Origin of the sequence: Methyloversatilis discipulorum, from assembly GCF_000527135.1 — a bacterium.
Lineage (GTDB): Bacteria > Pseudomonadota > Gammaproteobacteria > Burkholderiales > Rhodocyclaceae > Methyloversatilis > Methyloversatilis discipulorum.
In genome coordinates this window covers 1-56234 of record NZ_AZUP01000001.1, presented here as the reverse complement: position 1 = coordinate 56234, position 56234 = coordinate 1, and the positions used below count along the sequence as shown (strand labels likewise).

At 67.1% G+C, this 56234-nt stretch carries 54 protein-coding genes (1 of these 54 running past the window's edge); 15 read left to right on the top strand and 39 right to left on the bottom strand.

Features of this window, described 5'->3' with window-relative positions:
• Positions 1-119, top strand: partial view of a flagellar motor switch protein FliN gene (fliN, locus tag METFAM1_RS0100270; protein ID WP_019917437.1) — the end only. It extends 328 nt beyond the left edge of the window; the window shows 119 of its 447 coding nt (coding positions 329-447); its start codon lies beyond the left edge, outside the window; its stop codon occupies positions 117-119.
• Positions 120-212: 93 nt separating this feature from the next.
• Here the strand turns inward: fliN and eutC are convergent, their stop codons facing one another.
• From eutC to eat, 4 genes are all read right to left on the bottom strand, one after another.
• Positions 213-1016 carry an ethanolamine ammonia-lyase subunit EutC gene (eutC, locus tag METFAM1_RS0100265; RefSeq protein WP_019917436.1) on the bottom strand — a complete coding sequence of 268 codons (804 nt, stop codon included), beginning with the start codon at positions 1014-1016 and terminating at the stop codon, positions 213-215.
• 62 nt (positions 1017-1078) lie between these two features.
• Entirely contained in the window at positions 1079-1924 is an 846-nt protein-coding gene (locus tag METFAM1_RS0100260) for a TorF family putative porin (RefSeq protein WP_019917435.1), read from the bottom strand.
• Positions 1925-1962: 38 nt separating this feature from the next.
• On the bottom strand, positions 1963-3369 hold the full coding sequence (locus METFAM1_RS0100255; protein WP_019917434.1) for an ethanolamine ammonia-lyase subunit EutB: 1407 nt from the start codon (positions 3367-3369) through the stop codon (positions 1963-1965).
• Positions 3370-3379: 10 nt separating this feature from the next.
• Positions 3380-4783: an ethanolamine permease gene (gene eat / locus METFAM1_RS0100250; RefSeq protein ID WP_019917432.1), complete on the bottom strand. Its 1404-nt coding sequence runs from the start codon at positions 4781-4783 to the stop codon at positions 3380-3382.
• A 213-nt stretch (positions 4784-4996) separates the two neighbouring features.
• Between eat and METFAM1_RS0100245 the strand changes: the two genes are divergently transcribed.
• A complete protein-coding gene (locus METFAM1_RS0100245; protein ID WP_024300330.1) occupies positions 4997-6016 on the top strand; it encodes a helix-turn-helix domain-containing protein in 1020 nt (339 codons plus the stop codon).
• A gap of 136 nt (positions 6017-6152) precedes the next feature.
• Here the strand turns inward: METFAM1_RS0100245 and METFAM1_RS21295 are convergent, their stop codons facing one another.
• Positions 6153-6284 carry a hypothetical protein gene (locus METFAM1_RS21295; protein WP_269744947.1) on the bottom strand — a complete coding sequence of 44 codons (132 nt, stop codon included), beginning with the start codon at positions 6282-6284 and terminating at the stop codon, positions 6153-6155.
• A 78-nt stretch (positions 6285-6362) separates the two neighbouring features.
• On the opposite strand from METFAM1_RS21295, the gene METFAM1_RS0100240 reads away from it, so the two are divergent.
• Positions 6363-7148 carry a M90 family metallopeptidase gene (locus METFAM1_RS0100240; RefSeq protein WP_019917430.1) on the top strand — a complete coding sequence of 262 codons (786 nt, stop codon included), beginning with the start codon at positions 6363-6365 and terminating at the stop codon, positions 7146-7148.
• On the top strand, positions 7145-7921 hold the full coding sequence (locus tag METFAM1_RS0100235; protein WP_019917429.1) for a hypothetical protein: 777 nt from the start codon (positions 7145-7147) through the stop codon (positions 7919-7921). Before METFAM1_RS0100240 ends, METFAM1_RS0100235 begins: the two co-directional genes overlap by 4 nt.
• Before the next feature lie 166 nt (positions 7922-8087).
• Here the strand turns inward: METFAM1_RS0100235 and METFAM1_RS0100230 are convergent, their stop codons facing one another.
• Positions 8088-8690, bottom strand: coding sequence for a TetR/AcrR family transcriptional regulator (locus tag METFAM1_RS0100230; protein ID WP_019917428.1), 603 nt, complete (start codon positions 8688-8690; stop codon positions 8088-8090).
• 79 nt (positions 8691-8769) lie between these two features.
• On the opposite strand from METFAM1_RS0100230, the gene METFAM1_RS0100225 reads away from it, so the two are divergent.
• Together METFAM1_RS0100225 and METFAM1_RS0100220 are read left to right on the top strand one after the other, a co-directional pair.
• A complete protein-coding gene (locus METFAM1_RS0100225; protein WP_019917427.1) occupies positions 8770-9243 on the top strand; it encodes a nuclear transport factor 2 family protein in 474 nt (157 codons plus the stop codon).
• 109 nt (positions 9244-9352) lie between these two features.
• The gene (locus tag METFAM1_RS0100220) at positions 9353-10447 is read left to right on the top strand and encodes an NADH:flavin oxidoreductase/NADH oxidase (protein ID WP_019917426.1); all 1095 of its coding nucleotides are present in this window, start codon (positions 9353-9355) and stop codon (positions 10445-10447) included.
• Positions 10448-10511: 64 nt separating this feature from the next.
• Here the strand turns inward: METFAM1_RS0100220 and METFAM1_RS0100215 are convergent, their stop codons facing one another.
• The 4 genes from METFAM1_RS0100215 to aroC all read right to left on the bottom strand — a co-directional run bounded on the left by METFAM1_RS0100215 (position 10512) and on the right by aroC (position 16608).
• On the bottom strand, positions 10512-11288 hold the full coding sequence (locus METFAM1_RS0100215; RefSeq protein ID WP_019917425.1) for a PEP-CTERM sorting domain-containing protein: 777 nt from the start codon (positions 11286-11288) through the stop codon (positions 10512-10514).
• A gap of 38 nt (positions 11289-11326) precedes the next feature.
• Positions 11327-12283 carry a PEP-CTERM sorting domain-containing protein gene (locus METFAM1_RS0100210; protein ID WP_232419610.1) on the bottom strand — a complete coding sequence of 319 codons (957 nt, stop codon included), beginning with the start codon at positions 12281-12283 and terminating at the stop codon, positions 11327-11329.
• 98 nt (positions 12284-12381) lie between these two features.
• Positions 12382-15003, bottom strand: a complete 2622-nt coding sequence (locus METFAM1_RS0100205) for a TonB-dependent receptor (RefSeq protein WP_198291410.1) — start codon at positions 15001-15003, stop codon at positions 12382-12384.
• A gap of 435 nt (positions 15004-15438) precedes the next feature.
• A complete protein-coding gene (gene aroC / locus METFAM1_RS0100200) occupies positions 15439-16608 on the bottom strand; it encodes a chorismate synthase (RefSeq protein ID WP_019917422.1) in 1170 nt (389 codons plus the stop codon).
• Positions 16609-16694: 86 nt separating this feature from the next.
• Between aroC and METFAM1_RS0100195 the strand changes: the two genes are divergently transcribed.
• Complete coding sequence (locus METFAM1_RS0100195; protein WP_019917420.1) at positions 16695-17369, top strand: hypothetical protein; 675 nt, start codon at positions 16695-16697, stop codon at positions 17367-17369.
• A 10-nt stretch (positions 17370-17379) separates the two neighbouring features.
• Positions 17380-18882 carry a hypothetical protein gene (locus METFAM1_RS0100190; RefSeq protein ID WP_024300329.1) on the top strand — a complete coding sequence of 501 codons (1503 nt, stop codon included), beginning with the start codon at positions 17380-17382 and terminating at the stop codon, positions 18880-18882.
• 16 nt (positions 18883-18898) lie between these two features.
• Here METFAM1_RS0100190 and METFAM1_RS0100185 read toward each other — a convergent pair whose 3' ends face one another.
• From METFAM1_RS0100185 to METFAM1_RS0100145, 9 genes are all read right to left on the bottom strand, one after another.
• The gene (locus tag METFAM1_RS0100185) at positions 18899-19678 is read right to left on the bottom strand and encodes an SDR family NAD(P)-dependent oxidoreductase (RefSeq protein WP_019917416.1); all 780 of its coding nucleotides are present in this window, start codon (positions 19676-19678) and stop codon (positions 18899-18901) included.
• The gene (locus METFAM1_RS0100180) at positions 19678-20217 is read right to left on the bottom strand and encodes a DUF3833 domain-containing protein (protein ID WP_019917414.1); all 540 of its coding nucleotides are present in this window, start codon (positions 20215-20217) and stop codon (positions 19678-19680) included. The genes METFAM1_RS0100185 and METFAM1_RS0100180 overlap by 1 nt, the downstream gene beginning before the upstream one ends.
• Positions 20214-21470 (bottom strand): MFS transporter, encoded by a 1257-nt coding sequence (locus tag METFAM1_RS0100175; protein ID WP_019917413.1) that lies wholly within the window; start codon positions 21468-21470, stop codon positions 20214-20216. Before METFAM1_RS0100175 ends, METFAM1_RS0100180 begins: the two co-directional genes overlap by 4 nt.
• Positions 21467-21994 (bottom strand): chalcone isomerase family protein, encoded by a 528-nt coding sequence (locus tag METFAM1_RS0100170; RefSeq protein WP_019917412.1) that lies wholly within the window; start codon positions 21992-21994, stop codon positions 21467-21469. The genes METFAM1_RS0100175 and METFAM1_RS0100170 overlap by 4 nt, the downstream gene beginning before the upstream one ends.
• Positions 21991-23205 carry an SAM-dependent methyltransferase gene (locus METFAM1_RS0100165; protein WP_019917411.1) on the bottom strand — a complete coding sequence of 405 codons (1215 nt, stop codon included), beginning with the start codon at positions 23203-23205 and terminating at the stop codon, positions 21991-21993. Before METFAM1_RS0100165 ends, METFAM1_RS0100170 begins: the two co-directional genes overlap by 4 nt.
• Positions 23202-23972 (bottom strand): DUF1365 domain-containing protein, encoded by a 771-nt coding sequence (locus tag METFAM1_RS0100160; protein WP_019917410.1) that lies wholly within the window; start codon positions 23970-23972, stop codon positions 23202-23204. Before METFAM1_RS0100160 ends, METFAM1_RS0100165 begins: the two co-directional genes overlap by 4 nt.
• Positions 23969-25252 carry an NAD(P)/FAD-dependent oxidoreductase gene (locus METFAM1_RS0100155; RefSeq protein ID WP_019917409.1) on the bottom strand — a complete coding sequence of 428 codons (1284 nt, stop codon included), beginning with the start codon at positions 25250-25252 and terminating at the stop codon, positions 23969-23971. The genes METFAM1_RS0100160 and METFAM1_RS0100155 overlap by 4 nt, the downstream gene beginning before the upstream one ends.
• 102 nt (positions 25253-25354) lie before the next feature.
• Entirely contained in the window at positions 25355-25915 is a 561-nt protein-coding gene (locus METFAM1_RS0100150; protein ID WP_024300328.1) for a glutathione peroxidase, read from the bottom strand.
• On the bottom strand, positions 25902-26168 hold the full coding sequence (locus METFAM1_RS0100145) for a hypothetical protein (RefSeq protein ID WP_232419609.1): 267 nt from the start codon (positions 26166-26168) through the stop codon (positions 25902-25904). The genes METFAM1_RS0100150 and METFAM1_RS0100145 overlap by 14 nt, the downstream gene beginning before the upstream one ends.
• A gap of 98 nt (positions 26169-26266) precedes the next feature.
• Here METFAM1_RS0100145 and METFAM1_RS0100140 point away from each other — a divergent pair, with 98 nt between their 5' ends.
• The 5 genes from METFAM1_RS0100140 (at position 26267) to METFAM1_RS0100120 (ending at position 30762) form a co-directional block, all read left to right on the top strand.
• A complete protein-coding gene (locus METFAM1_RS0100140; protein ID WP_019917404.1) occupies positions 26267-27181 on the top strand; it encodes a MerR family transcriptional regulator in 915 nt (304 codons plus the stop codon).
• 199 nt (positions 27182-27380) lie between these two features.
• Positions 27381-28211 carry a ferritin family protein gene (locus METFAM1_RS0100135; protein ID WP_019917402.1) on the top strand — a complete coding sequence of 277 codons (831 nt, stop codon included), beginning with the start codon at positions 27381-27383 and terminating at the stop codon, positions 28209-28211.
• Positions 28211-28699 (top strand): adenylyltransferase/cytidyltransferase family protein, encoded by a 489-nt coding sequence (locus METFAM1_RS0100130; RefSeq protein ID WP_019917401.1) that lies wholly within the window; start codon positions 28211-28213, stop codon positions 28697-28699. Before METFAM1_RS0100135 ends, METFAM1_RS0100130 begins: the two co-directional genes overlap by 1 nt.
• 93 nt (positions 28700-28792) lie before the next feature.
• Positions 28793-29503: a c-type cytochrome gene (locus METFAM1_RS0100125; protein WP_019917400.1), complete on the top strand. Its 711-nt coding sequence runs from the start codon at positions 28793-28795 to the stop codon at positions 29501-29503.
• Positions 29500-30762, top strand: a complete 1263-nt coding sequence (locus tag METFAM1_RS0100120) for a c-type cytochrome (RefSeq protein ID WP_019917399.1) — start codon at positions 29500-29502, stop codon at positions 30760-30762. Before METFAM1_RS0100125 ends, METFAM1_RS0100120 begins: the two co-directional genes overlap by 4 nt.
• Positions 30763-30853: 91 nt before the next feature.
• Here METFAM1_RS0100120 and METFAM1_RS0100115 read toward each other — a convergent pair whose 3' ends face one another.
• From METFAM1_RS0100115 to METFAM1_RS0100065, 11 genes are all read right to left on the bottom strand, one after another.
• Complete coding sequence (locus tag METFAM1_RS0100115) at positions 30854-31528, bottom strand: PEP-CTERM sorting domain-containing protein (RefSeq protein WP_019917398.1); 675 nt, start codon at positions 31526-31528, stop codon at positions 30854-30856.
• A 253-nt stretch (positions 31529-31781) separates the two neighbouring features.
• On the bottom strand, positions 31782-32465 hold the full coding sequence (locus METFAM1_RS0100110; protein WP_024300327.1) for an EF-hand domain-containing protein: 684 nt from the start codon (positions 32463-32465) through the stop codon (positions 31782-31784).
• 320 nt (positions 32466-32785) lie between these two features.
• Positions 32786-34072 carry a sensor histidine kinase gene (locus METFAM1_RS0100105; protein ID WP_019917396.1) on the bottom strand — a complete coding sequence of 429 codons (1287 nt, stop codon included), beginning with the start codon at positions 34070-34072 and terminating at the stop codon, positions 32786-32788.
• A complete protein-coding gene (locus METFAM1_RS0100100; RefSeq protein WP_157256648.1) occupies positions 34072-34773 on the bottom strand; it encodes a response regulator transcription factor in 702 nt (233 codons plus the stop codon). Before METFAM1_RS0100100 ends, METFAM1_RS0100105 begins: the two co-directional genes overlap by 1 nt.
• A 162-nt stretch (positions 34774-34935) precedes the next feature.
• The gene (locus tag METFAM1_RS0100095) at positions 34936-35730 is read right to left on the bottom strand and encodes an ABC transporter ATP-binding protein (RefSeq protein ID WP_019917394.1); all 795 of its coding nucleotides are present in this window, start codon (positions 35728-35730) and stop codon (positions 34936-34938) included.
• 55 nt (positions 35731-35785) lie between these two features.
• Positions 35786-36700, bottom strand: coding sequence for a nitrate ABC transporter permease (gene ntrB, locus METFAM1_RS0100090; protein ID WP_024300326.1), 915 nt, complete (start codon positions 36698-36700; stop codon positions 35786-35788).
• A gap of 53 nt (positions 36701-36753) precedes the next feature.
• On the bottom strand, positions 36754-38040 hold the full coding sequence (locus tag METFAM1_RS0100085) for a CmpA/NrtA family ABC transporter substrate-binding protein (protein ID WP_019917392.1): 1287 nt from the start codon (positions 38038-38040) through the stop codon (positions 36754-36756).
• Between the two features lie 446 nt (positions 38041-38486).
• Positions 38487-39068, bottom strand: a complete 582-nt coding sequence (locus METFAM1_RS0100080) for an ANTAR domain-containing response regulator (RefSeq protein ID WP_019917390.1) — start codon at positions 39066-39068, stop codon at positions 38487-38489.
• A 105-nt stretch (positions 39069-39173) separates the two neighbouring features.
• Positions 39174-40346, bottom strand: a complete 1173-nt coding sequence (locus METFAM1_RS0100075; protein ID WP_019917389.1) for a PP2C family protein-serine/threonine phosphatase — start codon at positions 40344-40346, stop codon at positions 39174-39176.
• Positions 40343-41239, bottom strand: coding sequence for a response regulator (locus METFAM1_RS0100070; RefSeq protein WP_232419608.1), 897 nt, complete (start codon positions 41237-41239; stop codon positions 40343-40345). The genes METFAM1_RS0100075 and METFAM1_RS0100070 overlap by 4 nt, the downstream gene beginning before the upstream one ends.
• A 111-nt stretch (positions 41240-41350) precedes the next feature.
• Positions 41351-41722 carry a sirohydrochlorin chelatase gene (locus METFAM1_RS0100065; RefSeq protein WP_019917385.1) on the bottom strand — a complete coding sequence of 124 codons (372 nt, stop codon included), beginning with the start codon at positions 41720-41722 and terminating at the stop codon, positions 41351-41353.
• Between the two features lie 84 nt (positions 41723-41806).
• Here METFAM1_RS0100065 and METFAM1_RS0100060 point away from each other — a divergent pair, with 84 nt between their 5' ends.
• Positions 41807-42472 carry a response regulator gene (locus METFAM1_RS0100060; RefSeq protein WP_019917384.1) on the top strand — a complete coding sequence of 222 codons (666 nt, stop codon included), beginning with the start codon at positions 41807-41809 and terminating at the stop codon, positions 42470-42472.
• Positions 42473-42477: 5 nt separating this feature from the next.
• On the opposite strand, the gene METFAM1_RS0100055 is transcribed toward METFAM1_RS0100060, so the two are convergent.
• The 9 genes from METFAM1_RS0100055 to METFAM1_RS0100015 all read right to left on the bottom strand — a co-directional run bounded on the left by METFAM1_RS0100055 (position 42478) and on the right by METFAM1_RS0100015 (position 54927).
• Complete coding sequence (locus METFAM1_RS0100055; RefSeq protein ID WP_232419607.1) at positions 42478-44367, bottom strand: hybrid sensor histidine kinase/response regulator; 1890 nt, start codon at positions 44365-44367, stop codon at positions 42478-42480.
• A 115-nt stretch (positions 44368-44482) separates the two neighbouring features.
• Positions 44483-46513, bottom strand: a complete 2031-nt coding sequence (locus METFAM1_RS0100050; RefSeq protein WP_157256647.1) for a TonB-dependent receptor plug domain-containing protein — start codon at positions 46511-46513, stop codon at positions 44483-44485.
• A gap of 112 nt (positions 46514-46625) precedes the next feature.
• Positions 46626-47270, bottom strand: coding sequence for a LutC/YkgG family protein (locus METFAM1_RS0100045; protein ID WP_019917381.1), 645 nt, complete (start codon positions 47268-47270; stop codon positions 46626-46628).
• Complete coding sequence (locus METFAM1_RS0100040) at positions 47267-48685, bottom strand: LutB/LldF family L-lactate oxidation iron-sulfur protein (RefSeq protein WP_019917380.1); 1419 nt, start codon at positions 48683-48685, stop codon at positions 47267-47269. The genes METFAM1_RS0100045 and METFAM1_RS0100040 overlap by 4 nt, the downstream gene beginning before the upstream one ends.
• A gap of 1 nt (position 48686) precedes the next feature.
• Positions 48687-49445: a (Fe-S)-binding protein gene (locus tag METFAM1_RS0100035; protein WP_019917379.1), complete on the bottom strand. Its 759-nt coding sequence runs from the start codon at positions 49443-49445 to the stop codon at positions 48687-48689.
• Between the two features lie 4 nt (positions 49446-49449).
• Complete coding sequence (pbpG, locus tag METFAM1_RS0100030) at positions 49450-50451, bottom strand: D-alanyl-D-alanine endopeptidase (RefSeq protein ID WP_019917378.1); 1002 nt, start codon at positions 50449-50451, stop codon at positions 49450-49452.
• Positions 50452-50553: 102 nt separating this feature from the next.
• A complete protein-coding gene (locus METFAM1_RS0100025; RefSeq protein ID WP_020647609.1) occupies positions 50554-51702 on the bottom strand; it encodes a patatin-like phospholipase family protein in 1149 nt (382 codons plus the stop codon).
• Between the two features lie 60 nt (positions 51703-51762).
• Complete coding sequence (locus tag METFAM1_RS0100020) at positions 51763-54036, bottom strand: NADP-dependent malic enzyme (protein WP_019917375.1); 2274 nt, start codon at positions 54034-54036, stop codon at positions 51763-51765.
• Between the two features lie 174 nt (positions 54037-54210).
• Entirely contained in the window at positions 54211-54927 is a 717-nt protein-coding gene (locus METFAM1_RS0100015; RefSeq protein WP_019917374.1) for a transglycosylase SLT domain-containing protein, read from the bottom strand.
• Between the two features lie 607 nt (positions 54928-55534).
• Between METFAM1_RS0100015 and METFAM1_RS20990 the strand changes: the two genes are divergently transcribed.
• Positions 55535-56234: hypothetical protein (locus METFAM1_RS20990; RefSeq protein WP_198291919.1), on the top strand; the 700-nt coding region annotated here is incomplete at its 3' end.

The following is a 56234-nucleotide window of genomic DNA, read 5'->3' as shown; positions in this document are numbered from 1 at the left end:
TGCTGGTCAATGGCACGCTGATTGCGCAGGGTGAGGTGGTGGTGGTGAACGACAAGTTCGGCATCCGCCTCACCGACATCATCACCCCGGCCGAGCGCATGAAGAAGCTCAAGCGCTGACGCACACGAACCTCCTCCTGATTCGACCAGATTGAATCGGGTTTCAGGGCGACGCAGATGCGTCGCCCTTTTTCTTTGCCGACGGCCGGCCGCTCATTCCAGTCGCGGCGCACCCGTCCCGTCGACGAGCGGCAAGGTGCGGTCGCTCTCATCTTTCAGTCCGACGCCGGTCAGTCGCAGCGTGCATGCCTGCTGCATCAACCAGTTCAGACGATAGGCGGCGGCACCATAGGGCTGGCCCTCGGGTCGCACATTCGATATGCAGTTGCGCTCGGCGTCCGACCTGCTGACGCGCGGTGCCCAGGTCAGATACACGCCCAGGCTGTCGGGCGAACTGAGCCCCGGCCGCTCGCCGATCAGCATGGCCACCATGCGCGCGCCCAGCGCCTCGCCTACCTCGTCGGCCAGCGCCACGCGCGCCTGGGTGGCGATCACCACCGGCGCGATGCACCAGCCCTCTGGCAGCAGTGGATAGAGCGCCGCGAGCAGCGGCACCGCGTGCCGCGCCACCGCCGCCGACGACAGGCCGTCACCGATCACCACCGCCAGATCGCAGCCCTCGCCGCGCATGCCGTCCAGCCGCACGCGGTCGTCGGCGTCGAGCCGGCGGCCGAGGTCGGGTCGGCGCAGATAGGTTTCGCGGTCCGGCGCCCGGCTTTTGACCGGCAGTGCGGGCCAGTCCTGCGCGTTCAGTTCGGATGCCAGCGCCGCCACGTCGAGCGGCGTGTGGATGGCATCGCGGGCCAGCGCGTGGGCCAGACCGAAACCCAGCGCTTCCGCGGTGGGCACGGCGTTGCCGACGCGGCCCAGACCGATGCGCGCCGACGTGAAACTTCGCCACAGCGCCCAGGCATCCTTGCCGTCGCTCAGCGTGCCGTCCTTGTCTTCATCCTTCATCGCACATCTCTTCACGTTCCTTGCGCCGGCCCCGACCGTCGCTGCCCGGGGCCGGCGACATGTCAGAAGGCCTTGGTCACGCTGACAAGCAGCTTGTCCTTCGCAATATCGGAATCCGAGCGCCCGTTGTCCAGGCTAACGAAGTCCTTGTACGCGTTCGGCTCGCTCGATGCCGAGTAGAACACGCCGGCCGACCAGCCATCGGGCAGCGCCCGGGTGACGCCGACCTTGTAGTAGGTGATGTCCAGTCCGGTCGAGTTGCGCACGATCTGGCGACCGATCTGACCGCTCACGTTCCATCCTTCGGCCACGTCGTAGGCGGCGTTCAGTTCGAAGTAATGCGAACCGCGCGTGTTGCCGGTGACGCCGGCCGACAGATCGCCAAAGAAGCCGCCATTGACCGGCGAATTGTTGGTGCTCCAGCCGAAGTATTCGTTCAGCGTGCGGCCGGTCTTGAAGGTGAGCCATTCCCAGCTCAGCGCGACATAGGCTTCGGCGGTGTCGAGGCGGTTGCGCGCGTTGAAGCCGGTGAAGGGCGAATCGTCCCAGTTGGCACCCGGGTACATGTAATACACAGCGCCGACATCGACGCCTATCGTGTCGGCAACCTTGGTGCGATAGCCGCCGTAGAGGTCGGTTTCGACCGCTGCGCCCGGCAGCCAGTGATCGGATACGTTGGAGGCGAAGAAGCCGGCGTAGAAGCCCGAACTGTGCGCCGCCTCGATGCTGAACTGCAGGGCCGGCCCGCCCCAGGTCTGCGACTGGCCGCGGAAGATGTAGTCGCTGACCAGCGTGACGCTCATCGGCACGGTCCAGTCAGAGGCCGGCTCGGCCTCCTCGGCGTGAGCCAGCGGCGCGGCTGCGAACAGGGCTGCACAGAGCAGCGTGGTGTGGCGGATCGAAGTCATGAAGAAAGCTCCCGGTCTGTTTGAAATGGATGTTGATTTCACGCGGCGCGCGGCGAGGGCAGCGCAGCCAGCGAGGTGATGCCGTCGACCAGCGCGCGGCCACTGCCGCGCAGCAGTTCGCCGTTCGGGTCGGTCAGCCCGATGGACTGCAGCCAGCGCTCGAATTCGGGTGCGCGTTTCAGGCCCAGCGTGCGGCGCAGGAACAGTGCGTCGTGGAAGGAGGTGCTCTGGTAATTGAGCATGATGTCGTCCGCCCCCGGCACGCCAATCACGAATGGAATGCCGGCGGCGCCGAGCAGCACCAGCAGCGTGTCCATGTCGTCCTGGTCGGCTTCGGCGTGATTGGTGTAGCAGACGTCGCAGCCCAGCGGCAGGCCGAGCAGCTTGCCGCAGAAGTGGTCCTCCAGCCCGGCGCGGATGATCTGCTTGCCGTCGTACAGGTACTCCGGCCCGATGAAGCCGACCACGGTGTTGATCAGCAGCGGCTTGTAGCGACGCGCCACCGCGTAGGCGCGCGCCTCGCAGGTCTGCTGGTCCACGCCATGGTGAGCGTTGGCCGACAGCGCGCTGCCCTGCCCGGTCTCGAAATACATGACGTTGTCGCCCAGCGTGCCGCGACCGAGCGACAACGCCGCGTCATACGCTTCGTCGAGCACGGCGAGGCTGACGCCGAAGGAACTGTTCGTTTTCTCGGTGCCGCCGACCGACTGGAACACCAGGTCCACCGGCGCGCCCTGCTCGATCAGCTTCACCGTATTGGTCACGTGGGTCAGCACGCAGCTCTGGGTCGGGATGTCGAAGCGTTCGATCAGTTCGTCCAGCATGTGCAGCAGGCTGGCGATGGCGGGCAGGCTGTCGGACGCCGGATTGATGCCGATCACCGCGTCGCCGGCGCCGCACAGCAGGCCGTCCAGCGTCGAGGCCGCCACGCCGCGCAGGTCGTCGGTCGGGTGGTTGGGCTGCAGCCGCACCGCCAGATGGCCGGGCAGGCCGATGGTGTTGCGGAACTGCGTCACCACGCGGCACTTGCGCGCCACCGCGATCAGGTCCTGGTTGCGCATGAGCTTGCTCACCGCCGCCACCATTTCCGGCGTCAGTCCCGGCGACACTGCGGCCAGCGTGTCGGCGTCGGCCGCGTCGTCGAGCAGCCACTCGCGGAAACCGCCCACCGTCAGATGGGCGATCGGTGCGAAGGCTTCGCGGTCGTGGCTGTCGATGATGAGGCGGGTGATTTCGTCCTCCTCGTACGGCACCAGCGCCTCGTTGAGGAAGGTGGCGAGCGGGATGTCGGCCAGCGCGTGCCGCGCCGCCACCCGACGCAGCGCAGAGCCTGCCGCCACGCCGGCCAGCACGTCGCCGGAGCGGGCCGGGCTGGCGCAGGCCATCACCGTCTTCAGGTCGGGGAAGCTGAACGCCTCCCCGCCCACCGTCACGCGATAAGCCATGGCGCTCTCCTCAGCGGCTGCCGGCCAGCATCACGTCTTCCGGCGCATCGGCACGCTGCTGGCCGGTCAGGAAGAAGTAGGCCGAGGCGAGCGCGAACAGACCGAGGAAGACGCCAGCCAGCAGCGTGTTGAACCACACCATCGCGCCGAGGCAGAACACGCCCAGCGCCAGCGCGATGGCCGGGAATACCGGATAGAACGGCGCACGGTACGGACGTTCCAGCAGCGGCTCGCTCTTGCGCAGCTTGAACAGCGAGGCCATCGACATGATGTACATGACGATGGCACCGAACACCGACATGGTGACGATGTTGGCGGTCAGCGTCTGGCCGCCGAAGCTGATCCATTCGTCGCTGAAGATGGCCGCCACGCCGATCACGCCGCCGGCCAGCAAGGCGCGGTGCGGCGTCTGGAAACGCGGGCTGAGCGCGGCGAAGTAGCGCGGCAGGTAGCCCGCGCGGGCGAGCGCGAAGATCTGCCGCGAGTAGCCCATGATGATGCCGTGGAAGGAGGCGATCAGGCCGAAGAGGCCGATCCACACCAGCATGTGCAGCCAGCCGCTGTTCTCGCCCACCACCGCCTTCATCGCCTGCGGCAGCGGATCGTTGATGTTGGAAATCTGCCGCCAGTCACCGACGCCGCCGGCGAAGATCATGACGCCGAAGGCGAGCACCAGCAGGGTCAGGATGCCTGCCACATAGGCGACCGGAATCGTGCGCTTCGGGTCGCGTGCCTCTTCGGCCGCCATCGCAGCGCCCTCGATCGCGAGGAAGAACCAGATCGCGAACGGGATGGACGCGAAGATGCCCGCCAGCGCCACGCCGGAGAACTCGTTCTGGCCGGCCCAGCCGTTGGCGACGAAGTTCGCCATGCTCCAGCCGGGCGCGACAATGCCCATGAACAGCAGCAGTTCGAAGATGGCCAGCAGCGTCACGAACAGTTCGAAGGTGGCGGCGATGCTGACACCCACCCAGTTCAGCGCGATGAACACCACGTAGGCGCCGAGCGCGATCATCTTCGGATCGACGCTGGGAAACTGCACGTTGAGATAGGCGCCGATGGCGAGCGAAATCGCCGGCGGCGCGAACACGAACTCGACCAGCGTCGCGAAGCCGGCGACGAAACCACCGAATGGTCCGAAGGCGCGGCGCGCGTAGGCGAAGGGGCCGCCGGCATGTGGAATCGCCGTCGACAGTTCGGTGAAGCTGAAGATGAAGGTCGCGTACATCGCGGCGACCAGCACGGTCGCGCACAGGAAGCCCAGCGTGCCGGCCGAGTTCCAGCCATAGCTCCAGCCGAAGTACTCGCCCGAAATGACCAGCCCGACCGCAATGCCCCACAGCTGCAGCGGGCCCAGCACCTTCTTCAGCGACTGTGGGCCGCCCGCCCCTGCCGCATTCAGTGTTGACGACATGTTTTCCTCTCCCGGATCTGTTCCGCCCGGCGCGGAACCTCTTTTTCATTCGATCACCGGGAAGGCGTCCCCACTATCCGGAATCGGAAAAGTCGCGGCGGTGCACTATCCCGAATCGGAAAAGCTGTGCGCGGCAGTTGGCACGAGGAATGCTAAGTCCCTGCAATCACGGTACATTCCTGTTCGCGCGAGCGACAGGAGGAGAGGCAGAACATGGGACATGACATCGCGCCAGCCCCGACCGCGGAGGACGCCACCAGAAGCGCCCCGAAGGACGGAATCCGCGTGTGCCGCAGCGACGACGTCGCCGAGCACGCGGACAATATTTCGCGCTGGCATCAGGAATACGAGCAGTTGTCGGGTGGCGTGTTCAGCGGCTGCATCCGCGAAATGCTGGTCGAGGACGGCCCGCGGCTGCAGGTGTTCCACGAGTACACGGAACAGGAAACCAGCCAGCAATGCGGTCCCTGGTCGGGCTCGGTGTGGATGGGCCTGCCCGATCTGTCGCGCACCGGTGAAGTGCGCTTCTGCGGCCGGCCGCACAGCGATGGGGTGCACCTGATGATGGCGCGCGCCAGCAGCGGCTTCACGCTGCGCACGCCACGCGACTTCGGCATCTACGGCATCGTTGCCGACGAAGGCTGGCTCGCCTCGCGGCTGACCGGCCGCCACGGGCACAAGCTCGAACAGCTGCTGCTGCACGGCTCGGTCGCCAGCCGCGCGCTGAGCCCGTCGCGGCACAGCGAACTGTGCTTCCTGATTGAAGGGCTGCTCGAACCAGTCGGCGCGACGACGCCGTCCGGCGATCTGTGCGCCGATCTGGTCGATCTGCTGCTCGACAGCCTGGGCGACGATCCGACACCGCCGTCGCGCACCGCGCTCGAACAGCGTCGCTTCGACATCGTGATGCAGGCGCGGCGCATCGCGCTCAGGCCGGAAACCGCGGTCGACGGCGTGGATGATCTGTGCGAACGCCTGCACGTCACGCGCCGCACGCTGCAGAACCACTTCAACAGCGTGCTCGGCATGGCGCCGAAGGATTACCTGAAGCGCGTTAGGCTGAACGCCGTGCGCCGCGCGCTGCAGCATGGCAGCGACCCGGCGCGCAGCGTGCACGACATCGCGATGCAGTGGGGCTTCTGGCACCTCGGCCACTTCTCGCACGACTACCGCGAACTGTTCGGCGAACTGCCTTCGAGCACGCTGCGGCGGGCGCTGAACGGGACCTTCTGAAGCGGGCGGCAGTGAGGGCGGTCATTGTGGGCGCGGCCTTGGCCGCGACGTGTCCGCCCCAAGCCGCGTCAACGAAAAAGGGCGACCGCTTTCGCGGTCGCCCCTCGCACACCTGTCTCACGACAGTTGCGCGGAATCAGGTCTTTGGCTTCTCCGGCTGAGAGCTCTGGGGTTTGGCGTCGCCGTGCTTTTCGCCCGGGCATGCAAGAACGGCACTGGACGACGCAAACATCGCCAGCCCCAGCAGGATCGCGAGACGTTTCATCACGGATCACCTCCTTTCGTGGTTGCAGAGCCTTCACAATAGGCGCTGACCCCACCCCGCGCAAGAGAGGATTACTTCCGGATGTTGCACTGGCTGCGCCGACTCGTTTCCGCCGTCGAACCCGAATTGCCCGACGTACCTGACGAACAGTGGGAACGCATCGAGGCCCGCCTGCCCTGGCTCGATTTCCTCGACCCCGCCGACCGGCCGCGCCTGCGTGAACTGGCACGGCAGTTCATCGTCAGCAAGGAATTCCACGGCGCCCACGACACCGTGCTGACCGACGACATGCTGCTCGAAATCGCATTGCAGGCCTGCGTACCGGTACTGAATCTGGGGCTGGACTGGTACGACGACTGGGTCGGTGTGGTGGTCTATCCAGGCGACTTCGTCGTACCGCGGCGGGTGACCGACGACGCCGGCGTGGTGCACGAGTACGAGGACACGCTGGTCGGCGAGGCGTGGGAAGGCGGGCCGGTGCTGCTGTCCTGGCAACCGGAATCGCTGGCGGCCGACGGTATCAATGTGGTCATCCACGAGTTCGCGCACAAGCTGGACATGCGCAACGGCGAGCCGGACGGCCTGCCGCCGCTGCACGCCGGCATGAGCGTGCAGCGCTGGGCGGCCGTCTGGTCGACCGCCTACGAGCGCTTCTGCGCTGACGTCGACGCTGGCGTAGATACCGGCATCGACGACTACGCGGCAGAGAGCCCGGCCGAATTCTTTGCCGTCATGTCGGAGTGCTTCTTCGAGATACCGGACCTGATACAGCAAGCCTGGCCGGATCTTTACGAACAGCTGGCCCGCTTCTACCGGCTCGACCCCGCACCACGCGCCCGCGCGCTGTTCCCGCCGGCCGCAACGTGATCGAGGAACTGATCGCCTGGGCGCGACTGGACTGCATGCCCGCCGCACAGCGCCTCGGTCTGCGCCGCGAGGCGGCCGCGCTCGCCGTGCGCCATCGCCGTCTGCGCGCGCAGTGGGCCGACCACATCGCGCAGACCCGCGCCGCATTGCTCGCCTCCGCCCGCCTTGCCGCCGCAGTTCCCGCTGCACCGCGACGCGCCAGGCTCATGGGCGCCGGCCTGCTGCAGGACGTGCCGCTCCCGGAGCTGCTCAGGCTGTTCGATCGGGTCGATCTCGTGGATGTGTGCTTCGGGCCGGCGGCGCGGGCTGCAGAGCGCATGAATCCGGATCAGGTGCGCTGCGTGCCGCAGGACGTGAGCGGCGTACTGGACGATCTGTCGCGCGATCCGCACCTCGCCGCGCCGGCGATGCCCGCCGACGCCTGGTGCGCCTCGGTGAACCTGCTGTCGCAACTGCCTCTGCTGCCCTGCGCGGCGCTGCTGGATGGCGGCTGCAGCGAAGCCGAGGTCGAACGCTACGGCCGATCGATACAGCGAGCCCACATCGACGCATTGAGCCGTGTGCCGCACGCGTGCCTGATCGTCGAGTACGCGCGAACACGAGCGGATGCGCCGGACGAAGCGCTGCTACCCGGTCTGCCTGACAGCCTCATCAGAGACGGCTGGACCGCCGGTCCCCGTTGGCACTGGCCGCTGAACCCGGAAGGCGAAACGGACGAACCATCCGGACGGGCAATGCAGGCGTGGTGGCGCGGCGGTGACGCCGGCCGCTGAACACAAGCCCCTTCGCCGTACTTACCGCACACGCCTCCTCTCCTGAGGGAGCGGCCCTTGCCGCGACACGGCCACTGTGGTCCGCCAGCTTCGATCCAGGCCGCTGTCGGGGTCAGAAGACCCCTCCCACAGAACCCCAGCCCTGACTCCAGCCACAAATCAGGTGTCAGGCGTACGCACGCTCCGCCCCGGTGAGCACACGCGCAAACACCCGTGCCAGCGGCGCGCGGGCGGCGTCCGCGCCTTCCATCTGCGCACGGACGATGGCGCCTTCGATCGCCAGCAGCAGGTCGGCGGCGACCTCTTCCGGTCGCATGCACCCCGCCTCGCGACAGGCCGCTTCGATGCGCGCCGTCAGTTCCCGCTTGTGGGTGACCGTCATCGCCGGCGCTTCGGCACCGGCTTCAGCATGACCATTGATGAAGGCGCAGCCGCGGAAGCCGGGCGCGCGGAACCAGTCGTCCAGCGCATCGGGCAGTGCGGCCAGCCAGGCACCGGCGTCCGCCGTGTCGGCGAGCCGGCTTTCCAGCCAGCCCATCCAGCGTGCGTGGCGCAGGTCCAGATAGGCCTCGACCAGCGCCTGCTTGGTCGGAAAGTGACGGTAGAACGAAGCCTTGGCGACACCGGACTCGGCAATGATGCGGTCGATGCCGGTGGCGCGCAGGCCGTGCCGGTAAAACAGCCGGTAGGCGCATTCGAGTACGCGGGTCCGCGCGTCCTGCTCCGGCAGCGGACCGGGGCCGGCGAGATCGTCGAGAGATGTGAACATCCACTCATGTTGACAGACAGACCTGTCTTGTTCAAGTATGTAGACAGACCTGTCTCTTTCCCACCACCGGAGCATTGCCATGACCGACGCCCCCCGTCCGCCCCTGCCGCCCTTCACACCGGAAACCGCTGCGCAGAAAGTGCGCGCCGCCGAAGACGGCTGGAACAGCCGCGACCCGCAGCGCGTATCGCTCGCTTACACGGCCGACAGCCGCTGGCGCAATCGCTCGGAATTCCTGCGCGGCCGCGCCGAAATCGTCGATTTCCTGACCCGCAAGTGGGCGAAGGAGCGCGAGTACCGGCTGATCAAGGAACTGTGGTGCACCGCCGGCAACCGTATCGCGGTGCGATTCGCCTACGAGTGGCAGGACGACGCCGGCAACTGGTTCCGCTCCTACGGCAATGAGAACTGGGAATTCGACGATAACGGCCTGATGGCGTACCGCCACGCCAGCATCAACGATCTGGCGATCAGCGAGTCGGAGCGTCTGTTCCGCTGGCCGCAGGGACGCCGTCCCGACGATCATCCCGGGCTGTCCGAACTGGGACTCTGACGATGCGGCCGCCGGTGTCGCGAAGGTCGACGCGGGCCGGCGGTCAGCGGTAGATTGCGGGGCTCTGCGGCCCCGCCGCCCGCCCGTCATCGACCCCGAGATCCCGTTCATGCCCACTCAGCTCTTCCAGCCCTACGACCTCGGCAGCCTCCGTCTGTCCAACCGCATCGTCATCGCACCGATGTGCCAGTACTCGGCCAGCGACGGTAACGCGACGGACTGGCATCTGATGCACATCGGCCAGATGGCGCTGTCCGGCGCCGGTCTGTTCGTGATCGAGGCGACCGCGGTCGAAGCCGAAGGTCGCATCTCCGCCGCCGACCTCGGCCTGTGGAACGACGCCAACGAGTCGGCGCTGCGCCGTGTGCTCGACGGTGTGCGCGCCCACTCGAACATGCCGATCGCGATCCAGCTCGGCCACGCCGGCCGCAAGGCTTCGGTCGCACGGCCATGGGAGGGCGGCGCGCAGATCGCGCCCAGCGCTGGCGGCTGGCAGACCGTGGCGCCGTCCGCCGTCCCGCACGCCGCGCACGAACACCCGCCACTGGCGCTCGACGCCGACGGCCTGCGACGCGTGCGGACGGCTTTCGCCGAAGCCGCTAAACGCGCTGCGCGGCTCGGGCTGGACGCGGTCGAGGTGCATGGCGCCCACGGCTATCTGCTGCACCAGTTCCTTTCGCCGCTGGCGAACACACGTGACGACGCCTACGGCGGCACGCTCGAGAACCGGCTGCGCTTCCCGCTCGAGGTGTTCGACGCGGTGCGCGAAGCCTTCCCGCACGACCGGCCGGTCGGCATGCGCATTTCCGCCAGCGACTGGGTGGACGGCGGCTGGGACATCGAACAGAGCGTGGTGCTGGCGCAGGCGCTCAGGGCACGCGGCGCGAGCTTCATTCACGTATCGAGCGGCGGCGTGTCGACGGCGCAGCAGATCCCGCTCACGCCGGGCTATCAGGTCGGCTTCGCCGAGCGCATCCGCGCCGAAACCGGCCTGCCGACCATCGCGGTCGGCCTGATCACCGAGCCGGAGCACGCCGAGTCGATCCTCGCCGCCGGCCAGGCCGACCTGATCGGCGTCGCCCGCGCGATGCTGTACGACCCGCGCTGGCCCTGGCACGCGGCTGCGAAGCTCGGAGCGCAGATCAAGGTGGCGCCCCAGTATCTGCGCTGCGCACCACGCGAGGTCGCAAAGCTGTTCGGATGAAAAAAAGCCAGGCACGGGGCCTGGCTCAAAGAAACGCCCGGTTGCCCGGGTCGAGGCGTGAAACTCAGATGCGGTTCATGCGACGGCGGGCAACGAAGCCCACCATGCCCAGACCGGCCAGGAACATGGCGTACTCGGACGGTTCCGGTACCGGCGCGGCGATCGGCGCGAAACCTTCGAAGTTGGCGACGCGCAGCGGCGGCGACACGCCGTCCAGGCTCGGTGCCTGGCGGATGGTCACGGCGCCCGTGAGGTAGTCGAACTCGGTCGCGTTGGTCTTGATCACGTACCAGCCGGTGGTGGGGTTGTCTTCTTCCACCGAAATGTCGGTACGGAAATCCACCACGTTGTCATCGAACACATCGACCGGGTTGGTCGGACGGGTACGCACGCCGTTGGAGGTGTGAGCGACGCTCTGCAGACGGAAGTCGCTGTCGGTGCCCGAGTCGTACCAGCCGACCGACACGTCATAGCCGGCGAAGCCGCTGCGCAGGATGTCGTTGATTTCGGTCTCGTACTCGAGATCGCCGATCTCGACTTCACCCACTTCCAGCGTAAAGCGCGAAGCGAAAGCAAGCGTACCGTCGGTATAGCGATAGACGTAGTCGTAGAAGGTGCCGACGTCCATGCCGTCATAGATCACCGAGCTGATGCGACGAGCGACCTGGGTGTAACCATTGTCGGCCGGAGCCCAGTCGGCGCCGAGGAAGAGCGGATCGGTCGCCGGGTTGTTGGTGCCGGTGATGCGCAGCGTGCCGCTTTCCGGCAGCGCGACGAAAGCCCAGGCAGAGTGAGCGGAAAAGCCGAGCAGCAGGGACAGCGCAAGGGTCTTGATCTTCATGGGGAATATCCTCTTTTTGGTGTGTGTGTGTCAGAACATCAGGCCCGCAGGCGACGGCGCACGACGGCACCGATGACGCCCAGACCGGCAAGGAACATGGCGTACTCGGACGGCTCGGGAACGGCCGCGACGGTCGGCGCGAAACCGCCGATCGCGCTGTACAGCAGCGCCTGGCCTTCTTCACCCGCCTGGTAGTAGCCGATCGCGTCGTCCATCCACTTGTAGTCGGTAGCGTCGGTCTTCAGCAGATACATGCCGCTGAAAGGATTGCCCTCGGACAGGTTCACGTCAGCCTGGAAAGCGACCGCGTTCAGGTCGAGCAGCGGCGTACCGGTCAGCGAACGCACATCGCTGCGCGAGGCGTTGTACATGCGCAGGTCGAAGTCGCCATAGAACAGCCAGGCGGCCTTCACGTCGAACACCTTGTCGCCTTCGACGAAGCCGTAGCGGTACATGAAGTTCAGTTCCGCGTCGTCGGCATAGGAGGGCGACTGGCCGAGCACGAAGCGGGTGCCGAACACCAGTGCGTTGTCGCGCGAATCACGGAACACGAAGTCGTAGGCGTCACCGATGGTGTCGCTGCCCAGCGTGATGCCGGTCGTCACGTGATAGTCGATCAGCGACAGCGTGCCCGACGCCGTCGGCGTGCCGCGCGGCACCGTGCCGCCAATCGCGGCCGTACGCCACTCGGTCGCCGAATAGTCGATGCTCAGCGGAACGTTGGCGTTGCCGCCGCTGGCCACGACGTTGTCAGTCTGCAGATAGAGCTTGTCGCCTGCCGGCTGGTTGGCGCCGGACACCTTGACCGTGGTGTCGTCGGCCGTACCGAGCAGACCGTCGGCGCCGGGGCCGACCGCATCGGTGTCATCGGCCGTACCCCACTTCAGGTCGGGGCCGGGTCCGGTGTTCTCCAGCAGGCTGGTGAAGTCACCCGCCTGCGCCGGCGCAGCGATCGCCGCCAGCATTGCTGCCAGGGCTGTTGCGCGTAGTTTCATAGTGCCACCTCCTCAAGTTTCGATCCGCCGGAACGGATCATCAAGTTCGCGTTTGCACGACCGCGCGAACAATCGGTATGAAAATCAGGTACGAGTCTTCAGTTGCTCCGTGGCATGTCGAAGGCATAGGTCAGGCCGACCCAGCCGGCGCGGGGCGAGCCGGGGCCGACGAACTGCGAATGGGTCCAGGCGAAGGAGTTGTAGTTGAAGCCGGAAGCATCACGGGCGCCGAAATTGCCGGCGACGAAGGGATTCAGTTCGAGTTCGCTGGCGGTGACGTACTGTTTGTCGAACAGGTTGTCGACGCGGGCGAACACCGTGAGCTGGGGCGTGATGCGGTAGCGGCCGACGAAGTGGAATACCGCGTAGCCGGCAGTCGAGCCCTTGCCGACATAGGCCCGGCCGAGACCCGCCGAGCCACCACCGAAGGAGTCGCCGTACTCGTCGTCGCCACCTGCCTGATGCTCGTTGTTCTCGTTGCCGCGCGAGTAGGAACCGGCATGCGCGATCATGTTCACGCCGAAGCTGAGCTTGTCGGTGGCGTCGTAATTCCAGCCCAGACGCAGCACGTCACGCGGAATGCCCGGGATGAAGTCACCCGGCTTGATCGTGAATTCGTTGAGCTGGCCCGGCGTCTTGTTCGAACTGCTGTTCGACTGGTTCACCACCCGTGCGGTCGAATCGAAGGTCGCTTCGAGCCGCGTGTAGGCGGCGCGGAAGGTGTGCTTGCCCAGTCTCGCGGTCATGCCCAGTTCGAAGCCTTCGCGCGTCGTGCTCTCGAAGGTGTCGAACACGCCACGGTTCTTGCGGCCGAGCGACACGAACAGGATGTCGTCTTCGAGTTCGGTCACGAACACCGTCGCGTTGAAATCGATCTTGCCCTCCAGCGCGGTACCGCGCAGACCGAACTCGGTACTCAGCGAACGTACCTGCGGCAGATAGGGATCGCTGGTCAGCGCGGTCGGCACCGAACAGCCGATGCTCTTGCCGTTGTTCTGGTTCTCGACTTCCTTGTCGCGGGCACAGCCCAGTTCGATCACCGACGGCGTGCGCGAGCCCTTGCTGACGTTCATGAAGAAATTCAGCTCGGGCGTCGGCAACCACGACATGCCGAAGGACGGATTGGCGCTGTAGTAGGTGTAATCGCCCTCCGAACAGAGGAAACGGGCGGTCGCGTCGGCCAGGGTGCCGCAGCGCATCTGACGGGTGTTCAGGAAGTTCTGCGTGAACTGGTAGAGCGGAATCGGCTTGTCCGACACCAGCTGGTTCTTCACGTGCGTGCGGCTCCAGCGCAGGCCGTAGTTCACGAAGAAATTGTCCTGCACGGTCCAGGTGTCGGTGGCGAAGATCGCGACCGCCTCGTTCGATCCGGTCAGGTTGTTGCGCTGGATCAGCGTCTCCAGCGGCGCGAGACCGAGTTCGTCGGCCTTCGACGGATCGGTGTAGATGTTGCGGTCGCCGTCGATGAAGCCGAGCAACTGGCCCTGGCCGTAGCTCATGTCGTTGCGGTCGAAGGTGCCGCCGACCACCACCTGGTGCTTGTCGCCGACATGCACCCACTGCAGCGTCAAGCCCATCGCCTCCTGCGAAGTGCCACCAATGTTGAACAGACCATTGGGCGCGAAACCCGGACAGCCGGGCGAGGTCGGTCCGCCGACCGGGTCGTAGGCGCCGTTGGCCGACACATAGGGAAAATTGCTCAGCGGGCAGTCGTCGAGCCGGCCGTAGGACAGGCGGTCGAAGTCGTCCCAGAAGTCGCCGCCGACCGAGCGCTGCGTCAGCTTGCGCTGGTACAGGCCGAGCGACAGGCTGTCGCGGTCGCTGATGTCGAGGCGAGCACGCAGATTGATGTGCGTCAGATCGTTGTCGTTGGTGTCGGGCGAGGTGAACACCGACTCCGGCCGCACTTGCCAGTCTTCGTAGGGCACGAGCCCGTTGCCCGTGAGCTTGTTGTCCACCTTCAGCAGGGAGCCGGTCAGTTCGACCTTGCCGATGCGCGCATCGATGCGGCCGAAATACTGGTTCACGCTGCTCGGTGAGTTGTCGCGCCAGCCGTCCTCACGGAACTCGCTAATCGCGAAGAAGCCGGCCACCGTGCCGTTGTTGCCGCCAACCGCAAGCTGGTTCTGCGAACGACCCCACGAGCCCTGAGTGCGGGTCGCTTCGAAACGCTGCGAAGTGAAGCCGGACTTGGTCTGCAGCGACAACGCGCCGCCTATCGTGTTGAGGCCGAACAGCGGATTCGAGCCCGGAATCAGGTCGGTGCGTTCGATCGCGATGGTCGGGATCAGATCCCAGTTCACCACTTCACCGAAGGGCTCGTTGACGCGCACGCCGTCGAGGTAGACCGACAGGCCCTGCGGTGTGCCAACCAGCGGCGACGCCGAAAAACCGCGAAAGCTCAGATCCTGCTGGAAGGGGTTGCCGGCATAGTCGTTGATCGTGATCGACTGACCGGTGGTGTTCAGGAAATCGGTGATGTTGATCGACTGCTGCTGGCGGATATCCTCGGCCGTCGCACTCTGCACGTTGACGCTGGACTGGTCGCGATCGATCACCACGCCCGGCAACGGCGTGATGATGCGCGGCGCGCGAATCTCGACCGGAGCCAGCTCGATCACCTCTTCCTCCTGTCCATGGGCTGCGCCCGACAGTGCGCACGAGACCAGCACCAGCGCTGCCGCGGGTGCCGCCCCACCTCCGAAATTTTTGGTTCTCATTGCACGCGGTGTAGGAAAGATTCCTACACAACCATTAGCAAGTTATTTCCTCCCTTTTATCGACTGACAGAAGGCGCCAACAGGGAAAACATCCCGGAAAATCCGTGTCGGGAAATATTCCCGAGGCGTGGGTTCACGACTTCGCCCATCCGTGGCTCTGACCCGGTCGACCAGACCCTGCGCAAGATCCTGACAGGACGGGCTTTCTGCCGACGCACGCCCTGCGATACATGGGCTCTCGTCATGCCGGGTGGGAGTGCAAAATTATGTTGCGCGCTATGTTGTCGCCGCACTTCACGCGTGCCTTATCGGCTCCGGAAGGCGGTGCGAAGGGGAAAGGAAGGCGGGGAAAATGGCGCGTCGGATGACGCGCCGGTCGGCGTGGGCAGGGAGGAGGACGCTACAGCGGATACCCGGCCGCTGGCCGGGGACGGCTCAGGCTTCGTCCGGCTCCGGATCGTCCACGGCGGCGTCACGTTGCGCGCGCAGCCGTTCGATCACGTCGGCCGGGGCGGCCGCCGGAATGCGCGGCGTCGGGCAATCGACGTCGCCGCACTGCGCACGGTGGCGCAGCGCGTGGTCCATCAGCACCAGCGCAAGCATGGCCTCGGCCACCGGCGTGGCGCGGATGCCGACGCAGGGGTCGTGCCGGCCGTGCGTGTTCACGATGACCGGGTTGCCGGCCTTGTCGATCGAATGACGGTCGAGGCGGATGCTGGAGGTGGGCTTGATGGCGATGGACACGCGCACGTCCTGGCCGGTCGAAATGCCGCCCAGCACGCCGCCTGCGTTGTTCGACAGGAAGCCTTGCGGCGACATTTCGTCCGAGTGTTCGGTGCCGCGCTGTTCGACGCTGGCGAAACCGGCACCGATCTCCACACCCTTGACCGCGTTGATGCCCATCATCGCGTGCGCGATGTCGGCGTCCAGCCGGTCGTACACCGGTTCGCCCCAGCCCACGGGCACGCCGCTGGCGACCACGTCGATGCGCGCGCCGCAGGAGTCGCCGGATTTGCGCAGCTGGTCCATGAACAGTTCGAGCTCCGGGACGATGGTGGCGTCCGGTGCGAAGAACGGGTTGTTCGCGATGGCTTCACGGTCGCGGTACTCGATGCGGATCGGTCCGAGCTGACTCATCCAGCCGTGGATGTCGATGCCGTAGCGCTCGCGCAGCCACTTGCGGGCGATCGCGCCGGCCGCCACCCGCACCGCGGTCTCGCGCGCCGACGAGCGGCCGCCGCCGCGATGGTCGCGGATGCCGTACTTCTGCCAGTAGCCGTAGTCGGCGTGGCCCGGGCGGAAGGTTTCGGCGATGTTGCCGTAGTCCTTCGAGCGCTGGTCCTGGTTGCGGATGAGCAGCGCGATCGGCGTGCCGGTGGTGATGCCTTCGAACACGCCGGACAGGATTTCCACCTCGTCCGGCTCGCGCCGCTGCGTCACGTGGCGCGAGGTGCCGGGCTTGCGCCGGTCCAGTTCGGCCTGGATGTCGGCGGCGCTCAGCGCCAGCCCCGGCGGACAGCCGTCGACCACGCAACCGATGGCCGGGCCATGCGATTCACCGAAGGAGGTGACACAGAAAAGCGTGCCCAAAGTATTGCCGGACATGGGAAAACCCGCGATTTTTCGAGGCGCAGAGTCTACCATGCAGGCCCGGCCGACCTCCCGCCCGGCCCGACCGCATATATATATAGATGAACACGTCCTTCGCCATCGCCACCGTGCTGACCATCGTCGGCGGCCTCTGGCTGGACGCGCACGGCGCGGCCTGGGCGCCGTACACCGTCGCGCTATGGACCTGGGCCCTGCTCGGCCTGATGTGCGTGCGCGCCGCACCCGAGCAGCGCGCGCAGTGGATGGTCTGCCTCGCCTGGGCCACCTTCGGTGAAATCGTGCTGTCGCTGTGGTGGGGCCTCTACGACTACCGCCTCGGCAACCTGCCGCTGTTCGTGCCGCCCGGTCACGTGCTGCTCTACGCGCTGGGCGTATGGCTGAGCGAGCGCCTGCCGCACGGTGTGACCGACGCCGTGCCGCCGCTGGCACTTGGCATGGTGCCGGCCTGGGCGCTCATCGGCGGCGACGGCATCAGCCTGCCGCTGTTCGCCGTCTACCTGATCGCCTTGCGTTACGGCCCGTCGCCGCGCCTGTACTCGACCATGTTCGTGCTGGCGCTGACGATGGAGCTGTACGGCACCGCGCTCGGCTGCTGGACCTGGCGGCCCGGGGTGCCCGGCCTGCCGCTGACGGCTGCCAACCCGCCGCTGGCGGCCGGCGCCTTCTACTGCGCACTCGACTGGTTGACCGGCCTGTACGCGCGCCGCGCCGGAACGCGCTCCGTGCAGCTTGCCGACGCCCCGCGCGCCGGCTGATCCGCAGCGCATGTTCCCGCCGCTCAGCGCCTCCCTGCCCGCCCTCGCCCGCCGCCTGCCGGGCGCCCTCGCCACCGTGCACCGCTGGCTGGGCATCGCCGGCTGCCTGCTCTTCGTCATGTGGTTCGGCTCCGGGCTGGTGATGAGCGTGGTCGGCTTTCCGTCGCTGAGCGACGCCGAACGCCTGCACGGACTGGGCGCGCTCGACGCGGCGCAGATCCGCGTGTCGCCGACCGCGGCGCTGCAGGCCGCCGGTGTGCACAGTTTTCCGCGCCGTCTGTGGCTGGAAGCGCTGCCGCGCGAGGGCGGCGGCAGCGAGCCGGTGTGGCGCATGAGCATGGCCGACGGCGGGCGACACGCCATCAGCGCGCGCAGCGGCGCACGCGTAACCGCCATCGACGTCGCTCGGGCCGAAGCCATCGCGCGCGCCTTCTCCGGCCAGCCGAACGTCCGTCACCTGGGTATCGTCGAGCGCGATCAATGGACGGTGCTGGCGACGCTGGACCGCCAGCGCCCCTTCCACCGCCTCGCGCTGGACGACGACGCCGGCACCGAGCTTTACGTATCGGCGCGCAGCGGCGAGGTGGTGCGCGACAGCACGCGAAGCGAGCGTTTCTGGAACTGGGTCGGCGCCGTGCCGCACTGGTTCTACTTCACGCCGCTGCGCGAACAGTCGGCCCTGTGGCGGCAGACGCTGCTGTGGGTGTCCGGCATCTGCTGCATTTCGGCGCTGAGCGGCCTGCTGCTCGGACTGCTGCGGCTGCGCCGGCGGGCACCGCTCAGTCCCTTCGCCGGCTGGATGAAGCTGCACCACCTGGTCGGTCTGGGCGGCGGCCTGTTCGTGCTCGCCTGGATGGTCAGCGGCTGGCTGTCGATGTCGCCCGGCGACTGGCTGCGCAACACGCCACCGGGCAACGCGGCGATGGCACGCTACACCGGCAGCGTGGCCGCCACGTTTCCGTGGCCGCAAGATGTGCGGGCGCTGGCGCCGCTGTTCGCCGAAGCGGACTGGAAGGAGGCGCAGCTCTACTGGGTGCGCGGTCAGGCGCGCATGACGCTGACCGCCGGCAACGGCTTCCTGCGCAGCGTGGACATGCCCGACCTCGGCCACCCGGACGTGACCGAACACCACGCCGAAGCGGTGGCGCGCGCGCTGATCCCGGACGCGCGGCTGGCGGCGATCGAACGCCTGATCCACGAGGATGCCTGGTGGTACGCCCGCCGCGACGCGAAGGAACTGCCGGTTTGGCGCGTGAAACTCGAGGACGACGCCGAAACCTGGGTGCACATCGACGCGCTCGACGGTCGCCTGCTCGGCACAATGGACCGCGACGCCCGCCTGCGCCGCTGGCTGTTCAACGCGCCGCACAGCTTCGAACTGCCGGCCTTCGCCGATCGCCCGGCGCTGCGCTATGCGTTGCTGTGGCTGGCCGCGCTGGCCGGCCTCACGCTGTCGGTCAGCGCCGTGGTGATCGCCGCCCGACGACTGACGCGGACTCGCGCAGCGCGCTGAGCAGCGGGCGCTCCGCTCACAGGCCGGTCATTCGCCTGACCGCGGCGAAGTACAGCCGGTAGGGCAGCAGGCGCAGCAGCCGCAGCCAGCCGGTGAAGCGCTTCGGAAAATGGATGTGGAAATCGCCGCGCGCGAGGCCGGCGAGGATATGGCCGGCCGCCTCGTCGGCGCTGATCAGCGCTGGCATCGTGAAGTCGTTCTGCGCGGTCAGCGGCGTTTCGACGAAGCCCGGGCACACCAGATGCACGCCCAGCCCGCGCGGGCGGATGTCCATGTACAGCGCCTCGGCGAAATTGATCAGCGCCGCCTTGCTCGCGCCATAGACCAGCGCCTTCGGCAGTCCGCGGTAACCGGCAACGCTGGACACGATGACCAGCGCGCCGGCCTGCTGCACCAGCATGCCGGGCAGCACCGCGGCGCAGCCATGCATGACGGCGGCGACATTGGTGCGCAAGGTGGCGTCGACGTCTTCGTCGTCCAGCTCCCAGGCGCGTACCGGACGGTAGCGCGCAGCGACGAAGAACACCGCATCGATGCCACCCCAGCATGCCCACAGTTCGGCGGCGCCGCGCGTCAGCGCGCCCGGTTCGCTGACATCCATCGGAAGCTGCAGCACGTTCGACGCACGGCCGGCCACGTCGGCCAGCCGCGCCGCGTCGCGGGCGGTCAGCGCGACGCGCGCGCCCGCCTCGATCAGCCGGCGCGCCAGTGCGGCGCCAATGCCGCTGGACGCACCGATCACCCAGACGCGTTTGCCGGCCCAATCCTTCACGGGCGGATTCAGCGGCGCGAACATCACGGCGCGCCGCGGGTGAAGGACAGCGTCACCTCGCCCAGATGGACGCCGAACTTGCTCATCGCCGAGCGGTTCAGCATCACCTTGTCGTCGATCAGATACATCCAGTCGTCGAAGTCGACGTTGTAGACCTTGTCGTCCACCGGCAGCGCCAGCACGTAGCGCCAGCGCAGCGCATTGCCGCTCGCCTCGCCCGTCGCCTCACCGACCACGTCGTCGGCACGGCCGCTGTAGCGGCCCTCGCCGAGGTGGCGGATGGTCCAGACGCGGCGGCTCTGCGTGCCGTCGCTCCACTCAAAGCGCTCGTCCAGCGTGCCGGTGTCACCCTGCCAGCTGGCATCGATGCGGACGACGAAACGCTTGATCACCTCGCCGCCACGATCCTGGAACATGCCCCAGCCGGTCACCGGGCCATTGAAATACTGCTTCAGATCGAGCACCGGTTTCTGCGCCGCGTACTTCTCGACCGGCACGCCACCGCAGCCGGCCAGCGTAGCCAGCCCGAGCACCGACAGCAGTCGGCACAGCATTTTCTTCATGATGAAGCTCCTTGCAGATCGGGTTCGAGCCGGCGCGTGCCGGCCCACAGCAGACAGAGCGCCGCCGCCTTCAGCAGCAGCGGCAGCAGCGCATAGACGGCGGTCAGCGCGGCGCGCGCCTCGTCGCCCTGTTCGCCCGGCCGGTAGCCGAGCAGCGCCAGCGCCGGCAGTGCGACGCCGGCCGCGAGGGCCAGATTGAGCTTGGTGACGAAGGTCCACACGCCGAAGCTGCCGCCCGCCGGCAGCGGCTCTTCTCGCCGCGCGATCAGGCCGGCCAGCAGCGCCGGCGGCAGCGCGAGGTCGGCGCCCAATGCGATGCCCGAGCCGACGCAGATGAGCATGAAGGCGGTGGCGTCGCCCGGCCCCAGCGCCCATGCCCAGCCGAACACCGCGATCGCCAGCAGCATCGACGCCGCCCAGCTGCGCGCGCGGCCGATGCGGTCGGCCAACCGCGTCCACAGCGGCAGCGCCAGCACGCCGGCGACGAAATACAGCGCCAGAAACAGACCTTCGCGCTCCGGCGCCTGCAGCACGTCGGCGATGAAGAACAGCACCAGCGTGCCGGGCACCGCCGCCGCGATGCCATTGAGCGCGAACACCGCGAGCAGGCGGCGGAAGCGCGCGTGCCGCATCACCTCGCGCAGCGTGACCAGCAGCGGCTGCTCCGTCGCCTGCGGCCGCAGGTCCGGCACCGCGGTCGCGGTCATCAGCGCGGCCAGCGCAAGCCAGGGCAACCAGTACAACACGGCGCGCCACAGGCCGTCGGGCGCGTCGTCGGCCAGCAGGCCGGGCGCGACCGACGCGGCGACCACGCCGACCAGCGCCCAGCCCTCGCGTGAGGCCACCAGCCGGGTGCCCAGCGCGGGCGTGGTCGACAGTTCGGCGCCCCAGGCGGCGTAGTTGATGGTGGCGATGCTGTAGCCGGCATAGACCAGCAGCAGCGCGCCGACCAGCCAGAGCAGCGGGTCGATGCCGGCCAGCGGCTTCACCAGCGCGGGCAGGCCGACCGCCAGCGGCAGCAGGCCGAGCAGCACGATGACGCGACGCCCGCGCGCGCGATCTCCGGCGGCGCCGATCAAGGGGTCGGCCAGCGCATCGACCAGACGCGCGGCGAACAGCACGACGCCGAGCAAAGTCAGCGACACGCCGTAGTGCTCGGCGTACAGCTTGGGGATATGGATGTAGATCGGCAGCGCGGCGGCCGCCAGTGGCGCACCGAGCAGGCCGTAGGCGAATACCCGCGCGGTGTTCACCGCGCCTGCCCGGCCTCGGCCAGCAGCTTCGCGCGCAGCGCCGGCTCGCGCGTGCGCGGATCGAGCCAGATGGCGAAGAAGGCGTCGGACAGCGCACGGTCATCCACCGCAGGAAGCGCCCGACCCTGGTGGAAAAAACGCGCGCTGCCGTCAGCCAGCTTGACGCCGGTGATCACCTCGCCTGCCTTGACGTTGGGGAACACGCCGGCGAGCACGTCCTGCCAGCGCGCCAGCTTCGCGTCGTCGCGCTCACCGAGCCGACGGATTTCGTCGATGCTGGCGCTGGCCAGCCGCACGCCGTCGAAGTCGCGGGCGTAGCGCAGGCTCAGCGCAAAGCCGCCGGTCGGCTGGTAACGACCGCCGCTGGCCCACAACGTCGCGTCGTACAGCTTGAGTCCGAACCAGCGCATTTCTCCACTGCCCAGCGGCTTCGGATCATCAAGCAGATCGATCGCGCCGGCCGGTGGCTGCGCGAACGCGCAGGCCGAAGCGAACATCAGCGCGCAGAGCAGACGCCTGATCACGGCTTCACCAGATGGAACTGATGCACATCGATCGATCCGGCGCGGAAGCCCGCCTCGCAGTAGGCGAGGTAGAAGCGCCACAGCCGCTGGAAGCGGGTATCAAAGCCGAGCGCGCGCAGGGCGTCGGTGTGCTGCTCGAAAGTTTCGCGCCAGCGCGCCAGCGTGATCGCGTAGTCGAGGCCGAAGCGGTAGTCGTCGCACACCTGCAGGCCGGCCTGCCGGGCCTTGTCCACGAACACCGACGGCGACGGCAGCATGCCACCCGGGAACACGTACTGCTGGATGAAATCGGTGCCCTTGCGATAGCGCGGGAACAGATCGTCGGCGATGCTGATGGTCTGCACCACCGCCTCGCCGCCGACCGTCAGCAGGCCGTTCAGCTTGGCGAAATAGGTCGGCCACCAGCGCTCGCCGACCGCCTCCAGCATTTCGATCGACACGATGCGGCTGACCTGACCCCGCAGGTCGCGGTAGTCGCACAGTTCGAAGCTGGCGCGGTCGGCGAAGCCGCCGCGCTGGGCGCGCTCGCGTGCCCAGGCGAGTTGGGCCGGCGACAGCGTCACGCCGTGCACGAAGGCACCGTTGTCCCGCGCCGCCACCTCGGCGAAGCCGCCCCAACCACAGCCGATCTCGATCACCGGCTGCTCGCGCTGCAGGCGCAGCACGCGGGCGATGCGCGCGTACTTGGCGTGCTGGGCCGCCGCCAGATCGCGCTGCGCATCGCCTTCGAACAGCGCGCTCGAATAGGTCATGCTGCGGTCCAGCCACAGGGCATAGAAATCGTTGCCCAGATCGTAGTGCGCCATGATGTTGCGGCGGCTTCCGCTGCGCGTGTTGGCGCGGCAGAGGTGGCGCACGCGGGCCAGCGCGAGCGCCAGCAGGTTGCCGTGGATGGCGCGCCCGAGGGCCTCCCGGTTCAGCGCGAACAGCGTGAGCACGCGCGCCAGGTGGTCGCTGTCCCACAGTCCGTCGAACCAGGCTTCGCCGAGGCCGATGTCGCCGCGTGCGATCACGTGATCGAAGGTGGCCCAGTCCTTCACCCGCATTTCCACCGGCTCGCCGTGGTGGCCGAAGGACAGCAGCTCGCCGCTCGGCAGCGTCATCAGCAGCCAGCCGTGCTCGATGCGCTCGAGCAGTCGGCACACCTGACGGGCGGCGAACGGCAGCGCGTTCCGGCGCTCAAGCGAAATCAGGACGTCGGGCTGATTCATCGGGTCATTTCCTGTACGGGAGGTTGTGGTTTGCTGAAGAAGGGCACGCGCGCGCGCCACAGATGGAAGGCCTGCACGTGGATGCGCGCGATCACCGCCAGCGTCATCAGCGGGTGCGCGAACAGCGCGCGCCAGGCGGCAGCCCGGCTCATGGTTTCGGCACGACCGGACACGCGTGTGCGCAGCCGGCGTTCGCCGCCGTCGTGATAGTCGATGGCCACCGCGTGCAAGTCGCCCCGCCGGTCGAAGCGGAAGCGGTAGCTGCCGCTGACCGGGAAGAAGGGGGACACGTGGAACACCTTGCGCGTCTCCATCCACTCGCCGTCGCCGATCGGCCGACCGTCGGCGTGCGCGACCAGGTAGTCGTGGCGCTCGCCGAAGGTGTTGTTCACCTCGCACAGCACGGCGCGCAGCGCACCGGCACGGTCATGGCAGAACCAGAAGCTGACCGGGTTGAAGACGTAGCCGAACAGCCGCGGCATGGTCTGCAGCACCACTTCGCCGTCGGCACAGCCCAGCCCCTCGCGCGCCAGCAGCGCACGTATCCAGGGCAGCGGGTGCGATCCGTCGCGCGCGCCGTGGTCGCGGTAGTGGAAGGACAGCGGCGCCCAGCGGTTCAGCGCCAGCATCGGTACCGGCTGCAGGCCAAGACGGCTCAGCGCGATGCGCAAGAAGAACAGGCGATAGGCGAATCGCGTGCGCACCGGCGTCGCGCGGGCATGCATGACCGCGCCGCGACAGAGGCTGACCGCCACCACATCACTCATGCGGCCAGCACCTCGCCGCTGCGCTGCCAGGGAATGTCCACGCCCAGGTGACGCGCGACGCGCACCGCCGACGCGAGACCGTCTTCGTGGAAGCCGTAGCCGGTCCACGCGCCGCAGAACCACAGGCGATCGCGCCCCTGGATTTCCGGCAGCCGCGCCTGCGCGTCGATGGCCGGACCATCGAACAGCGGATGCGCGTAGTCGATGCGAGCGATCACGCGGGCCGGATCCGGCTCGATGAATGGATTCAGCGACACGACGACCGGCTGCTCGAAAGGCAGCGGCTGCAGCCGGTTCATCAGATAGGACACGCTGACCGGCCGGCTGTCCGGCGCGCCGACGCCGGCCATGTAGTTCCACGACGACCAGACGCGGCGGTTGCGCGGCAGCAACGCGGTGTCGGTATGCAGCACGGCGTGATTGGGCTGGTAGCGGATGGCGCCGAGCAGGCGCCGCTCGGGCGCCGTCGCCGTATCGCCGAGCAGCGCCAGCGCCTCGTCGGAATGACAGGCCAGCACCACCTGGTCGTAGCGTTCGAGCACGCCGGCTGCCTGCACCAGCACGCCGTCCGACACACGCTGCAGGCCCTTCACCGCCGACGCGCGCCGGACGTCCTGCAGCGCGGCCGCCATGCGCTTCACATACTCGCGCGAGCCGCCACGTACGGTGAGCCACTGCGGCCGGTCGTTCACCCGCAGCAGACCGTGGTTGTGACAGAAGCGGGCAAAAGTGGCGAGCGGGTAGCTCATCATGGTCTGCGTCGGACAGGACCAGATGGCCGCCGCCATCGGCAGCAGGTACCAGTCGCGGAAGGCGTCGCCGTAACGGTGCCGCACCAGGAATTCACCGAGCGAAATGTGCTCGGCGCTGCCGTTGGCGGCCCTTTCGGTCACTTCCGAATTGAAGCGCAGGATGTCCTGCAGCATGCCCCAGAAGCGCGGGCGCGCCAGATTGGCCGGCTGCGCGAACACGCTCGCCAGATTGGTGCCGGCCCATTCGATGTCCGGCTCGCGCAAGGACACGCCGAAGGACATGTCGCTGTCGGCGATCGACACGCCGAGCAACGAGAACAGGCCGCACAGGTTCGGATAGGTGTCGCGGTTGAACACGATGAAGCCGGTGTCGACCGGATGGCTCACCCCGTCGATTTCGACGTCCACCGTGTTCGAGTGACCGCCCAGGCGGCCCTCCTGTTCATACAGCGTCACCTCGTGCTGGCGCGACAGCAGCCACGCTGCCGACAGACCCGAAATGCCCGCCCCCACCACCGCAATCTTCATTATTTTCTGCCTCCAGCCCAGCGCTACACGCGAACGGGCGTTATGGATTCACCTGCGCGGATTCACCTGCTCGGATTTGCGTGTGCGATCCGCCGATGTGCGTCATCTGCCCAGAGCCGCTTCGATCTCGCGCAGCAGCACGTTCGAATCGGGTGCCACGTTGCTGGGGAAGGCGGTCACCGTGCGGCCGTCGCGCCCGATCAGGTATTTGTGGAAGTTCCACGCCGGCTCAGAACCTGAGGCCTTCGCCAGATCGGCGTAGAAGGGGTGGCGCTGGGCACCCTTCACAGAGGTCTTCGAGAACATCGGAAACTTGACGCCGTAGGTCATGCTGCAGAACTCGGCGATGTCCTTGTCGCTGCCAGGCTCCTGGTTGCCGAAGTCGTTCGACGGGAAGCCGAGCACGGTCAGGCCGCGTTTGCCGTAGCTGTCCTGCAGCTTTTCCAGCCCGGCGTACTGGCCGGTGTAGCCGCAGCGGCTGGCGGTATTGACCACCAGCAGCACGCGGCCGCTGTACTCGCACAGCGACCGCGGCTTGCCGTCTAGCAGGCCGGGAATCGAACGATCAAGCAGCGTCGGGCAGGCGTCGGCCGCAGCCGCAGTCATCGAAGTCAAGGTCGTCACCAGCGCGAAGGCGATGCGCAGCACGTCAGCGCGCAACACGGGCCGACTCGCAGCAGCGCGCCGAAGCGTCGACGACGAGGTGCGCCGGGAAGTAGCCAGCGGTCGCGGCACGATGCAGATGCACCAGCGCGTCGGTCTGGCTCGACGCCGGCTTGACAGAGGCCGACGCTTTCTGCGCCGGCGCAGCGGAGCGTTCATGGTCGACCGGTTCGGCCGCCGACGGCATGACGGCCGACGCGGACACGCAGAACAGCATTGCCAGCGCGCTTGTAGCGCTTCCTGCAGCTTTCATCGTCTTCATACCGCCCCCTTTTTGTCCTGGACAAAACAAGACTCAAGCCGTAATCTAGGACTCATGAGTCGCCATGTCAACGATTTGTCCAGGACAAAATGAGTGCTCACGCATCGGGGCTGTCCCTGCTGACCATCAGCGCGGTGGAGCGGGAGACCGGCCTTCTGAAAGACACGCTGCGCGTATGGGAACGTCGCTACGGTTTCCCCAAACCCATCCGCGACGAGGCCGGCGAGCGGCTGTACTCGCTCGAAGATGTCGGCAAGCTGCGCCTGATACGCCGCCTGATGGATCAGGGCTGGCGCCCGGGCAAGCTGCTGGCGGCCAGCGCGGCCGAACTGCAACTCATCATCGAGGCCGAACAGGCCTCACGCGTGCCGGCGCTGCTGGCCGGTGAAATACTCGACGCCATCCGCAGCCATGACGTCGAGGCATTGCGCCGGGTGTTCCAGCAGACGCTGCTCGAAAAGGGCCTGCAGGGGCTGGTCACCGATCTGGTCGCGCCGCTCAACGTGGACATCGGCGAAGCGTGGATGCGCGGCGACATCGGCGTGCCGGACGAGCACTTCTATACCGAACAGACGCAGTCCTTCCTGCGCGGAACGCTGGCCAGTTACGCGCGCACCGGCAAGCCGCCGCGCGTGCTGCTGACCACGCTGCCGGAGGAAGAACACGCGCTCGGCCTGCTGATGGTCGAGGTGATGCTGACCGCCGAAGGTGCGCAGTGCTGTTCGCTCGGGCCACGCATGCCGCTGGCCGACATCCGCACTTCGGCCCTCACCGCCAGCGCCGACATCGTGGCGCTGTCCTTCAGTTCCGCCTTCCCGGTACGCCAGGCCATCGCCGGCATCCGCACGCTGCGCGAGGCCCTGCCACAGACGGTGGAACTGTGGGTCGGCGGCGCCGGTGCGCGCGACAAGCTGCGCAACGAAGCCGGCGTACGCGTGATACGCGGCATCGCCGACGTCGGGCCCGCTGTCCGTGCCTGGCGGGACGCCCACGCCAGCCACTGAACCGGGCAACGGGAAACACACGCTTTTCCGGCGATCCGCCGGCGTCCATCCATGATTGAATAGGCAGCTGCGTAGCGGTCGGCTTGCGTCGCGCATGCGCGGACCTCGCTACGCGGACGACGGAAGCGGGATGCGGCCACGAGCTGTCATCGGGCTGACTTCTGCTCGCGTAAAATGCTTTTTTCTTCAGGAGCCCTTCATGCTCTATCCCGAACTGTTCAAGTCACTCGAATCCGCCCGCTGGGACATGGCGAAAGACGTGCCCTGGGACAGTTTCGACGCCGCGCTGCTGTCCGACGAGCAGGCGATGACGATCAAGATGAATGCCATCACCGAATGGTCGGCGCTGCCGGCCACCGAAATGTTCCTGCGCGACAACCGCGACGATTCCGACTTCTCGGCCTTCATGTCGATCTGGTTCTACGAGGAACAGAAGCACTCGCTGGTGCTGATCGAATACCTGCGCCGCTTCCGCCCCGAATTGGCGCCGACCGAAGAGGAACTGCACGAAGTGCGCTTCGAGTTCGACCCGGCGCCGGCGCTGGAGACGCTGATGCTGCATTTCTGCGGTGAGGTGCGCCTGACCCAGTGGTACCGCCGCGCGTCCGAATGGCATACCGAGCCGGTGATCAAGCACATCTACGACCTGCTGTCGCGCGACGAGGCCCGTCATGGCGGCGCCTATCTGAAGTACATGAAGCGGGCGATCGATCAGGCCGGCGACGCCGCGCGCGCCGCGTTCTCGAAGATCGGCATGCTGATGGCCGCCAGCGGCCGCGCCGGCAAGCCGATGCACCCGACCAATCTGCACGTGAGCAAGGCGCACTTCCCGCGCGACACCGTGCAGTCGCGACTGCCCGACCCGGAGTGGCTGGAGCGCTGGCTGGACGAGCAGATCCGCTTCGACAAGGACTGCGAGGCGCGCGTGATCGGCGGCATCCTGCGCAACCTGAGCTCGCTGTTCGGCGAAAGCTTCAAGACGGTGGGCGACCTGAACCGCTTCCGCAAACAGTACGCCGGCGCCGCCTGATGCGGGGCGGCACGCCGGCCTTCGAAGCCAAGATCTGCCCGCCGGACGAGATCGCGGCACGCCGCGGCGCGCTGCCCGGCCCGGTGGTGTTCACCAACGGCTGTTTCGACATCGTGCACCGCGGCCACGTCACCTGCCTGGCGCAGGCGCGCGCGCTCGGCGGCTCGCTCATCGTCGCGCTGAACACCGACGCCTCGGTGAAACGCCAGGGCAAGGGCGAGGACCGCCCGGTCAATGCGCTGGCAGACCGCGCGGCGGTGATCGCCGCGCTGGAGTCTGTCAGCCTGGTCACCTGGTTCGACGCCGACACGCCGCTCGACCTGATCAAGGCGTGCGCACCGGACGTGCTGGTCAAGGGTGGCGACTGGCCGGTCGAGCGCATCGTCGGCGCCACCGAAGTGCTGGCGCGCGGCGGCCGGGTCGAATCGATCGCCTTCGAACACGAGCGTTCGACCACCGCGCTGCTCCGTAAGATACGCAGCCTGTGACTGCACCGTTACGGTGCATCGGGTCATAACCCGGCGCTTGCCGCGACTGCGCTTATCATCGGGACGCATCGTCGCACTGCTTCCCGCCCGGTCATGATCCGCCTTAGCTCCCTTCCTGCCCTGCTGATCGGCGCAGCCCTGATCTGCACCACGGCCGTCGCCGCACCGGACGCCGCTGCCGACCTCGAACAGCGCGTGCTCGCCTGTACCGGCTGCCACGGCGCCGAAGGCCGTGCCGCCGCCGACGGCTACTACCCGCGCATTGCCGGCAAACCGGCCGGCTATCTGTACAACCAGTTGCTGAACTTCCGCGATGGCCGCCGTCAGTACCCACTGATGACCGGTCTGCTGCAGACGCTCAGCGACGACTACCTGCGCGAGATGGCCAGCCACTTTGCGGCGCTCGAACTGCCCTACCCACCCCCTGCACGCGCCGCGCAGAAGCCTGCCGTGCTGGCACGCGGCGAGGCACTGGTGCGCCACGGCGACGCGGCGCGCGACATCCCGGCCTGCGAAAGCTGCCACGGCAGCGCGCTGACCGGCGTCGCCCCGGCGATACCCGGCCTGCTCGGCCTGCCGCGCGACTATCTGGCAGCCCAGCTCGCCGGCTGGAAGAGCGGCATCCGCCAGGCGCACGCGCCGGACTGCATGGCGCAGATCGCCCGAAGCCTGAGCGCCGACGACATCCAGGCGCTTGCCCACTGGCTGTCGTCGCAGCCGGTCGCCCAGGGCGGCAAACCGGTCGCCCGTCTCGACAAGCCGCTGCCGATACGCTGCGGCGGTGTGCCGGAGGGCGCGCGATGAAGCGTCTCCTGATCGCAGCGCTGCTGCTCGCCGCCTTGGCAGGCGTCTATCTCGCGCTGCAACCGGCCGCGGATGAGCCGGCCGCCGGTGCGGCGGATGAAGACCGCGCGGCACAGGTCGCGCGCGGCGAGTACCTTGCGCGCGCCGGCAACTGCATGGCCTGCCACACCGCACCGGGCGGCACGCCCTGGGCCGGCGGCCGCGCGATGGACACGCCCTTCGGCACGATCTTCACCAGCAATCTGACGCCGGACCCGACAAGCGGGCTCGGCCAATGGACGGCCGACGACTTCTGGAAGGCGCTGCACGAAGGTCGTGCACGCGACGGCCGCCTGCTCTACCCGGCCTTCCCCTACACCAGCTACACCCGCGTCACACGCGCCGATGCCGACGCGATCTGGGCCTGGCTGCAGACGCTGCCGCCGGTCGAAAAGCCGAACCGGCCGCACGCGCTGCGCTTCCCCTACGACACGCAGGCGGCGCTGCTGGCCTGGCGGGCGCTCTATTTCAAGCCGGGCGTGTTCGTCGCCGACGCGACCAAGCCCGAGGACTGGAACCGCGGCGCCTATCTGGTTCAGGGGTTGGGTCACTGCAGCGCCTGCCACGCGCCGCGCAACGCACTGGGCGCGAGCAGCGATCCGGACGCGCTGGCCGGCGGCCTGATGCCGGTGCAGAACTGGTACGCGCCCTCGCTCACCTCGCCGCACGAAGCCGGCGTGGCCGACTGGGCAAAGGACGACATCGTGGCGCTGCTGCGCGACGGCGTGAGCGGCAACGCAACCGCCGCCGGGCCGATGGCCGAGGTGGTGTTCGGCAGCACGCAATTCCTGTCGGCGACCGATCTCGACGCGATGGCGGTCTATCTGAAGTCGCTGCCGGTGACGCAGTCGGTGAAGGCGGAGTCGACCGGCGTACTGGACGAACTGCGGCGCGAGCGCGGCACCCAGCTCTATGGCGAGCACTGCGCCGACTGTCACGGCGAGCGCGGCGAGGGCAAGCCGGGCGTCTGGCCGGCGTTGGCCGGCAACCGCGCGGTGACGATGGACCCGCCGGCGAACACGGTGCGCATCGTGCTGGGCGGCGGCTACGCGCCCGCCACGCGCGGCAACCCGCGTCCCTACGGCATGCCGCCCTTCGCCGCCGCACTCAGCGACGACGAAGTGGCGCTGGTGGTGTCGCACATCCGCGGTAGCTGGGGCAATACCGCGTCGCCGGTCAGTTCGCTCGACGTGCAGAGACTGCGCGGCAATCTGCGCTGACGCGGATCGATGGATGTAAAAAAGGGCGCCGCATGCGGCGCCCTTCTCTTTGCTGCGACCGCCGTCGACACGGCGGTTGGCGGACCGAGGATCAGACGCCGTGCACCCGACGACGCACCGACAGCGCGATCAGGCCGAGGCCGGACAGCATCAGCGCATAGGTTTCCGGCTCCGGTACCGCGGCGACCTGATCGATCTGGAAGGCCAGCATCTGCGAGAAGCCGGCATTCAGCGTCAGCGTGTAGGCGCCGACCGGCGTGCCCAGCGACGACAGATCCCATGTGTAGCGGAAGTAGTCGCTGACGCCTCCGTTCAGCGTGCTGTCGACCAGCGTGCCGGCGATGGCCTGGCTGCCGCCGTTGTAGCTCAGCGTCAGGCTGAAGGGCGTGCCACCGAACTGGCCGTCGAAGTCGTTGATGATGCCCTGGAACACCAGCGCGGTCGCGCCGGCATCGACGGTGGTGTCGGTGAAGGTGAAGGTCGACGCGCCGCCGTAGAGGCCAAAGCCGGCCGGGTAGTGGTCGCCGCTGACGCGGGTGAATACCGCGTCGCCCGAGCCGGCAACGTTGGAGCCGCTGCCGGCGACCAGTTCGTCGACCGTCAGCGCACCGCCGGTGCGGTTGCGGTTCAGTTCGTTCCAGCCATCGAAGGACAGCGAGGCCGCCGGATCGACGAACTGCTCATGGGTGCCGTTGGCGTGGGCGAAGGCGGAAGCCGAAATCAGGGCGGCGCTGACGACGGAACGGACGAGGACTGACTGCTTCATTGAATCTATCTCCCGATGAACGAAGGTGTTTGCCCGGCCTGGCCTTCTGTCTTCGCTGGGAGGCAATTCGAGGTACTGGCTCCGGACCGGACCTGCCGCCGGATGCCAGAGTGGATTCCCGTCACCGCCCGGACCGTGCCCGCGCGTTTATGAGAACGCTTCTCATTCTATAGAACAACACCCCGTCGTCAAGCCCGTCGTCGATCGACCGGCATATCCGTTCCGGCGCCGGGCCGGAACGGATATGCCGTAATCAGGCGCTGACCGACAGCGTCGATCCGGTACTCGCCGTGCTGTTGTCGCCGGTGTATTCCTGCAGCATCTGCAGCACGCGCGCCAGCATGTGTTCGTCGCGCGCGGCCTCGTCCGGCGGCGGCGGACGACTGTCGGACGACGCGCCGGACGCGGCCGCTTCGGATTCGCGGAAAGCCATCGCCTCCTGGAAGCTCACCTTGCCGTCGCCATCGGTATCCGCCTCGTCGAAGGACTCGACCAGCGCCGCCAGTTCGCTCGCCCCGGCGCTGCCCGATGCCTCGGCCTCTTCCGCCATGGCGCCCAGCTGCTCGACGCTCATGCCCTCGTCCTCGCCCGCCGGCGGCGGAGGTGGCGGCGGACGGTTGCCCATTGCCTGGCCGACGCGTGCCGCGCCGAAACTGTCCTCCAGCTGGTCGGCCACCTTCTGCAGCAGGCTGCCCAGTTCCTGCTCGGTCACCTTGCCGTCGCCATCGCTGTCCATCGCGCCAAGCAGGTCCTCGGCCGAGGCACCGCTGCCGGTGGATTCCAGCGCACCCGCCAGATCGCTGCTGTCGATGTATCCCTTGCCGCTGCTGTCCAGCAGCGCGAACACGTCCGCCGCCATCGCCGATGCATCCGGTTTCTGCGGCCGGTTGGCCTGCATCGCCGAAGCCATGCTGCTGCCCACGCCCGATATGCTCATGTCCATGCTCCCGTGTGAATGAAAGAGGTGGCCGCCGTTCTCGGCAACCATCGGTCACAGGGCAAGTTATCGGCCCGAAACGGCGCGCCAACCGGCCGTTTCGGGTAAAAGCGCGTGAGGGTACGTAAAGGAAAATGGATGCGTTGCGCCGCCCTCTTTACACGACGACACCGCGTCGCGTGTTGCAGCGATCCCTTCGTCATGCGCCGGCAAGTTTCGCCGCCGTCCGCGTCGCGCGGAAGTACCGATGGCTCTCACCGACGCGGCGGTCGCCCGGCGCGGCGGCAAGCACTGCCGGCGCGCGGCTGTGTAAAGACGCCTCAGTCCTCGGCCGGCAGCCGGATATCGACGCGCAGACCGCCTCCTTCGGCATTCGACGCGCGGATGTCTCCGCCATGCGCCTCGACCGCACGCCGCGCGATCGACAGGCCGAGGCCGGCGCCGTGGCTGCCGTCGCTGCGCTCGCCGCGGAAGAAGGGATCGAAGATGCGCTCCAGTTCGTCGTTGGCGACGCCATGACCGCCGTCGCTGATGCTGACGCAAGCGCTCCCGCCGGCCCGGCCCAGCGCGATGTGCACCACCGAACCGGCCGGCGCGTACTTCACCGCGTTGCGCAGCACGTTGTCGAAGGTGCGACGCAGCAGTTCGACCTGACCCTTGACGACCGGCCCCGCGCCATCGATCGACAGCACGACCTCGACCTCGCGCGCGGCCGCCTCGAACCGCGCATCACCGGCGACATCGTGCAGCAGGGCATCGAGCGCCACCGGCTGCGGCAGCGTGCGCGCCGCGTCGTGCTCCAGCCTCGCCAGACCCAGCAGTTCGCCGACCAGGGTGTCCAACCGCGCCGTCTCGCGTTCGACGCGCTCCAGCATCGCTTCGGTACGCGACGGATCCTGCCGTGCCAGACCGATGGCGGCACTCATCCGTGCGAGCGGCGAACGCAATTCGTGCGACACGTCGTGCAGCAGCCGGCGCTGCGCGTCGACCAGCTGTTCTATGCGGGTCGCCATACGGTCGAAGCCGCGACCGAGATCCGCGATCTCGTCGCGCCGACGGCCGATCCGTGCCGCTGTCCGCACGCCCAGGTCTCCACCGGCGAACGCCTCGAACGCCTGGCCGAGGTGACGCACCGGGCGCGACAGATACCAGGCCAACGCGGCGCTGAAGGTGAGCGCGCCGATCAGCAGCGCGACCACTTCGAGGAAGGGCGGCGGCGGCAGTGGCAGGCCACCGGCTGCCGACGGCGATCGATCGCCGCGCGCGGCGGCCAGCACTTTCCACTGCGCGCCGTCGATGGACACGACCCGCGCGCCGTCCATCCGTTCGGCGCTCACCGTACGACCGAACTGCTCGCTGCCGTCGGGCCGCACCAGCAGCGGCAGCGGCACCTGCTGCGCGCGCCAGATTTCAAGCAGCGTCACGGTCGCCGGCGGCCCCTGCTCGCGCAGCAGCATCTCGACCGTGTCGGCCATGAACACCGATTGCGGCCGTGGCCCGCGCCCATCCCGTGGCCAGATCAGCGACAGCGCCACCGCCACCAGCAGCGCCGCCACCGCCAGCGCGGCGACGAAGGCGAAGAACAGCTTCCAGAACAGCCGGCCCACTAGCCGCGCACCAGCTGGTAGCCGACGCCGCGCACCGTCTGTATCAGCGGTCGACCGCCGCTGAGCGGTGCCAGCTTCTGCCGGATGGCGCTCACGTGCACGTCGATGTTCCGGTCGTAAGGACCCATCGGCCGGCCCAGCGCCTGCAGCGACAGCTCGGCCTTGGACACGACGCTGCCAGCGTTGCGCGCCAGCACTTCGAGCAGGCCGTACTCCGAACTGGTGAGGGTGAGCGGCGTGTTGCCGTACTCGGCGCAGCGACGCTGCGGCCACACGGCCAGCGCGCCGACGACGATGGCGTCGTCGCTGGCTGCCTGTGTACGCGCGCCACCGATGCGACGCAGAATCGCGCGCAGCCGCGCCACCAGTTCGCGCGGCGTGCACGGCTTCTGCACGTAGTCGTCGGCACCCAGTTCGAGCGCCAGCACGCAGTCGATGTCGTCGCCGCGCGCGGTGAGCATCAGCACCGGCACGCCGGAGAAGGTGCGCAGCCGGCGCAGCACTTCGATGCCCGACACGCGCGGCATCATCACGTCGAGCACGACGATGGCGAAGTCGCCCTGGCGCAGCAGCGTCAGACCGCTTTCTCCATCGGCCGCGCGCTCGACCGCGTACCCTTCATTGGCAATGTACTCGCCGAGCATCGCACTGAGCTCGGCGTCGTCGTCGATCAGCAGAACCCTGTTTGCGTCGGCCGTCATCGGCATGCCTCACCTGTATTCGATGACGGCGATGATAAGCGGCGGCGGCGGCCGCGATGGGCGGGATACGGCCCGAGCCACGGTTCATTTCCGCGCCGAGCGCGAGCCGATGACACAAATGGAAAAGCGGGCCGCAGCCCGCTTTTCCCGGCGACGTGGCACTCAGGCCGCCTTCTTCACCTGCTTCTGGTACAGGAACTCGAGCAGCGCGGCACGGTACTCGACGAAATCGGCGTCATGCGCGAGCTTCAGCCGATCGCGCGGGCGCGCCAGCTTGACGTCGAGGATTTCGCCGATGGTGGCGGCCGGACCGTTGGTCATCATGACGATGCGGTCGGACAGCAGAACCGCCTCATCGACGTCGTGCGTCACCATCACCACGGTGGCGCCGGTCTTTTCCATCACGCCATTCAGCTCGTCCTGCAGGCTGGCGCGGGTCAGCGCGTCGAGCGCACCGAAGGGCTCGTCCATCAGCAGGATCTTCGGTTCCATCGCGAATGCGCGAGCGATGCCGACGCGCTGCTTCATGCCGCCGGAAATCTCGTGCGGATACTTATGCAGCGCGTGGGTCATGTGCACCATGTCCAGTGCCGCCTCGGCGCGCGCCTTCAGCTTGGTCTTGCCTTCCTTCTTGCCGAACACGCGTTCGACCGCCAGCAGCACGTTCTCGAAGCAGGTGAGCCAGGGCAGCAGCGAGTGGTTCTGGAACACCACTGCGCGCTCCGGCCCCGGACCGGCGATCTCGCGGCCGTCGCAGATCAGGTTGCCCGAAGTGGGCAAGGTCAGGCCGGCGATCAGGTTCAGCAGCGTGGACTTGCCGCAGCCGGAATGGCCAATCAGCGTGACGAACTCGCCTTCGGCGATGGTGAGGTCGATGTCGCGCAGCGCGACGAACTTGCCCTTCTTGGTATCGAAGGTCATGCCTGCGTTCTCGACTTTCACGATGGTCTTGCTCATGGTGGTCTCCTCGCGGGCCGGTGCAACGCACCGGCCGCATCACGTTTCGATGGGATCAGCTGTTGCCGTACGAGAAGCGGCGGGCGAGCAGCAGCAGCGCCTGTTCGAGCAGCAGGCCGACGATGCCGATGACGAAGATGGCGATGATGATGTGCTCCACCTTCAGGTTGTTCCACTCGTCCCACACCCAGAAGCCGATGCCGACGCCGCCGGTCAGCATTTCCGCGGCGACGATGACCAGCCAGGCGGTGCCGATGGACAGGCGGATGCCGGTCAGCATGTAGGGCAGCACCGACGGGAACAGGATCTTGGTGACGATCTTCCACTCGTCGAGATCGAGCACGCGGGCCACGTTCATGTAGTCCTGCGGCACGCGCTGCACGCCGACCGCGGTGTTGATGATCATCGGCCAGATCGAACAGATGAAGATGGTCCAGGTCGCAGCCGGGTCCGCCTGCTTGAACACCAGCAGGCCGATCGGCAGCCAGGCCAGCGGACTGACCGGGCGCAGCAGCGAGATGACCGGGTCGAACATCGCGTTCATGAAGGCGAAGCGGCCGATGATGAAGCCGAGCGGAATGCCCACCAGCGCGGCGAAGCCGAAGCCGATGCCGACGCGCTGCAGCGAGGACAGCACGTTCCAGCCTATGCCCATGTCGTTGGGGCCGTTGTTGTAGAAGGGATCGGCGAACAGCACCTTGGCCGCGTCCCACACCGCGAGCGGACCCGGAATGCTGCCGCCCTTGGCCGCCAGCAGCGCCCATACGGCAACCAGCAGCGCCATGCCGGCGATCGGCGGGAACACCGCCTTGAACACCGCGAGCAGGATTTCGGAGATCGGCGTGCGCGGCTCGCGCGGCGCGGCCTTCGCGACCGGCGCAGCCGCTTCGTTGGCGACCGGAGCCGGCACCGCGGACGGGGTGGCATGCATGGACACGACCTTGTCTGATGTGAGGGTTGCTGCACTCATGACGGATTCCTTTCAGTACCGGTCGGCGCGGGGCAGGCCCCGCGCCGGAAACATTACGCGGCGTTGATCTTGAAGCCGCCGGCGTACTTCTTCGGGTCCTTGCCGTCCCACACGACGCCGTCGATCAGCTTGTGCGTCCGCATGTCGCTCTTCGGCAGCGACACGCCGACCGCGGTGGCGGCCTGCTTGTAGATGTCGGTGCGATTGATCGCCTTGGCCACGGCCAGGTAGTCCGGATCGGTCTTGATCAGGCCCCAGCGCTTGTGCTGGGTCAGGAACCACATGCCGTCCGACAGGTAGGGGAAGTTCACCGCGCCATCGTTGAAGAACTTCATCGCGTTCTTGTCGTCCCAGCTCTTGCCCAGACCATTGGAATAGCGGCCGAGCATGCGTTCCAGGATGACGTCCATGTCGGTGTTGATGTAGGACTTGGCGGCCACCGTTTCGGCGGTCTTGCGACGGTTGGCGAGCGAGGCGTCGATCCAGCGCGACGCTTCGAGCACGGCCGAGGTCATCGCACGCGCGGTGTTCGGGTACTTGCTCACCCACTCCGCCGTCGTGCCCAGCACCTTTTCCGGGTGATCGACCCAGATGTCCTGGGTGGTGACGGCGGTGAAGCCGATCTTGTCGATGATGGCGCGGTTGTTCCACGGCTCGCCGACGCAGAAGCCGTCCATGTTGCCGACCCGCATGTTCGCCACCATCTGCGGCGGCGGCACGGTAATCACCTTGACGTCCTTCATCGGGTTGATGCCATTGGCCGCCAGCCAGTAGTACAGCCACATCGCGTGGGTGCCGGTCGGGAAGGTCTGGGCAAACGTGTACTCACCCGGCTTGCTGGCGATCAGCTTCTGCAGGCTGGCACCGTCGGTCACGCCCTGGTCCTTCAGCTTGTTGGCGAGCGTGATGGCCTGACCGTTGTTGTTGATCGTCATCAGGTTGGCCATGTCCTTCTTCGGACCGCCGACGCCCAGATGCACGCCGTAGATCAGGCCATACAGCACGTGTGCGGCATCCAGTTCGCCGTTGACCAGCTTGTCGCGCACCGCTGCCCACGACGCTTCCTTCGACGGAATGATCTTGATGCCGTACTTCTCGTCGAACTTCTCCACCGCCGCCATCACGACACTGGAACAGTCGGTCAGCGGGATGAAGCCGATGCGCACTTCCTTCTTTTCGGGGGCGTCGGAACCGGCGGCCCAGGCCGCCGAACGCACGCCGGGGGGCACCATGCTCATCAGCGAAGCTCCCACACCAAGTGCGGCGCCCTGCTTGAGAAAGCTGCGACGCGTCGCGCTGGTGTCAATGACGCTGTCTGCCTGCTTCGGATGCTCAGCCATCGTGTTCTCCGTAGTTTCATGATCGATTCCAGAATGAAAAAAGGGTGTGCATCCGCGGCTGAGAAGCCGACCGGATGGACACCCTTGTCCCTTATGGAGGCTTCTCGCCTCGCTGGCCGCAACCACGTTGTTGCGCCTTGAACGGTGATTAGCACGGCCCGTGCCAACCTTGAGAATCAATACAAAATCCGTTTTATTTCAAGCTGTTGAAACACGAACCGGAAACTGAACACGAAGGCACGGTCCGATGCGTCCGCACTTGTGCGGTGCGACAGCAGCGTGCGTACGCACCATGTCGAACCGGCGCATGCATGCCGAGGGCCTGACGCCATCTGCCGCCGGCTTCCTTGCATGGGTGCACGGCAATGGCGGATGGCCATGCACGGCGCAGCGAGCGCCGTGCCGACGGGAATCTCTACAACAGGGGGAAGGAAAGGCCCGGCCGGTCAGCCGAGCAGACGCGCGGTCGCGATGAAGTCGTCCGACACCGCGGCAATCGTCTTGCCGCGCTCCATCGCCAGCTTGCGCAGCGTGTGATAGGCGGCATCCTCGTCAATGCCGCGCAGCTTCATCAGGATGCCCTTGGCACGATCGATCGAAATGCGCTCGGAGAGCTTCTGCCGCGCTTCGTCGCGCGAGCGGCGCAGTTCCTGGTGCTCCTCGAAACGCGCCAGCGCGACATCGATCACCGGCTTGATGCGCTTCGGCTCCAGGCCATCGACCACATAGGCCGAAACGCCTGCCTTCATTGCGCGGCGTATCGTCTTGCTGTCCGAATCGTTGGCGAACACGACGACCGGGCGCGGCATTTCGCGGTCCATCGCCGCCATGTTCTCCAGCGTGTCGCGCGACGGCGAATCGGTCTGGATCAGGATGACGTCCGGTTTGATTTCCTCGACCTTCATGTGCAGGTCGTAGGCGCTCGACAGCACCGCTGCCACCTGGTAACCGGCGCAGGCGAGCCCGGCGCAGATTTCAGCGGCGCGCTTGCGCGATTCGTCTACCACCAGGACATTGAGAACGGCCATTGTTCAGTCAGGAAAGGGATTCCGGACCGACGCGATGCAATCGCCGTGCCAATCGCCGCCCCGCGCGCCGCAAATCAAGCTGCGACAAGGACTTGCGTGCGGGCCTCAATCAAGGTCTATCACCATCAGCGACACGTCGTCGTGCGCCAGTGCCCCGTCCAGATGCATGGCGAGTGCGGCGCGCACCGCATCGTGGCGCTGCGCCGGCGCATTGTCGTGCAGCACCTGCTCGAAGTGCTGCTGGCCGAAGGCGTCGCCGCGCATGCCCAGCGCCTCGACCAGTCCATCCGAACACAACACCAGCTGGTCGCCGGGCGTCCAGCTGAAGCGCTGCGGCGGCACGTTCATCGCGTCGTCGCCGTCGATGCCCAGCGGCAGATTGGCCGACGCGAAGCGCTCGATCACTGCGCCGCTGCGATCCAGCCACAGCGCCTCGGGCGTACCGCCCACCCACACCTCGCCCTCACCGGCGTCCAGACGCACCATGGTGGCCGCAACGAAACGACCGACCGGCAGCGTGGACATCAGGTGGCGATTGATTTCGCTGGCCATCAGGCCGAGCGACAGGTTCTTCTTGGCCATGCCGAAGAACACCTGCAGCACCGGCAGCACGCTGATCGCCGCCGCCAGGCCGTGGCCGGTCGCGTCGGCCAGCAGCGCATACAGCGCACCGGACGGCGAATGCGACACGGCGACGATGTCACCCGAGAACTGCGCGGTCGGTGTAACCGAGTAGCGCACGCGACGATCGTCGACCGCCTTGCCCTGCACCTGGCGCTCGATCACGTGTCGCGCGAACTCGATTTCCTCCTCCTGTTCGGCGTGGTAGTTCGCCATGCTGGCGTGCATGACGATCTGCCGCGCGCAGTTGGCGAGCTTGGCGGTCAGGATGGCGAAATTGATCGGCTTGGTCAGATAGTCGTCGGCGCCGGCTTCTAGGCCGGCAATCATGTCGGCGTCGTCGGAGCGGGCGGACAGCAGCAGTATCGGCAGGAAGGTGTCGGCCGCCAGCCGGCGCAGCTCGCGCGTCGCCTCCAGTCCGTCCATGCCGGGCATCACCACGTCCATCAGCACGACATCGGGGCGGTAGGCGCGGTAGGCCTGCACCGCACCGGCACCGTCCGAGGCCTCGATGCAGCGGTGGCCGAGCCGGCGCACCAGCGCGCTGACGGTCGCCCGGCCGACCAGGGTGTCGTCGACCACCAGCACCGTCATCTGCCGCAGCGGCGCGGCCGCCTGCTGCGCTGTTGCTGCCTGCGCCATGCCGATTGCACTCATGGCCGTTCCACCGTTGCCGTGACCACGTTGCCGCAGCCCTTGTATTCGAGGCTGCGGAAGCACAGCTGCCGCGCCATCGCAATGCCGCGACCGTTGGGGTCGAAGGCGCGCCCGGGGTCGAAGTCGAGATAGCGCGCGAAATCGAAGCCCGCGCCGTCGTCGCTGACTGTGTAGCGTACGGCCTCGTCGCCGCATTCGATCAGCAGTCGCGCACGGCGATCGGCGTACTCCGGCAGCAGCAGACGTCGTTCGACCTCTTCCTGCCAGCAATCTTCCAGCCGCAGCCGCGATTTCTCGGCATAGCTGATGCCGAGGTTGCCGTGCTCGACGGCGTTGATCATGAGTTCGCTCAGTCCCATCACGATGTTCTCGGGCTCGGGCGATACCAGCGAGGCCAGCGAGGCCAGCTCGGTCGCCTGACCCAGCGTGCTGAACTCGAACTCGGCGCGGCGCAGCGCACCCATGGCGCGGCGCATGCCCTCGGCCTGCAACTGGATCTCACGGGTGCGGTGCGCCTCCTCCAGCGCCGATTTGACGATGGCCAGCAGCGCATCCGGTTCGTAGGGTTTGGTGAGGTAGTAGCGGGCACCGGCCTGCAAGCCCTCGCGCACCTGGTCGGGTGTGGCGGCGGCGGTCTGCATGACGACCGGCAGGCCGCTCAGGCGCGGCGTGCGGCGCACGCGACGCAGCAGTTCCATGCCGTCAAGTCGCGGCATCATGCGGTCGAGCACCAGCAGGTCGAAATCGATCGCGGCGTTTTCGAGGTATTCCCAGGCTTCGACACCGTCGCGCGCCATGGTCAACTCGTAACCCTGCCCGTCAAGGTATTCGCCGATGATTTCGAGGTTGAAGGGCTCGTCATCGACGACCAGAAGTCTGATCGGGGCAGACATGCTCACCATAAGGAAGTGCTCCGCGTTGTGGGCGAGCGGCGGGCCTTGGAGTCCGTCGCCCCCCGCTCATCGCAAGCTGTAACGGCAAGGTAACCGACGGCTTGAGCGCGCTCAGCCGGCCAGCGCAGAGCGCGCCACCTCGGCCATCACCGCCTGCACGCGCGGATCTTCGCCGACCGCGGTGGCGAGATCGATGCGCAGCGACGGGTGGCGGGCACGCGCCGCCTCAAGCTGCGCCGGCAGGTCGCGCCGCACATGCCCGCTCTGCGCGATGAACATCGGCAGCACCGCAATGCGTGTGACGCCGGCCGCGGCGAGCCGGTCGCACGCCTGTTCCAGCGTCGGTTCGAGGAATTCGAGAAAGGCCAGTTCGACCTGCGGTGCACCGTCGCCCGCCGCCACCTGCGCCGCCACCTCGCGCAGCGGGCGCGCCCATTCCGGATCGCGCGATCCGTGTCCAAACAGGATGAGGCCGTGATTCAAGACATGTTCTCCATTGCATCGCAGCAGAACTGCAAACACTGCAGCATATAAAATCCGTCCGTCGCCCGATTGCGAGAAACGTCCATGCAGGTAATGATCGTCGAAGACCAGCCGCTCGTCGTGGAAGGCCTGCGCAGCGTGCTGACCGAAATCGACAGCGAGCCGGACATCCGCTGCGCCCTGCTGGCCTCGCGCGCACTGACCATGCTGCGCGGCGGCCTGCGCCCCGATCTGGTCATGCTCGACCTCAACCTGCCGGACGCCGAAGGCACGACCTTGCTGACGCAGCTGCGCAGCGAATTCCCGGACGTGCCGGTGGTGGTCATTTCGGCGCAGGATGACCGGCACACGATCACCGACGCCATCGACCAGGGTGCGATGGGTTTCATCTCCAAAAGTTCGACCACCTCGGTGCTGGTGAGCGCGCTGCAGCTGGTACTGAAGGGCGGCATCTACGTGCCGCAGCAGGTGCTCGACGACGCCATCCACCCGCAGCCGCCACGACCGACGATACAGGACCTCGCCGACATCGGTCTCACGCCGCGCCAGATACAGGTGCTCGGTCTGATGATCGAAGGCATGCCGAACAAGCTGATCTGCCGCGAACTGGGCATTTCGGACGGCACGGCCAAGACCCACATTTCGACCATCCTGCGCCTGCTCGCGGTGAAGAACCGCACGCAGGCGGTGTTCGCGCTGTCGCAGATGGGCATACGCCTGCCGCGGCGCCCACCGAAGGGCAGCGCTTAGGCGGGTCAGCCCTCCTCTGCGGCGTCGAGCAGGCCGCCGATCACCGCGTCGAGCACCACCGGTCGCACCGGTTTGGCGACCAGCGGAATGCCGTGCGTCTCCAGTTCGATCTCCAGCTCGCGCGTGGCCGCCAGTCCGGTCATGATCAGCGCCGGAATCTCTTCGCCCAGTTCGCGCCGCAGCGAAAGTACCGCCGACAGTCCATCCAGACCGTCGCCGAGCTGGTAATCGCTGATGATGAAGTCCGGCGCGCCGGCCTGGCGCAGCTGGCGCAGCACGAAGTCGGGCGAGGTGCCCGACACCACGTCGATGCCGACCGACGCCAGCAGCGACTGCAGCGACTGCAGGATGGCCGGATCGTCGTCGATCAGCGCGACGCGCCGGTTGGCCAGCCGCCGCAGGCCCTGCAGTTCGTCCTCGACCGGCGCCGGCACGAAGGCATGCACGCGCGGCACCGTCACGCTGAAGTTCGAACCGCGCCCGGGGCGCGAGCGCACGGCCAGCGCATGACCGAGCAGCGTGCACAGCCGGCGCACGATGGCCAGCCCCAGGCCCATGCCGCGGCCACCACTCCCGGGGTCGGTGCCGGGCAGGCGCACGAATTCGTCGAACACGTCGTCGATGCGCTCCGGCGGAATGCCCTGGCCGCTGTCGCGCACCTCGATGCGCAGGACGGCGTCGCCGAGCCAGCGCACGCCGACGAACACGGCCCCCTGTGCGGTATAGCGCAGTGCGTTCGACACCAGATTGGCGAGCACGCGTTCGAGCAGCAGCGGGTCGGAACGGCACCAGGCGCGCGTCGGATACAGTTCGAAGCGCAGGCCCTTCTCCGCCGCCTGTGCCTCGAAGGTGAGGCGCAGGCTTTCGAACACGCGCCAGAGCGGAAAGTCGGTGATGCGCGGCTGGGTAGCGCCGGATTCCAGCCGGGCGACGTCGAGCAGCACATCGCGCATGTTCTCCAGCTTCATCGACGAGCGCTCCAGCCGGGTCAGCAGACCGCTGCTTTCCTCGTCGCGCAGGCGCAGTTTCAGGGTGCGGATGTCGAGGCCCATCGCCATCAGCGGCTGGCTCAGGTCGTGCAGCAGCGCATCGACGAACTGGGTCTTGGCCCGGCTGGCCTGCTCGGCCCTCTCCTTCTGCTGCTGCAACTGAGCGGTCGCATCGAGCACCCGCTGTTCGAGGTCGGCCCGCGCCCCGCTGAGCGTGACGGCCATCCGGTTGATGCCGTCCTCCAGCACCTGCATGATGCCGCGTGCGCCGGTACGCGCCCGCGCCGAGAAGTCGCCCTGTTCGATGCGGCGCACGGTGTCGGCCAGCGCACGCACCGGCGCGGTGGCGCCGTCGGACAGGATGCGCGCGAACAGGCCGGCCAGCAGCAGGCCACCAGCGGTGATCAGCGCAGCACTGACGATCAGTTCGCGTCGTGCCTGCGCACTGCCCAGCCGCGACACCTGCACCACGACGACGCCAAGCCGGCTGACGGCGGGCGTGTCGTCACCATTGTCGAACAGCGGGTCAGGTCGCGCCTGCACGCTGAAAACCGGTGCGGCGAACAGATGGTAATCGTCGGTACTTTCGAGCAGCGCCGGCGCACCAAGGCCATCGGTCACGCTCCGTTCCGGCATGCGCGTACGTCCTGCTCGCGCCAGCACCACGTGATCGCGGTCGAACACGACCAGCCCGTCGACATCGCGCTCGCGCAACGAGGCGTCGGCGATCGACTGCAGGATGTCGATGTTGCCGGCAAACAGACCGTACTCGGAGGCCGGCGCCAGGCTGGCGGTGAGCAGCATGGCGCGGTCGATCAGCGCGCGCTCGATGTCGGCAATGCGGGTGGACGTGAAGTGAACGGCCAGCGCCAGCGCGATCGCCACCGACGGCAGTAGCGCCGCCACCAGCACACGGGCACGGAATCCGAGTCGATTGAGTCCGAACCGACTCCGCACCCCGCCTCCTTGCGTAGACCGCCTGTTTATCCGGCGATCATGATACGGGATCGCGGCGGTCGCTTCAGAACCAGCTGGAGCGTAGCGTCAGCATGGTCTGCCGGGCGACGCGGTTGAACGGCACGCGCGCGCCCTGATCGTCGTTGAAGGTTTCGTAGCCCGGGCCGATGTCGGTCACCGCAAGCGCGGCCTCCCAAGTCATGTTGCCGCTGCGGAATTTCTTCGCTACCCGCGCATCCATCGTCTGGTAGGCACGTACGCGCTTGCTGCCGTTCAGATAGTGGGCCGAATTGACGCCGAACAGCGTTGCCGCGATCGACCAGTCGTGGCTGAACTGTTCCATCCAGGTCAGCGACCAGGAGGAGGTCGGAATCGTGTCCGAATAGCAGGTCTGCCCCGGGTCGCACACCGGCTCCGAACTGATGCGCGGGATCGCGTGCGACCACCAGATTTCGCGGCCATCGCCACGATAGCGGTACTGGTACTCGATGCCGGTGATCTGCGCGCCCGGGCCTTCGATATAGGTCCGCCCGCGTTCGAGGTAATCCGGATCCTCGTAGCGCGTTTCGGTGATCAGATGATTGAAGCGCTCGTGGAACACGCGCACGTCCAGCGTGGACGATCCGAACTGCCCGACGTAGCCCAGTTCCGCCGAATCGAGCCGTTCGGGCTGCAGCCCCGGCGTGCCAACGTAGGTGCGGATGACACGGCCCGCATACTGCGGAGGCAGGAGCGGGATGAGCTGCGGATAGATGAAGCGCGAATCACCGCGTGCCTCGATCAGCGCCGGCTGGCGGAAGGCGCGGCTCACACCGGCCTTGATCGCATGCTGCGGCGTCACGTGCAGCGTGGCGAACACGCGCGGCGACGCCTGCGGACTCTGGTTCTGGAAACGCTCGATCATGTTGCCGAAGTTGAAGGTCCAGTACTCGTTCGGCCGCCATTCGGCATTGGCGGACACGCGGAACAGACCTTGTGACTCGCGGCCGGTGACGAAGAACATCCGGTCGGAGCGGAGTTCGTCGCGACGGAGTTCGGCACCGAGCGCGAGGCGCCAGTCACTGACCGGCACGAACTGATACTGGAAATCGAGGTTCTTGCGGGTCGCGGTACGGTTGTAATCGATCGGCAGTTGCAGCGGACCGAGCACACCAAACCACTCCTCGCGCCCCTTGTCCTCGTTCTGGTAATAGCCGACCGACCATTCATGATCGGTGGCGACGATGCGACGGAAGCGCAGATGAGCAAACCAGTTGTCGGTGTGCACATCGCGGAAACCGTTGGCGTTGTCGGTATTTCCGGTCGCACCGAACGGGTAGCCGACGCCCCGGTAGCCGCTGCTCTGCCCGGCCATCAGGCTGATCTCGTCGGAGCCGTTCAGCGCCAGGTCGGCGCGCAGCGTCGATGCATTGAGCCTGGCATCGTCGTTGCGGTGTTCGAAACCTTCGTCGCCCATGGTGCGCGCGTTGATGGCGACGCTGAGCGGGCCGAAGCTGCGGCGCAGTCGCGCCGACAGGTCGGACACATTGCGGCTGCCACCGGTCAGCGCGACGCTGGCCGCGGGGCCGTCGATGCTGGAACGGGTCACGATGTTGACCACACCGGCCACCGCGTTCGAGCCATAGGTCGCCGCGTTCGAGCCACGCACCACCTCTATGCGCTCGATCTCGTCCATCGTCAGCGGCAGCGCATCCCAATCGACATAGCCGTACAGATAGGGCGAATAGACCGAGCGGCCGTCGATCAGCACCTGCATCCGGTTCGGGTTCAGCGTGCCGAGGCCGTGATAGAACAGCGCCGGCGAATGCCCGGTATCGCTCATCACGTTCATGCCCGGCACCAGGCGCAGCAGTTGCGGCAGGCGGCGGTAGCCGAGGCGCTCGATGTCTTCGCGGGTGAACAGCGTGACCGCACCCGGCGCGTCGTCGATGCGCTGCGGCATGCGGGTCATCGACAGCACGACCGGCAGGTCGTCGTCGAGGAAAGGCGACTCCGGTTCGTCCTGCGCCCGCGCGTCGGACATCGCCAACGCGAGCGGAAACAGGCAGAGGACGAGATGGCGGTGGGCGTAACGGCCTTTTGGCTGTGCGGACATATGCGACTGGACAGGCGGTTCTTGTTCGGTGGTTTCTCGGCGGGCCGAGCCTCGCTTGGCGCGGATTATCCGTGCAAACCGCTTCGACCGACAGCCTGCGGGACTGTCGTACTCAGCCGACGATCAGCAGATGTACCCGGTAGGGGCCATGGGCGCCAAGCACGATGGTTTGTTCGATATCGGCCGTGCGCGACGGTCCTGAAACGAAATTGACCGCCCGCGGCCAGGCTGACAGTTCGCGCCGTGCCTCGGCCCAAGCGGCTTCCATGTCGGCGACGATGTGCTGGCGCGGAACCACCGCGATATGCGTTTCCGGCAGCAGGCTGTTGACCGCCGGCGACTGCGGCCCGGAACAGAGCATCAGCGTGCCGGTTTCGGCGATGGCACGGAAACAGCCGGTGACGCCGACCAGATCGTCGCCGGTCGCCGCGCCGATGCGTGCATCCAGACCGGCGCCCGCCCAGTCCAGCGCGGCCAGTGCCGGCGCGACGACCAGCGTCGTCGGCAGCCCCTGCCCGCGCAGCCAGTCGGCGCAGTGCGCAGGCACTTCGGCTTCGGTGGCGCAGCGGTCCACGCTGGAAATCATCGCCCGTGCGCGCTCGATGAAACGATCGAGCAAGGCATCCGCAGCGGCGCGCGGCCCGGTCTGCCGGAGCGCCAGCGTTGCCTCGACGCGCTCGCGTGCCGCCAAGGTCGTGCTGTCCGTGCGGCCCAATTGGCGGCGCAGGCGACCGAGAATGTCGTCGCGCACGCTCATTGCCCGCCTCCGCGCCGGCGCTCGGCGTAGAGCTCACGGAAGGTCTTCGCCGCCGGCGCCGGAAAATCGCGCTCGGCGGTCCAGCCCGGCGCAACGCCCATCACCTGTATGCGATCACGGCCATCGGCCAGCCAGCGCAGATAGCGCACGGCGACGCGGGTGCCCAGCGCATACAGCTTCGGGCGTGCCGCGACCCAGGCCCACAGCTTGGTGGCGATGCGCTCCGACCACGGTCGCAGGCCGCGCTCGACCTGCTTCTCGCGCAGCGTGCGCATCAGATCCGGCAGCGGGATCGACACCGGGCAGACGACGCCGCACTGATTGCACAGCGTAGCCGCGTGCGGCAGGTCCATCGCCTTGTCCAGCCCCTGGTAGAGCGGCGTCAGTACCGAACCCATGGGCCCGGGATAGACCCAGCCATAGGAATGACCGCCTATCGTCTGGTACACCGGGCAATGGTTCATGCAGGCGCCGCAGCGTATGCAGCGCAGCATGGCTTCGAATTCGCTGCCCAGCAGATCAGCGCGACCGCCATCGACCAGCACGAAATACATGTGCTCCGGACCGTCCGCATCGCCAGCCTGCTTGGGGCCGGTCAGCATCGACACGTAATTGGTGATGGCCTGACCGGTGGCCGAGCGCGGCAGGATGCGCAGCAGCGTGGCCAGATCCTCCAGCGTCGGAATCACCTTCTCGATGCCGGTCAGCGCGACATGCACGCGCGGCAGCGTGGTGCACAGCCGGCCGTTACCCTCGTTGGTGACGATGGCGACCGAGCCGGTTTCGGCGACGAGGAAGTTGCCACCGGACAGGCCCATGTCGGCGCCGAGGAATTCCGGCCGCAGCACCGCCCGCGCCTCGTGCGTCAGCGCCTCGATATCGGTCTTGGGCGCGGTGCCATGCACGCGCGCGAACAGTTCGGACACCTGCTCCTTCGACTTGTGGATCACCGGCATGATGATGTGCGACGGTGGTTCGTTGTCGTTGATCTGCAGGATGTACTCGCCGAGATCGGTCTCGACCGGGCGGATGCCGGCAGCCTCGAGCGCGGCGTTCAGCCCCGCCTCTTCCGACACCATGGACTTGGATTTCACCACCGTACGCACGCCGTGACGGCGCGCGATGTCGATGATCAGTTCGCAGGCGTGGTCGCCGTCGCGCGCCCACAGCACGGTAGCGCCGCGCTCGATGGCCTTCTGTTCGAAGCGTTCCAGCCAGACGTCGAGATCGCGCAGTACCGAGGCGCGGATTTCGGTGGCGCGTGCGCGCACCGCGTCGAAATCGGGGAAGGCGGCCACTGCCGCGGCGCGCGATGCGGCATTGCGGCCGCGCGTGCGTTTCAGGTTGCGCTGCAGTTCCGGGTCTTCGAGCCGCTGGCGCACCCGCGACACGAAGTGCATCGAGCGGACTTCCATGTCAGCCCTGGCCCCCGACGTCGCCGGCGAGCAGTTCGGCGATGTGGATCACCTGCGTCAGTTCGTCGCCGTTGCGCCGCAGCCGGCCTTCGATATTCATCATGCAGCCGAGGTCGCCGAGCGCCACCGCGTAGGCGCCACTGCCCCGTATCGCCTCGCACTTGCGCTGCACGATGGCGCCGGAAATGTCCGGATACTTGACCGCGAACAGGCCGCCGAAGCCGCAGCAATCTTCGCATTCGCGCATTTCGATCCGCTTTACGCCGGACATGCGGTCGAGCAGCGCGCGCGGCTGCTGTTTCACGCCCAGTTCGCGCAGGCCGGAACAGCTGTCGTGATAGGTGACCGAACCGTTGAAATCGCCGGGCACCTCGGTCACGCCGGCGACATCGACCAGGAACTGCGTCAGTTCGAAGGTTTTCGCCGCCAGCGCCTCGGCGCGCGCCCGCCACGCGGGCTCGTCGGCAAAAAGGTCGGGATAGTGCGTGCGCACCGTGCCGGCACAGGAGCCGGAGGGCGCGACGACATACGGGAAGCGCTCGAATTCGGCGATGAACTTGCACGCCAGCGCGCGCGCCGCCGCGGTATCGCCCGAGTTGTAGCCGGGCTGTCCGCAACAGGTCTGCGCCTCCGGCACGACGGCGACGTAACCGGCCGCCTCGATCAGCTTCAGTGCCGAGAAGGCGACGGACGGCCGCATCAGGTCGACCAGGCAGGTGACGAAGAGAGCAACCTCGCCGCGACTGCCCGGAGCGACCATGAGCTCAGCCCTGACGGGCGCCCTGCTGGGCCACCTGCTCGACCCAGCGGCGGATGCGGTTGGCGTCGCCGATGCGGGTCAGGCGGCCCCAGGAATCAAGCAGCACGATCACCACCGGCTTCTGGTTCATCCAGGCCTGCATCACCAGGCACTTGCCCGCCTCGTTGGTGAAGCCGGTCTTCTGCAGACCGATTTCCCACTCGGGGTTCGACACCAGCGCGTTGGTGTTGTTGAAATGCACCATGCGGCCATTGACGGCGAAATAGCCGTCGCGCGTGGTCGAGAACTCGCGGATCAACGGATAGCTGGCCGACGCTGCCACCATCTTCGCCAGATCGCGCGCCGACGACACATTGCGCGGATTCAGACCGGTGCTGTCGAAGAACTGCGTGTCGGCCAGACCGAGGTCGTGCGCCTTACGGTTCATCGCTGCGATGAAGGCCGCGTGGCCGCCCGGGTAGTAGCGCGACAGCGCCGACGACGCGCGGTTTTCCGACGACATCAGCGCCAGATGCAGCATTTCCTCGCGCGTCAGCCGGGTACCGATCGCCAGACGCGAACGGGTGCCCTTGAGCTGGTCGATGTCCTCCTCGCTCACCTCAAGCACCTCGTCCAGCGCCGGCTTGGCGTCCAGCGCCACCATCGCAGTCATCAGCTTGGTGATCGAGGCGATCGGCACGATGGCCGACGAATTGCGCTCAAACAGCACTTCGCCCGTGTACTGGTCCTGCACCAGCACGGCGGTCGACTTCACATTCGGCAGACCGAGTGCGTCCACGTCGGGCATGGCGGCCTCGCGCGGCACTGCCGCGACGGACTTGCGGGAGGTTTTCTTGATGCTCGCCTGCTTGATGCGCGCAGACTTGGAGGATTTGGCGACCTTGACCGATTTCTTGCCGGCTTTGGCCTGGGTGGTCGTCTTGCCGGAAGCGGCTTCGACGGTGGGTGCGACGACGAAACTCAGCGCCATCGCGGTGCAGCTGACCATCAGGTACTTCAGAAACATGCGTGTGACCCCTGCTGGCGGTTCGATTGAGGCCGAAGTTTACCCCCCGATGTCAAATTCTCAAACGAAAATAAGAGCCTGGAAAGTATTCTTAGGGCGAGTTCACGATCGTGAAGTAGTACTTGACGGCATTTCCGCCGCAAACTTCAGACCAAGAAAGCTCACCACGTCGTCCGCGCGCGCCATCGTGTCACGGTAACCGAGGTCTATCAGTGCCCGGGTGAAGGGCTTTTCGAACAGCAGATAGCTCGCCAGACCGCCACCGGCGCGCCGGGTGCCGCCAATGCCGCCGAGCAGCGTACGCACACCTATCGGCAGCGCATCGACGTGGCGGGCGGCGATGTCGTCCAGCCGCTCCGACGGCGCGATCACCAGCGTTTCGATCGGCCGCAAGGGCACGCCCATCTGCGCCATCACGTGTGGCGGAATGCGGCCGAGAATGTCATTGACGCGCTGCAACTGCTCGATGTCTATCATCAGCTGGTCGAGAAAGATGCTGGCCAGCGCGTGGCCGGCGACCTGGGCCAGCGACGGGTAGCCGTGACCGCGACGCCGCGGATCCTTCTCGCTCATGCGCCCTACGCCGACGATGAAGATGCGTTCGGCGCCCAGATGCACCGCCGGGCTGACCGGCGCCAGCTGGCGCATCGAGCCGTCGCCGAAGTACTCGCGGTTGATGTGTACGGCCGGAAAGATGAAGGGCAGCGCGCTGCTGGCCAGCAGATGCTCGACCTTGAGCGGCGTGCGCGAGGCGGCGCGCTGCATGCGCTTCCACGGTTCGATGCCATCGCCGCCCTCGAAGAAGGCGACGCTGTCGCCCGAGGTGTAGCCGGAGGCGGTGATTGACAGCGCGTACAGCGCGCCGCGCTGGATCGCCCGGTCGATGCGCGAGAAGTCGAGCCGGGCGCTCAGCAGTTCGCGCAGCGGCGTGTTGTCGAGCAGAGATTTCGGATAGCGATCGACCGCCCAGCCGAACATCAGCGCCATCAACCAGCGCGCGCCGGTCTTGCCTATGCCCCAGGGGTCGGCGCGATAGACCTGACCGGCTTCGAAGTTGCGCCAGATGTACAGCAGGTTGTCGACGGCGTCGCCGAAGTCCTCGCTGTAGACGCCAAGCGCGGTGGCATTGATGGCGCCGGCCGAGGTGCCGCACAGGATGGGGAAAGGATTGACGCGCTTGTCCGGCAGCAGCTCGCGCACCGCCGACAGCACGCCGACCTGGTAGGCGGCGCGAGCGCCGCCCCCGGACAACACCAGCGCCGTCCTTCCATGCTGCTCCACGCCCTCCCCCTTTCGGGCACGGGCCGTGGGTCAGCGGTTCTGACTTGCCTCCACCACGGTCAGTGCAGTCATGTTCACGATGCGCCTCACCGTCGCCGTCGGCGTCAGGATGTGCACCGGCTGCTTTGCGCCGAGCAGGATGGGGCCGATGGTCATGCCCTCGCCTGCGGCGGTCTTCAGCAGATTGTAGGAAATGTTGGCTGCATCCAGCGTCGGGAAGATAAGCAGATTCGCCTCATCCCGCAATCTGGAGTTGGGGAAGATGCGCGTGCGGATGTCGATGTCCAGCGCCGCATCACCGTGCATTTCGCCTTCGACTTCCAACTCGGGATGATCAGCGTGCAGGATTTCGAGGGCGCGACGCATCTTGTCCGACGTCACCGTATTGTCGGAACCGAAGTTGGAATGCGACAGCAGCGCGATCCTCGGTTCTATGCCGAAACGACGCGCCTCTTCCGCCGCCAGCACCGTCATCTCGACCACCTGTTCCGCCGTCGGATCGTAGTTCACATAGGTATCGCACAGCATCAGCGTACGGCCCGGCAGGTTCAGCAGATTCATCGCGTAGAAGTTGCGCAGCCCTTCCTTCAGGCCGAGCACGTTGCGCACGAAATGCAGGTGGCGCGCGAAGTTGCCAAAGGTGCCGCAGATCAGGCCATCGGCGTAACCGAGGCGCACCATCAGCGCACCGATCAGCGTAGTGCGACGACGCGCTTCCATCTTCGCGTAATCGACCGAAATGCCCTTGCGCTCGGTCAGTGCGTGATAGGTGGTCCACAGCTCCTTGTAGCGCGGGTCGTTTTCCGGCGTCACCAGTTCGAAGTCGATCTCCGGACGCAGGCGCAGGCCCAGCTTCTGGATGCGACCGAGCACGACGTCGCGCCGACCGATCAGGATGGGGCGCGCCATGCCCTCGTCGACCACGTTGCGCACCGCGCTCAGCACGCGCTCGTCCTCGCCCTCGGCGTAGATGATGCGCTTCGGATTGCGCTTCGCCTCGGCGAACACCGGCTTCATCACGAGGCCGGAAATCCACACCAGGTTGTTCAGCTGCTGGCGGTAAGCCTCGAAATCCTCGATCGGACGCGTCGCCACGCCCGAATCCATCGCCGCCTGCGCCACCGCCGGTGCGATCTTGACGATGAGGCGCGGATCGAAAGGCTTCGGAATCAGGTATTCCGGACCGAAGGACATCGGCTGCTCGCCGTAGGCGGCGCGCACGATTTCGCTCTGCTCGACCTGGGCCAGATCGGCGATGGCGCGCACGGCGGCCAGCTTCATTTCTTCGGTGATCGTGGTCGCGCCGACATCGAGCGCACCACGGAAGATGAAGGGGAAGCACAGCACGTTGTTGACCTGGTTCGGATAGTCCGAACGGCCGGTCGCGATCACTGCGTCGTCGCGTACCGCCTTCACCTCGTCCGGCATGATTTCCGGGTTCGGGTTGGCCAACGCCAGAATGAGCGGCTTCGGCGCCATGCGCTTGACCATGTCGGCCTTCAGCACGCCACCCGCCGACAGACCGAGGAACACGTCGGCGTCGTGGATCACTTCGCCCAGCGTGCGCGCGTCCGTCACCTTCGCGTAGCGCGCCTTCAGCGGCTCCATGTCCTCGATGCGACCTTCGTACACCACGCCCTTGATGTCGGTCACCCAGATGTTCTCGATCGGCATGCCAAGCAGCACCAGCAGATCGAGGCAGGCCAGCGCGGCCGCACCGGCGCCGGAAGTGACCAGCTTGACCTCCTTGATGTCCTTGCCGACGGCCTTCAGACCATTGAGCACGGCGGCACCGACGACGATGGCGGTGCCGTGCTGATCGTCGTGGAAGACCGGAATCTTCATCCGCTCGCGCAGCTTGCGCTCGATGTAGAAGCACTCCGGCGCCTTGATGTCCTCGAGGTTGATGCCACCGAAGGTCGGTTCCATCGCCGCGATGATGTCGACCAGCTTGTCCGGGTCGCGCTCGTCCAGCTCGATGTCGAACACGTCGATGTTGGCGAACTTCTTGAACAGCACGCCCTTGCCTTCCATCACCGGCTTGGCGGCGAGCGGGCCGATAGGGCCCAGGCCGAGCACGGCGGTGCCATTGGTGACGACGCCGATCAGGTTGCCGCGGGCGGTCATCTGGCTGACCTGCAGCGGGTCGGCGACGATCTCCTCGCAGGCGGCGGCGACGCCGGGCGAGTAGGCCAGCGACAGATCCTGCTGGTTGGTCAGCGCCTTGGTGGGAACGACGGAAATCTTGCCCGGGGTGGGCTTACGGTGGTATTCGAGTGCAGCGTTGCGAAAGTGCTCATCCATGGTGAACGGCGACTCCTCCGGTCGAGTTGCATCGCCCTGCACCCGATGCCGCGCCTGATGGGCGAAACATGGTGCAGTGCGAAAACCGGAGATTTTAGCCGTTCGGCGCGCCCAGCGGGCTGTGGATAACCGTTGTATCGCGCGAGCCGGCCGCGCGGCCGGCCAGGAGAGGCGTCAGAGCGCCACTTCCGCCGTCTGCAGACGCGGACCGAAAGTCGCGGAAAGACGGCGGTATTCCGCCAGCACCTTGTTCGAATACACCTGGTCGGGGTCCTCGATCGATCCGACATAGCGCTGCAGACCACCCTCGACGGAGCCGGACAGGCGGATGTATTCACGCAGCACCTGCGCACCGACGAAGATGCTGGTGGTCGGGTCGAGCAGCGACGCATCGGGACCGAACAGCGCCAGCTTTTCCGGGTGGTATTTCGGGATGACCTGGGTCAGCCCCTGCGCACCCCAGGCGCTCTCCGCCGTCGGGTTGAAGGCGGACTCGACCGAAATCAGCGCGATCAGCAACAGCGGATCGAGTTTGTAGCGGGACGCTGCTGCGTAGACGTCGGTCACGTACTGCTCCACTGCGACACGCGCGACGCGGTGACGACGCGACACGTGATCGGCGACCGTCTTCTGCTGCGCGGTCAGTTCGACACCGGAACCGGTAGCCGGCAGATCGGGCATCTGCAGATCGGCGTCTGCCGAAACCTGCTGCGTGCCGCCCAGCAGCGAGAATTCCGGCAGCGATGGCAGCATGCGCGGCGTCAGACCCGCTTCGGCCACACGCAGTACGACGAACACACTGACCATGAGACCGACGGCGAGCAGACCACCGTGCGCAAAGTGCAGCACTACGGCTGCGGTGCCCTTGAGGACGGAGAAAACCTTGTTCATGCAGCACTCCTTTCGCGCGTTCCGACGACCATCGCCTGAGCGATGGACGCAGCACGCCTGAGGAGCCCGTGCTAACGGGCTGTTGCCGTGCCTCGCAGCGTGGCGAAGCGTACGGAAAAGCTTGAATCGCGGCGTTCGCGAACCGCAGTGGCGGTCGGAACATTCTGGAAACCCGGACGGACAGGACTGGAGCCCGGGTCAAACTGGAACTGCTGGTGGCGACGTATCTGTTACGTGCGCCGGAGGGAGCGATCAAGCAACGACGCGCGCATCTTCCTGATTTGCAAGGGACAGGTCAAGTAAAGCTTCGTAACACCGGATCAGGATGGGCTCCTCGTCAAAGAAAAAAGCGGCATGGAGACAACGATCTCCATGCCGCTTTCGATGACGCAGGACGCGTGATCAGGACGGACGCGAACCCGTCGGGAAGGGCCATGCGGCGGCCGGATTCAGCGACGACTTGATACCCGGCGTAGCAGCGGTCGACGGCGTTGCCGGCGCGGGCGCAGCGGGCGCTTCCGACTTTGCGGCAGCGGCCGGAGCGGCCTCCGGTGCCTTCGCAACAGCCTTGGTCACCGCAGGCGCCGCCACCTTCTTCGCAGCAGGCTTGGCAGCCGGCTTTGCGGCAGGCTTGGCCGGAGCGGCCTTCTTCGCCGCCGGCTTCGCAGCGGCCTTCGCCGGTGCAGCCTTCTTCGCGGCCGGCTTTGCAGCAGCCTTCGCCGGCGCAGCCTTCTTCGCCGCCGGCTTCGCAGCAGCCTTCGCCGGTGCAGCCTTCTTCGCCGCCGGCTTCGCAGCAGCCTTCGCCGGTGCAGCCTTCTTCGCCGCCGGCTTCGCAGCAGCCTTCGCCGGTGCAGCCTTCTTCGCGGCCGGCTTTGCAGCAGCCTTCGCCGGCGCAGCCTTCTTCGCGGCCGGCTTCGCAGCAGCCTTGGCCGGTGCAGCCTTCTTCGCCGCCGGCTTCGCGGCAGCCTTCGCCGGAGCAGCCTTCTTTGCGGCCGGCTTCGCAGCAGCCTTCGCCGGTGCAGCCTTCTTCGCTGCCGGCTTCGCAGCGGCCTTCGCCGGTGCAGCCTTCTTCGCGGCCGGCTTTGCAGCAGCCTTCGCCGGTGCAGCCTTCTTCGCTGCCGGCTTCGCAGCAGCCTTCGCCGGTGCAGCCTTCTTCGCGGCCGGCTTTGCAGCAGCCTTCGCCGGTGCAGCCTTCTTCGCTGCCGGCTTCGCGGCGGCCTTCGCCGGTGCAGCCTTCTTCGCTGCCGGCTTTGCAGCAGCCTTCGCCGGTGCAGCCTTCTTCGCCGCCGGCTTCGCAGCGGCCTTCG

Bases quoted from the DNA above. Each gene is read 5' to 3' on its own strand.
- eutC (WP_019917436.1), bottom strand. From the start codon at position 1,016: ATGAAGGATGAAGACAAGGACGGCACGCTGAGCGACGGCAAGGATGCC.
- METFAM1_RS0100260 (WP_019917435.1), bottom strand. From the start codon at position 1,924: ATGACTTCGATCCGCCACACCACGCTGCTCTGTGCAGCCCTGTTCGCA.
- METFAM1_RS0100255 (WP_019917434.1), bottom strand. From the start codon at position 3,369: ATGGCTTATCGCGTGACGGTGGGCGGGGAGGCGTTCAGCTTCCCCGAC.
- eat (WP_019917432.1), bottom strand. From the start codon at position 4,783: ATGTCGTCAACACTGAATGCGGCAGGGGCGGGCGGCCCACAGTCGCTG.
- METFAM1_RS0100245 (WP_024300330.1), top strand. From the start codon at position 4,997: ATGGGACATGACATCGCGCCAGCCCCGACCGCGGAGGACGCCACCAGA.
- METFAM1_RS0100240 (WP_019917430.1), top strand. From the start codon at position 6,363: ATGTTGCACTGGCTGCGCCGACTCGTTTCCGCCGTCGAACCCGAATTG.
- METFAM1_RS0100230 (WP_019917428.1), bottom strand. From the start codon at position 8,690: ATGTTCACATCTCTCGACGATCTCGCCGGCCCCGGTCCGCTGCCGGAG.
- METFAM1_RS0100225 (WP_019917427.1), top strand. From the start codon at position 8,770: ATGACCGACGCCCCCCGTCCGCCCCTGCCGCCCTTCACACCGGAAACC.
- METFAM1_RS0100220 (WP_019917426.1), top strand. From the start codon at position 9,353: ATGCCCACTCAGCTCTTCCAGCCCTACGACCTCGGCAGCCTCCGTCTG.
- METFAM1_RS0100215 (WP_019917425.1), bottom strand. From the start codon at position 11,288: ATGAAGATCAAGACCCTTGCGCTGTCCCTGCTGCTCGGCTTTTCCGCT.
- METFAM1_RS0100210 (WP_232419610.1), bottom strand. From the start codon at position 12,283: ATGAAACTACGCGCAACAGCCCTGGCAGCAATGCTGGCGGCGATCGCT.
- METFAM1_RS0100205 (WP_198291410.1), bottom strand. From the start codon at position 15,003: ATGAGAACCAAAAATTTCGGAGGTGGGGCGGCACCCGCGGCAGCGCTG.
- aroC (WP_019917422.1), bottom strand. From the start codon at position 16,608: ATGTCCGGCAATACTTTGGGCACGCTTTTCTGTGTCACCTCCTTCGGT.
- METFAM1_RS0100195 (WP_019917420.1), top strand. From the start codon at position 16,695: ATGAACACGTCCTTCGCCATCGCCACCGTGCTGACCATCGTCGGCGGC.
- METFAM1_RS0100190 (WP_024300329.1), top strand. From the start codon at position 17,380: ATGTTCCCGCCGCTCAGCGCCTCCCTGCCCGCCCTCGCCCGCCGCCTG.
- METFAM1_RS0100185 (WP_019917416.1), bottom strand. From the start codon at position 19,678: ATGTTCGCGCCGCTGAATCCGCCCGTGAAGGATTGGGCCGGCAAACGC.
- METFAM1_RS0100180 (WP_019917414.1), bottom strand. From the start codon at position 20,217: ATGAAGAAAATGCTGTGCCGACTGCTGTCGGTGCTCGGGCTGGCTACG.
- METFAM1_RS0100165 (WP_019917411.1), bottom strand. From the start codon at position 23,205: ATGAATCAGCCCGACGTCCTGATTTCGCTTGAGCGCCGGAACGCGCTG.
- METFAM1_RS0100160 (WP_019917410.1), bottom strand. From the start codon at position 23,972: ATGAGTGATGTGGTGGCGGTCAGCCTCTGTCGCGGCGCGGTCATGCAT.
- METFAM1_RS0100155 (WP_019917409.1), bottom strand. From the start codon at position 25,252: ATGAAGATTGCGGTGGTGGGGGCGGGCATTTCGGGTCTGTCGGCAGCG.
- METFAM1_RS0100145 (WP_232419609.1), bottom strand. From the start codon at position 26,168: ATGAAAGCTGCAGGAAGCGCTACAAGCGCGCTGGCAATGCTGTTCTGC.
- METFAM1_RS0100140 (WP_019917404.1), top strand. From the start codon at position 26,267: ATGAGTGCTCACGCATCGGGGCTGTCCCTGCTGACCATCAGCGCGGTG.
- METFAM1_RS0100135 (WP_019917402.1), top strand. From the start codon at position 27,381: ATGCTCTATCCCGAACTGTTCAAGTCACTCGAATCCGCCCGCTGGGAC.
- METFAM1_RS0100130 (WP_019917401.1), top strand. From the start codon at position 28,211: ATGCGGGGCGGCACGCCGGCCTTCGAAGCCAAGATCTGCCCGCCGGAC.
- METFAM1_RS0100125 (WP_019917400.1), top strand. From the start codon at position 28,793: ATGATCCGCCTTAGCTCCCTTCCTGCCCTGCTGATCGGCGCAGCCCTG.
- METFAM1_RS0100120 (WP_019917399.1), top strand. From the start codon at position 29,500: ATGAAGCGTCTCCTGATCGCAGCGCTGCTGCTCGCCGCCTTGGCAGGC.
- METFAM1_RS0100115 (WP_019917398.1), bottom strand. From the start codon at position 31,528: ATGAAGCAGTCAGTCCTCGTCCGTTCCGTCGTCAGCGCCGCCCTGATT.
- METFAM1_RS0100110 (WP_024300327.1), bottom strand. From the start codon at position 32,465: ATGAGCATATCGGGCGTGGGCAGCAGCATGGCTTCGGCGATGCAGGCC.
- METFAM1_RS0100100 (WP_157256648.1), bottom strand. From the start codon at position 34,773: ATGACGGCCGACGCAAACAGGGTTCTGCTGATCGACGACGACGCCGAG.
- METFAM1_RS0100095 (WP_019917394.1), bottom strand. From the start codon at position 35,730: ATGAGCAAGACCATCGTGAAAGTCGAGAACGCAGGCATGACCTTCGAT.
- ntrB (WP_024300326.1), bottom strand. From the start codon at position 36,700: ATGAGTGCAGCAACCCTCACATCAGACAAGGTCGTGTCCATGCATGCC.
- METFAM1_RS0100085 (WP_019917392.1), bottom strand. From the start codon at position 38,040: ATGGCTGAGCATCCGAAGCAGGCAGACAGCGTCATTGACACCAGCGCG.
- METFAM1_RS0100080 (WP_019917390.1), bottom strand. From the start codon at position 39,068: ATGGCCGTTCTCAATGTCCTGGTGGTAGACGAATCGCGCAAGCGCGCC.
- METFAM1_RS0100075 (WP_019917389.1), bottom strand. From the start codon at position 40,346: ATGAGTGCAATCGGCATGGCGCAGGCAGCAACAGCGCAGCAGGCGGCC.
- METFAM1_RS0100070 (WP_232419608.1), bottom strand. From the start codon at position 41,239: ATGTCTGCCCCGATCAGACTTCTGGTCGTCGATGACGAGCCCTTCAAC.
- METFAM1_RS0100060 (WP_019917384.1), top strand. From the start codon at position 41,807: ATGCAGGTAATGATCGTCGAAGACCAGCCGCTCGTCGTGGAAGGCCTG.
- METFAM1_RS0100050 (WP_157256647.1), bottom strand. From the start codon at position 46,513: ATGTCCGCACAGCCAAAAGGCCGTTACGCCCACCGCCATCTCGTCCTC.
- METFAM1_RS0100045 (WP_019917381.1), bottom strand. From the start codon at position 47,270: ATGAGCGTGCGCGACGACATTCTCGGTCGCCTGCGCCGCCAATTGGGC.
- METFAM1_RS0100040 (WP_019917380.1), bottom strand. From the start codon at position 48,685: ATGGAAGTCCGCTCGATGCACTTCGTGTCGCGGGTGCGCCAGCGGCTC.
- METFAM1_RS0100035 (WP_019917379.1), bottom strand. From the start codon at position 49,445: ATGGTCGCTCCGGGCAGTCGCGGCGAGGTTGCTCTCTTCGTCACCTGC.
- pbpG (WP_019917378.1), bottom strand. From the start codon at position 50,451: ATGTTTCTGAAGTACCTGATGGTCAGCTGCACCGCGATGGCGCTGAGT.
- METFAM1_RS0100020 (WP_019917375.1), bottom strand. From the start codon at position 54,036: ATGGATGAGCACTTTCGCAACGCTGCACTCGAATACCACCGTAAGCCC.
- METFAM1_RS0100015 (WP_019917374.1), bottom strand. From the start codon at position 54,927: ATGAACAAGGTTTTCTCCGTCCTCAAGGGCACCGCAGCCGTAGTGCTG.